This is a genomic window from Sphingomonas sp. SAFR-052 (genome assembly GCF_051965015.1).
Classification (GTDB): Bacteria; Pseudomonadota; Alphaproteobacteria; order Sphingomonadales; family Sphingomonadaceae; genus Sphingomonas.
In genome coordinates this window covers 167,962-224,383 of record NZ_JBQCMO010000007.1, presented here as the reverse complement: position 1 = coordinate 224,383, position 56,422 = coordinate 167,962, and the positions used below count along the sequence as shown (strand labels likewise).

Annotated in this window: 54 protein-coding genes (1 of these 54 cut by a window edge); 11 read left to right on the top strand and 43 right to left on the bottom strand. The window is 67.2% G+C overall.

What is annotated here, in order from left to right; genetic code table 11:
• Positions 1–202 precede the first annotated feature (202 nt).
• Together ACTHQV_RS14015 and ACTHQV_RS14010 are read left to right on the top strand one after the other, a co-directional pair.
• The gene (locus tag ACTHQV_RS14015) at positions 203–688 is read left to right on the top strand and encodes an N-acetyltransferase family protein (RefSeq protein WP_440491105.1); all 486 of its coding nucleotides are present in this window, start codon (positions 203–205) and stop codon (positions 686–688) included.
• 84 nt (positions 689–772) lie between these two features.
• Complete coding sequence (locus ACTHQV_RS14010; protein ID WP_440491103.1) at positions 773–2,599, top strand: AsmA family protein; 1,827 nt, start codon at positions 773–775, stop codon at positions 2,597–2,599.
• Positions 2,600–2,685: 86 nt separating this feature from the next.
• On the opposite strand, the gene ACTHQV_RS14005 is transcribed toward ACTHQV_RS14010, so the two are convergent.
• Genes ACTHQV_RS14005 through hemC form a run of 6 tightly spaced genes read right to left on the bottom strand, consistent with a single transcriptional unit; the run spans position 2,686 to position 8,033 of the window.
• The gene (locus ACTHQV_RS14005) at positions 2,686–3,813 is read right to left on the bottom strand and encodes a CaiB/BaiF CoA transferase family protein (protein ID WP_440491102.1); all 1,128 of its coding nucleotides are present in this window, start codon (positions 3,811–3,813) and stop codon (positions 2,686–2,688) included.
• Entirely contained in the window at positions 3,810–4,313 is a 504-nt protein-coding gene (locus tag ACTHQV_RS14000) for a GNAT family N-acetyltransferase (RefSeq protein ID WP_440491100.1), read from the bottom strand. The genes ACTHQV_RS14005 and ACTHQV_RS14000 overlap by 4 nt, the downstream gene beginning before the upstream one ends.
• Positions 4,313–5,497 (bottom strand): acyl-CoA dehydrogenase, encoded by a 1,185-nt coding sequence (locus tag ACTHQV_RS13995; protein ID WP_440491098.1) that lies wholly within the window; start codon positions 5,495–5,497, stop codon positions 4,313–4,315. The genes ACTHQV_RS14000 and ACTHQV_RS13995 overlap by 1 nt, the downstream gene beginning before the upstream one ends.
• An 11-nt stretch (positions 5,498–5,508) precedes the next feature.
• The gene (locus ACTHQV_RS13990) at positions 5,509–6,420 is read right to left on the bottom strand and encodes a hypothetical protein (RefSeq protein ID WP_440491097.1); all 912 of its coding nucleotides are present in this window, start codon (positions 6,418–6,420) and stop codon (positions 5,509–5,511) included.
• Between the two features lie 33 nt (positions 6,421–6,453).
• Positions 6,454–7,125 carry a uroporphyrinogen-III synthase gene (locus tag ACTHQV_RS13985; RefSeq protein WP_440491095.1) on the bottom strand — a complete coding sequence of 224 codons (672 nt, stop codon included), beginning with the start codon at positions 7,123–7,125 and terminating at the stop codon, positions 6,454–6,456.
• Positions 7,122–8,033 carry a hydroxymethylbilane synthase gene (gene hemC, locus ACTHQV_RS13980; RefSeq protein ID WP_440491094.1) on the bottom strand — a complete coding sequence of 304 codons (912 nt, stop codon included), beginning with the start codon at positions 8,031–8,033 and terminating at the stop codon, positions 7,122–7,124. Before hemC ends, ACTHQV_RS13985 begins: the two co-directional genes overlap by 4 nt.
• 155 nt (positions 8,034–8,188) lie before the next feature.
• On the opposite strand from hemC, the gene tsaD reads away from it, so the two are divergent.
• Positions 8,189–9,229, top strand: coding sequence for a tRNA (adenosine(37)-N6)-threonylcarbamoyltransferase complex transferase subunit TsaD (tsaD, locus tag ACTHQV_RS13975; protein WP_440491093.1), 1,041 nt, complete (start codon positions 8,189–8,191; stop codon positions 9,227–9,229).
• Positions 9,226–10,200: an NAD(P)H-dependent glycerol-3-phosphate dehydrogenase gene (locus ACTHQV_RS13970; RefSeq protein ID WP_440491091.1), complete on the top strand. Its 975-nt coding sequence runs from the start codon at positions 9,226–9,228 to the stop codon at positions 10,198–10,200. Before tsaD ends, ACTHQV_RS13970 begins: the two co-directional genes overlap by 4 nt.
• On the opposite strand, the gene ACTHQV_RS13965 is transcribed toward ACTHQV_RS13970, so the two are convergent.
• The 8 genes from ACTHQV_RS13965 to ACTHQV_RS13930 all read right to left on the bottom strand — a co-directional run bounded on the left by ACTHQV_RS13965 (position 10,201) and on the right by ACTHQV_RS13930 (position 20,454).
• Positions 10,201–10,998, bottom strand: coding sequence for a DUF72 domain-containing protein (locus ACTHQV_RS13965; RefSeq protein WP_440491089.1), 798 nt, complete (start codon positions 10,996–10,998; stop codon positions 10,201–10,203).
• A 39-nt stretch (positions 10,999–11,037) separates the two neighbouring features.
• On the bottom strand, positions 11,038–11,730 hold the full coding sequence (locus ACTHQV_RS13960; protein WP_440491087.1) for a hypothetical protein: 693 nt from the start codon (positions 11,728–11,730) through the stop codon (positions 11,038–11,040).
• A gap of 30 nt (positions 11,731–11,760) precedes the next feature.
• Positions 11,761–12,348, bottom strand: coding sequence for a methionine biosynthesis protein MetW (gene metW, locus ACTHQV_RS13955; protein WP_440491086.1), 588 nt, complete (start codon positions 12,346–12,348; stop codon positions 11,761–11,763).
• Complete coding sequence (metX, locus tag ACTHQV_RS13950; RefSeq protein WP_440491085.1) at positions 12,345–13,472, bottom strand: homoserine O-acetyltransferase MetX; 1,128 nt, start codon at positions 13,470–13,472, stop codon at positions 12,345–12,347. Before metX ends, metW begins: the two co-directional genes overlap by 4 nt.
• 69 nt (positions 13,473–13,541) lie before the next feature.
• Positions 13,542–14,204 (bottom strand): ligase-associated DNA damage response endonuclease PdeM, encoded by a 663-nt coding sequence (pdeM, locus tag ACTHQV_RS13945; RefSeq protein ID WP_440491084.1) that lies wholly within the window; start codon positions 14,202–14,204, stop codon positions 13,542–13,544.
• 403 nt (positions 14,205–14,607) lie between these two features.
• A complete protein-coding gene (locus ACTHQV_RS13940) occupies positions 14,608–15,873 on the bottom strand; it encodes a DUF445 domain-containing protein (protein WP_440491082.1) in 1,266 nt (421 codons plus the stop codon).
• A gap of 173 nt (positions 15,874–16,046) precedes the next feature.
• Complete coding sequence (locus ACTHQV_RS13935) at positions 16,047–19,244, bottom strand: efflux RND transporter permease subunit (RefSeq protein WP_440491081.1); 3,198 nt, start codon at positions 19,242–19,244, stop codon at positions 16,047–16,049.
• A 4-nt stretch (positions 19,245–19,248) separates the two neighbouring features.
• Entirely contained in the window at positions 19,249–20,454 is a 1,206-nt protein-coding gene (locus tag ACTHQV_RS13930; RefSeq protein WP_440491079.1) for an efflux RND transporter periplasmic adaptor subunit, read from the bottom strand.
• Between the two features lie 194 nt (positions 20,455–20,648).
• Here ACTHQV_RS13930 and ACTHQV_RS13925 point away from each other — a divergent pair, with 194 nt between their 5' ends.
• Positions 20,649–21,371: an SIMPL domain-containing protein gene (locus ACTHQV_RS13925; protein ID WP_440491077.1), complete on the top strand. Its 723-nt coding sequence runs from the start codon at positions 20,649–20,651 to the stop codon at positions 21,369–21,371.
• A 293-nt stretch (positions 21,372–21,664) separates the two neighbouring features.
• Here ACTHQV_RS13925 and ACTHQV_RS13920 read toward each other — a convergent pair whose 3' ends face one another.
• Genes ACTHQV_RS13920 through ACTHQV_RS13905 form a run of 4 tightly spaced genes read right to left on the bottom strand, consistent with a single transcriptional unit; the run spans position 21,665 to position 24,377 of the window.
• Entirely contained in the window at positions 21,665–22,063 is a 399-nt protein-coding gene (locus ACTHQV_RS13920) for an acyl-CoA thioesterase (RefSeq protein ID WP_440491076.1), read from the bottom strand.
• Positions 22,060–22,698, bottom strand: a complete 639-nt coding sequence (locus ACTHQV_RS13915; protein ID WP_440491075.1) for a hypothetical protein — start codon at positions 22,696–22,698, stop codon at positions 22,060–22,062. Before ACTHQV_RS13915 ends, ACTHQV_RS13920 begins: the two co-directional genes overlap by 4 nt.
• The gene (locus ACTHQV_RS13910) at positions 22,695–23,036 is read right to left on the bottom strand and encodes a DNA primase (protein WP_440491074.1); all 342 of its coding nucleotides are present in this window, start codon (positions 23,034–23,036) and stop codon (positions 22,695–22,697) included. The genes ACTHQV_RS13915 and ACTHQV_RS13910 overlap by 4 nt, the downstream gene beginning before the upstream one ends.
• 54 nt (positions 23,037–23,090) lie before the next feature.
• Positions 23,091–24,377, bottom strand: a complete 1,287-nt coding sequence (locus tag ACTHQV_RS13905) for a multidrug effflux MFS transporter (protein ID WP_440491073.1) — start codon at positions 24,375–24,377, stop codon at positions 23,091–23,093.
• Between the two features lie 120 nt (positions 24,378–24,497).
• Here ACTHQV_RS13905 and ACTHQV_RS13900 point away from each other — a divergent pair, with 120 nt between their 5' ends.
• A complete protein-coding gene (locus tag ACTHQV_RS13900) occupies positions 24,498–25,451 on the top strand; it encodes an isopenicillin N synthase family dioxygenase (protein ID WP_440491071.1) in 954 nt (317 codons plus the stop codon).
• 103 nt (positions 25,452–25,554) lie between these two features.
• Positions 25,555–26,847 (top strand): homoserine dehydrogenase, encoded by a 1,293-nt coding sequence (locus ACTHQV_RS13895; protein ID WP_440491069.1) that lies wholly within the window; start codon positions 25,555–25,557, stop codon positions 26,845–26,847.
• A gap of 23 nt (positions 26,848–26,870) precedes the next feature.
• On the opposite strand, the gene ACTHQV_RS13890 is transcribed toward ACTHQV_RS13895, so the two are convergent.
• The 15 genes from ACTHQV_RS13890 to ACTHQV_RS13820 all read right to left on the bottom strand — a co-directional run bounded on the left by ACTHQV_RS13890 (position 26,871) and on the right by ACTHQV_RS13820 (position 42,015).
• On the bottom strand, positions 26,871–27,269 hold the full coding sequence (locus ACTHQV_RS13890; RefSeq protein WP_440491067.1) for a hypothetical protein: 399 nt from the start codon (positions 27,267–27,269) through the stop codon (positions 26,871–26,873).
• Positions 27,270–27,304: 35 nt separating this feature from the next.
• Entirely contained in the window at positions 27,305–27,844 is a 540-nt protein-coding gene (locus ACTHQV_RS13885; protein WP_440491065.1) for a demethoxyubiquinone hydroxylase family protein, read from the bottom strand.
• Positions 27,841–28,320 (bottom strand): disulfide bond formation protein B, encoded by a 480-nt coding sequence (locus ACTHQV_RS13880; protein ID WP_440491063.1) that lies wholly within the window; start codon positions 28,318–28,320, stop codon positions 27,841–27,843. The genes ACTHQV_RS13885 and ACTHQV_RS13880 overlap by 4 nt, the downstream gene beginning before the upstream one ends.
• Before the next feature lie 4 nt (positions 28,321–28,324).
• Positions 28,325–29,671 (bottom strand): S41 family peptidase, encoded by a 1,347-nt coding sequence (locus tag ACTHQV_RS13875; RefSeq protein WP_440491127.1) that lies wholly within the window; start codon positions 29,669–29,671, stop codon positions 28,325–28,327.
• A gap of 233 nt (positions 29,672–29,904) precedes the next feature.
• Positions 29,905–31,740 (bottom strand): methyl-accepting chemotaxis protein, encoded by a 1,836-nt coding sequence (locus ACTHQV_RS13870; protein WP_440491061.1) that lies wholly within the window; start codon positions 31,738–31,740, stop codon positions 29,905–29,907.
• 83 nt (positions 31,741–31,823) lie between these two features.
• On the bottom strand, positions 31,824–32,978 hold the full coding sequence (locus tag ACTHQV_RS13865) for a murein hydrolase activator EnvC family protein (RefSeq protein ID WP_440491059.1): 1,155 nt from the start codon (positions 32,976–32,978) through the stop codon (positions 31,824–31,826).
• Positions 32,975–33,397, bottom strand: coding sequence for a 23S rRNA (pseudouridine(1915)-N(3))-methyltransferase RlmH (locus ACTHQV_RS13860; protein ID WP_440491057.1), 423 nt, complete (start codon positions 33,395–33,397; stop codon positions 32,975–32,977). Before ACTHQV_RS13860 ends, ACTHQV_RS13865 begins: the two co-directional genes overlap by 4 nt.
• 13 nt (positions 33,398–33,410) lie before the next feature.
• Positions 33,411–33,764, bottom strand: coding sequence for a ribosome silencing factor (rsfS, locus tag ACTHQV_RS13855; protein ID WP_242119482.1), 354 nt, complete (start codon positions 33,762–33,764; stop codon positions 33,411–33,413).
• A gap of 35 nt (positions 33,765–33,799) precedes the next feature.
• Complete coding sequence (locus ACTHQV_RS13850; RefSeq protein WP_440491055.1) at positions 33,800–34,423, bottom strand: nicotinate-nucleotide adenylyltransferase; 624 nt, start codon at positions 34,421–34,423, stop codon at positions 33,800–33,802.
• Positions 34,420–34,701 carry a type II toxin-antitoxin system RelE/ParE family toxin gene (locus ACTHQV_RS13845; protein WP_440491053.1) on the bottom strand — a complete coding sequence of 94 codons (282 nt, stop codon included), beginning with the start codon at positions 34,699–34,701 and terminating at the stop codon, positions 34,420–34,422. Before ACTHQV_RS13845 ends, ACTHQV_RS13850 begins: the two co-directional genes overlap by 4 nt.
• Positions 34,698–34,943 carry a CopG family ribbon-helix-helix protein gene (locus tag ACTHQV_RS13840; RefSeq protein WP_440491051.1) on the bottom strand — a complete coding sequence of 82 codons (246 nt, stop codon included), beginning with the start codon at positions 34,941–34,943 and terminating at the stop codon, positions 34,698–34,700. The genes ACTHQV_RS13845 and ACTHQV_RS13840 overlap by 4 nt, the downstream gene beginning before the upstream one ends.
• A gap of 37 nt (positions 34,944–34,980) precedes the next feature.
• Positions 34,981–36,243, bottom strand: a complete 1,263-nt coding sequence (locus ACTHQV_RS13835) for a glutamate-5-semialdehyde dehydrogenase (RefSeq protein WP_440491049.1) — start codon at positions 36,241–36,243, stop codon at positions 34,981–34,983.
• A 108-nt stretch (positions 36,244–36,351) separates the two neighbouring features.
• Positions 36,352–39,597 (bottom strand): TonB-dependent receptor domain-containing protein, encoded by a 3,246-nt coding sequence (locus tag ACTHQV_RS13830; protein ID WP_440491047.1) that lies wholly within the window; start codon positions 39,595–39,597, stop codon positions 36,352–36,354.
• A gap of 226 nt (positions 39,598–39,823) precedes the next feature.
• Entirely contained in the window at positions 39,824–40,996 is a 1,173-nt protein-coding gene (locus tag ACTHQV_RS13825; RefSeq protein ID WP_440491045.1) for an acetyl-CoA C-acetyltransferase, read from the bottom strand.
• A gap of 14 nt (positions 40,997–41,010) precedes the next feature.
• Positions 41,011–42,015, bottom strand: coding sequence for an alpha/beta fold hydrolase (locus tag ACTHQV_RS13820; RefSeq protein WP_440491043.1), 1,005 nt, complete (start codon positions 42,013–42,015; stop codon positions 41,011–41,013).
• Between the two features lie 91 nt (positions 42,016–42,106).
• Between ACTHQV_RS13820 and phaR the strand changes: the two genes are divergently transcribed.
• A complete protein-coding gene (gene phaR, locus ACTHQV_RS13815) occupies positions 42,107–42,676 on the top strand; it encodes a polyhydroxyalkanoate synthesis repressor PhaR (protein WP_440491041.1) in 570 nt (189 codons plus the stop codon).
• Positions 42,677–42,981: 305 nt separating this feature from the next.
• On the opposite strand, the gene ACTHQV_RS13810 is transcribed toward phaR, so the two are convergent.
• On the bottom strand, positions 42,982–43,782 hold the full coding sequence (locus tag ACTHQV_RS13810) for a class I SAM-dependent methyltransferase (protein WP_440491039.1): 801 nt from the start codon (positions 43,780–43,782) through the stop codon (positions 42,982–42,984).
• A 40-nt stretch (positions 43,783–43,822) separates the two neighbouring features.
• Between ACTHQV_RS13810 and ACTHQV_RS13805 the strand changes: the two genes are divergently transcribed.
• Positions 43,823–44,005: a hypothetical protein gene (locus ACTHQV_RS13805; RefSeq protein ID WP_440491037.1), complete on the top strand. Its 183-nt coding sequence runs from the start codon at positions 43,823–43,825 to the stop codon at positions 44,003–44,005.
• 31 nt (positions 44,006–44,036) lie between these two features.
• On the opposite strand, the gene ACTHQV_RS13800 is transcribed toward ACTHQV_RS13805, so the two are convergent.
• The 9 genes from ACTHQV_RS13800 to mdh form a co-directional block, all read right to left on the bottom strand.
• Positions 44,037–45,206, bottom strand: a complete 1,170-nt coding sequence (locus ACTHQV_RS13800) for an aspartyl protease family protein (protein WP_440491035.1) — start codon at positions 45,204–45,206, stop codon at positions 44,037–44,039.
• 32 nt (positions 45,207–45,238) lie between these two features.
• Positions 45,239–46,759, bottom strand: a complete 1,521-nt coding sequence (locus ACTHQV_RS13795) for a CpaF family protein (RefSeq protein WP_440491126.1) — start codon at positions 46,757–46,759, stop codon at positions 45,239–45,241.
• Between the two features lie 298 nt (positions 46,760–47,057).
• Positions 47,058–48,458 carry a dihydrolipoyl dehydrogenase gene (lpdA, locus tag ACTHQV_RS13790; RefSeq protein WP_440491033.1) on the bottom strand — a complete coding sequence of 467 codons (1,401 nt, stop codon included), beginning with the start codon at positions 48,456–48,458 and terminating at the stop codon, positions 47,058–47,060.
• 15 nt (positions 48,459–48,473) lie between these two features.
• On the bottom strand, positions 48,474–48,965 hold the full coding sequence (locus ACTHQV_RS13785; protein ID WP_440491032.1) for a DUF1877 family protein: 492 nt from the start codon (positions 48,963–48,965) through the stop codon (positions 48,474–48,476).
• 23 nt (positions 48,966–48,988) lie between these two features.
• A complete protein-coding gene (odhB, locus tag ACTHQV_RS13780; RefSeq protein WP_440491030.1) occupies positions 48,989–50,239 on the bottom strand; it encodes a 2-oxoglutarate dehydrogenase complex dihydrolipoyllysine-residue succinyltransferase in 1,251 nt (416 codons plus the stop codon).
• Positions 50,240–50,281: 42 nt separating this feature from the next.
• The gene (locus ACTHQV_RS13775; RefSeq protein WP_440491028.1) at positions 50,282–53,245 is read right to left on the bottom strand and encodes a 2-oxoglutarate dehydrogenase E1 component; all 2,964 of its coding nucleotides are present in this window, start codon (positions 53,243–53,245) and stop codon (positions 50,282–50,284) included.
• A gap of 76 nt (positions 53,246–53,321) precedes the next feature.
• Positions 53,322–54,206 carry a succinate--CoA ligase subunit alpha gene (gene sucD / locus ACTHQV_RS13770; protein ID WP_440491026.1) on the bottom strand — a complete coding sequence of 295 codons (885 nt, stop codon included), beginning with the start codon at positions 54,204–54,206 and terminating at the stop codon, positions 53,322–53,324.
• A 38-nt stretch (positions 54,207–54,244) separates the two neighbouring features.
• Positions 54,245–54,532, bottom strand: coding sequence for a GIY-YIG nuclease family protein (locus ACTHQV_RS13765; protein WP_440491024.1), 288 nt, complete (start codon positions 54,530–54,532; stop codon positions 54,245–54,247).
• A 101-nt stretch (positions 54,533–54,633) separates the two neighbouring features.
• Positions 54,634–55,596 (bottom strand): malate dehydrogenase, encoded by a 963-nt coding sequence (gene mdh, locus ACTHQV_RS13760; RefSeq protein ID WP_440491022.1) that lies wholly within the window; start codon positions 55,594–55,596, stop codon positions 54,634–54,636.
• A gap of 302 nt (positions 55,597–55,898) precedes the next feature.
• Between mdh and ACTHQV_RS13755 the strand changes: the two genes are divergently transcribed.
• A complete protein-coding gene (locus ACTHQV_RS13755; protein ID WP_056001213.1) occupies positions 55,899–56,180 on the top strand; it encodes an ETC complex I subunit in 282 nt (93 codons plus the stop codon).
• Positions 56,180–56,422 carry the 5' portion of a DUF2147 domain-containing protein gene (locus ACTHQV_RS13750; protein ID WP_440491021.1) on the top strand. 165 nt of this gene lie beyond the right edge of the window, so 243 of the gene's 408 nt are visible here — the first part of the coding sequence; it begins with the start codon at positions 56,180–56,182; the stop codon falls past the right edge of the window. The genes ACTHQV_RS13755 and ACTHQV_RS13750 overlap by 1 nt, the downstream gene beginning before the upstream one ends.

The following is a 56,422-nucleotide window of genomic DNA, read 5'->3' as shown; positions in this document are numbered from 1 at the left end:
GAGGGTATCGGCATTCCAGTTTCCTCATCTTAGGAAGGCAATTCCGGGAAACAAGGTTGGGAGCAAGTTCCGGGAAAGCGAAACCAGCCAACATCCTTCGATACGATCGATGCGGCGGGATCGGTGTTACAGGTGCCTACTTAAGGAGGCGCCATGCCCGCATCGTGCCCGATTGCAGAGGGCGGCAGGCAGATGATAGGCAGTGACCGTGATTACGATCCGCCCTGCGGTGCCCGATGATGCGGAGGCACTTACTGATCTAATGCATGGTTCGGCCGCTTACAGAGGCAAATACGCGAGTATCCTTGACGGGTATGAGATCGTACCTTCGCAGATCGAACAAGATGTTTTGCATGTCGCTGAACGTGAAGGCAGCCTGTGCGGGTTTTACAGTTTAACCCTCAACGGTGAACCCGAACTGGACCTAATGTTCATAGCGAATGACCTTCAGGGTAGTGGCTTAGGGTCTATGCTGTTTCGGCATATGATCGAGGAAGCGAGGCGGCGGGGCATTGCCTCGATTAGAATTGTTTCCCATCCGCCCTCAGTCGGCTTTTATGAGGCGATGGGCGCGGTTGTGGTCGGCACGAAACCGCCGACGATAAAGGCGACGTGGAGCCGTCCGATCCTGTCGCTGGCAATCCAGCCGTTTCCCAACAAGGCGATCCGAAACGGCAAAGTGACGTGATCGCAGCCTAAGGCGTGCCAACGGCTACCCCAGCAATTCCATTGCGCCCATGGAACGAACGCCCCCGTTCCGACTTATCGCAAGATGGTCAGGCTATCGCGCCCGTGGCGGTTCATCCTTGGCGGCATCCTCGGCCTCGCGCTCCTCATCCTGCTGATTCTCGCCGCCTTTCCATGGGGCCTGTTGCGCGATCGGGTCAGCGCGCGCCTCGCGCAGCGTTTCGGGTCGGACGTGTCGATCGGCACGATCGAACGGGTCGAGCCGCTGTCCTTCTCGCCGACGCTGATCGTCCGCGACCTGACCATCGCCCAGCCGCACTGGGCCGGAAAGGGCGATCTGGTCCGGCTGAAACGCGTCGATTTCCGCTTCAAGGTCCTGCCGTTGCTGCGCGGCAAATTCGACCTGCAGGCGCTAGCCATCGATGGCGGACGCGTGGCGATGGTGCGCACCCGCGACGGGCGCAAGAACTGGCAGCCTGACAAGCGCGGCGACAAGGGATCGGCGGCGGCGATCACCAGCCTGACGATCCGCGATCTCGTGATCGATTATCGCGACGCGGTGCAGAACCGCCGCTTCGCCGTCACCGTCGCCTCCGACGCAAACGGTTTTCGGGCAGAGGGCAACGGCGCGATCGACGAACACCCGGTACAGGTCGCGCTGACCGGCCCGGCCATTCGGGGCGACGGGCAGTGGCCGTTCGCTGCGCGGGTCGATGGCCCGACCATCACCGTCGATGCGAAGGGCGTCATGGCCTCGCCGCTCGGCACCGACCGCATGACCGTCGATCTGACCGCACGCGCCAACGACCTCAAGACGCTCGACGCGCTGATCGAGGCGGGGCTGTTCGGTACCCAGCCGGTCAGGCTCGCCGCTCGCATCCGCCACGACAACCCGACCTGGGTCATCGAACGCCTGTGGGGCACGATCGGTCGGTCGAGCCTGAGGGCGGCGAAGGCGACGATCGGCAAAGACGGCGAACGCACGAAGATCGACGGCAGCCTGCATTTCGCCGACCTGTCGTTCGACGATCTCGCCACCGACGAAGGCCGCGCCCGCGCCATCGCTGTCGAACGCCGCATCGGCCCGCGTGTCGTACCCGGCACCCGCATCAATCTGGAAAAAATGGGCGGCGTCGACGGGCGACTGGCGATCCGCGTCGACCGGCTGCTCGACATGGCGGGGTTACGCAGCCTCGATACCGTGCTGGCGATCGACCATAGCCGCCTGACCGTCGCGCCGCTGACCGTGCGGCTGGCGCAGGGGCGGATCACCGGGCAGGTCGTGGTCGACCAGCGCGAGCGGACGACGCCTCGCGCGACCTTCGACCTGAAACTGGTCGATTCACGCATCTCGACCTTCGCCGGCGGTGCCCCGGTCGATGCGCCGTTGCGCGCGCGGCTGAAGCTGGTCGGTAGCGGCGATACGATCCGCGACGCGATCGGCCGGTCGGATGGCATGATCGGCTTTGCGGCAGCGGGCGGCACGCTGCCGGCGAAGATGGCGTCGCTGCTCGGCGCCGATGTCGCGCGCGGGCTGACCACCGACGAGGATGCGCGCGCCCGGCTGCGCTGCCTCGGGCTGCGGCTGGACGTGACCAACGGTATCGGCCGGATCGACCCGCTGCTGATCGACACCTCGCGCGCGCAGACGCGGGGGCAGGGGGTGGTGCGCCTGTCCGACGAACGCCTGTCGATCGCGCTGACCGGCAGCCCCAAGCAGCGCACGCTCCTGCACCTCGACCAGCCGGTGCGGATCGGCGGCCGGATACAGGACCCCGACATCCGCATCCCGCCCGGCGTGAAAAGCGCTGGCGGCATCCTGCGCATGCTGGGCCATGCGATCGATGGCGACGACGAACATCGCGCCGGCAATGCCGATTGCGGCGCGCTGGTCCGGCGCGTGTTGGGATAGCGCTTTCCTACACGGCGATCCGCTGTCAGGCTCGCGGTCGACGCAGTCGCGTGCCCTTGCGCCGGAACGTCGCGCCGCAAACGTCGCTACGTGTAACCTTTGCCAACTTCCGGCCGTGCCGGTGCCCCGTGTTCGGCGACCATCCGCTCGCCATCGATCACGATCGGGCTGGCGAGGCCGGGCAGCCCATCGGGGCGGATCGCCATGCCGCGCGCCACCACTTGGCGGTCGGCGAACACGTCATCCAGCGCGTTGATCGGCCCGGCGGGGATGCCGGCGGCCTCCAGCGCCTCGTGCAGTTCGGCCTTGCGCCACGTCGCCACCGCCGCCTGCATCGCCGGGATCAGGTCGCGGCGATGCACCACCCGCGCCGGATTGGTCGCAAAGCGCGCGTCGTGGTGCAGATCAAGCCCTAACACCCCGCACAGCCGTGCGAATTGCTGATCGTTGCCCACCGCGATGATGAGCGCGCCGTCCGCCGTCTCGAACGCCTGATAGGGGGCGAGATTGGCGTGGCCATTGCCCATCCGCGTCGGCACCACCCCGCTCGCCATCCAGTTCAGCGCCTGATTGCCGAGCACCGCGACCTGCGTGTCGAGCAGCGCCATGTCGATATGCGCCCCTTCGCCGGTCAAGTCGCGACGGCGCAGCGCCGCGAGGATCGCGACCACGGCATAGGTGCCGGTAAAGATATCGGCATAGGCGACGCCCGCCTTTTGCGGCGGTCCGTCCGGCTCGCCGGTCAGCGACATCGCGCCGCCCATCGCCTGGATGATGAAGTCGTATCCGGCGCGGTGGGCATAGGGCCCGTCCTGCCCGAAACCGGTGATCGAACAGGTGACGAGCCCTGGCCGCACCGCCGACAGCGCCGCATGGTCGAGGCCGTATTTGGTCAGGCCGCCGACCTTGTAATTCTCGATGACGATATCGGCCTCTGCGACCAGCGCGCGGACCTCGGCCTGTCCCGCCGGCGTCGCGATATCGATCGCCACCGACCGCTTGCCGCGATTGGCGGCGTGGAAATAGGCGGCGTCGCGGTTGCTGCCGTCGGGCGCGGTGACGAAGGGCGGCCCCCAGTGGCGGGTGTCGTCGCCCGCGCCCGGCCGTTCGACCTTCACCACCTCCGCCCCGAGGTCGGCGAGCAATTGCCCGCACCATGGTCCGGCAAGGATCCGCGCCAGTTCGACCACCCGGACACCGACCAGCGGCTTCACGCGCGGCGCAATTCGTAGATGGCACGCGGCACGATCTGTCCGCCGCGTTCGACCATTGCATCCGGCAACTGCACCGCGCCCAGTGCCTCGATCGCGCGCCGCGACCGGTGGTTGTCGATGCCGGCGCTGAACCGCACCGCACCGACCCTCGCCAGCGCATGGTCGATCATCAGCCGCTTCAATTCGCGATTATAGCCCCGCCGCCAATGGCTGCGCGCGAGGAAGGTCCAGCCGATCTCGACAGCCGCATCCCCCGCCGCGACATAGCGGGTCGCGCCGATCACCGCACCATCCGCCGCATCGCGAACGGTCAGCATTCCGCCGGTCGCCAGCCCTTCGTCGAAGAAGGCGCGGAACACCGGTTCCCGCCAGCGGTCGTGCGCGGGATGCTGGTCCCAGATCGCCGGGTCTGCCGCGACGCCATACAGCGTGGCATAGTCGTCGGCGGAGGTCGGCGCGATATGCACCAGTTCCCCCCGCAACTCGGGCTGACGGTCCATCAGAAGGCGGCGATCCCGGTGATCGCCCGGCCCTGGATCAGGCCGTGCACGTCATGCGTGCCCTCATAGGTGTTGACCGTTTCGAGATTGATCGCATGGCGCATCACATGGAATTCGGCGGCGATGCCGTTGCCGCCATGCATGTCGCGCGCGGTGCGGGCGATGGCCAGCGCCTTGCCGCAATTGTTGCGCTTGATGATCGAGATTGCTTCGGGGGCCAGCGTCCCCTCGTCGAACATCCGGCCCGCGCGCAGCGCCGCCTGCAGCCCCAGCGCAATTTCGGTCTGCATGTCGGCGAGCTTCAGCTGCACCAGCTGCTTCGACGCCAGCGGCACCCCGAACTGCTTGCGGTCGAGCGTATATTGCCGCGCGGCCTGCATGCAGAATTCGGCCGCGCCCATCGTCCCCCACGCAATGCCGTAACGCGCGCGGTTGAGGCAGCCGAACGGCCCCTTCAGCCCCTCGACATTGGGGAGCAGCGCGTCCTCGCCGACCTCGACCCCGTCCATCACGATCTCGCCGGTGATCGACGCGCGCAACGACAGCTTGCCCTCGATCTTCGGCGCCGACAGCCCCTTCATGCCCTTTTCCAGCACGAAGCCGCGGATCTTGCCGTCATGCGCGTCGGACTTGGCCCACACGACGAACACGTCGGCGATCGGCGAATTGGTGATCCACATCTTGGCGCCTGAGATGCGGTAGCCGCCATCGATCTTCTCGGCCCGGGTGCGCATCCCTGCCGGATCGGACCCGGCATCGGGTTCGGTCAGCCCGAAACAGCCGACCCATTCGCCGCTCGCCAGCTTGGGCAGGTACTTGCGGCGCTGTTCTTCCGATCCATAGGCGTTGATCGGATGCATCACGAGGCTCGACTGCACGCTCATCGCGCTGCGATAGCCCGAATCGACCGCCTCGACCTCGCGCGCGACCAGGCCATAGGCGACATAGCCGAGGCCGGCGCCGCCATATTCGGGATCGATCGTCGGCCCCAGCAGCCCCAGCGCGCCCATTTCCGACATGATCTCGCGCGCGAAATCCTCGTCGAGGAACGCGCGGGTGACGCGCGGCAGCAGCTGTTCGCGGGCATAGCCATGCGCCACGTCGCGGACCATCCGCTCTTCGTCGGTCAGTTGCGCGTCGAGTGCGAACGGGTCTTGCCAGTCGAAGCGGCCCATCTCGGCCATGTTCTTGTTCCTCACAGCGTCGGGTCGGCAGGATCGGCGGCGACCGGGGAAGCGGATTGCGGCGCGGCCTGTACCGGGGCGGGCGGCGCGACGGGCGCCGGCGGCGGGGCGGTCAGCGCGACCGATTCAAGCTCGATCAGCGCCTTGCGCGCGTCGACATAGCGTTGTGCCGCTGCGGTCCAGCTGCGCGCGCTGGCAGCACCGGGCATGCGTTCGATCTCGGCCATCGCTAGCTCGACCTGTCCGGTGTCGAGCCGTCGCCGGGCACGGTCGAGCCGGTCGATCGGGCGGCTGCTGGGCGTCGGTCCCTGGCGCAGCACGATCAACTGCCCGAATTCACGGCGCAGCCCGTCCCAGAAGCCCTCGCCCGACCGGCCGGCGACCAGTGGCGTTGCAACCGCGTCGAGCGCGCTGCGCAGGTCGTCGAGCGTCACCGGGTTCTGCGCAGCGGCGATCAGCGTACGGACCGCGTCGGGACGGCTGGTGCCGAAGCGGTCGCGCAACTGCCCCTCGAGATAGTCGAGCGGGCGACCGCGATCGAGCGCGCGGCGGGTGGCGACGACCACCATCATGTCCTCGGCCCGCGTCGCATAGCCGGCCGCATTGCGCGCGCTGGTGTCGAGCCCGACGATCCGCGTCTCCAGTTCGCCGATCCGCGCTGCCAGTGCCGCCTCGCGCGCCGACAGGATCGGCAATGCGCTGGCTGCGACCGGTTGCGGCGTTGGGGTGGCGGTGGGTTGCGCGGCGGGCGTCGTGGCCTGCGTCGATCCGCTCCAGCCGAGCCGGGGGGCTAAATAGCGCAGCACGGCCAGCGTCGCGCCGATGCCGATCAGGAAGGCGAGCAGGGCGATGAGGAGCCATCCCCGGCTGCGTCGCTGCCGGTACGGGCGGCTGGTCGTCGCAAAGGACGGGTCTTCGCTCATCATGCCGCCTTATCTCCGCGCCCGTGCGCCGGGTCAATCGCGAGCGAGCGTGTCAGCAAGCATGATGGCAGCGGCGATGACCGCGGCATCCTCGGGCCGCGCCGCCACCGTCACCGCCCGCCAGCCGCCGCCCAGCCCGCTTGCCGCGGCATCAGAGATGGCGGCGATGGCGATGTGACTGCGGTCGTTGACGATATCCGCCATCCGCTCGGCTGCACGCCGTGAATGGACCAACGCGACCGATCCGGCGAGCGGCGTCGCATCGACCCGGTCGATCGCCTCGCTGGCATAGACCGTCGCGATCGCGGACACCGCCGGGTGGGCCGCCACCGCCCGGTCGCGTGCGGTCAGCAGCAGTGCGGCCCGTACCCCGCCATCCTGCGCGGCATCGAGCAGCGCCTGGCCATCGCCGCTGCCGGTCGCGACGACGCGCAGTCCCGCCGCCCGCGCTGCCGCCGCCGTCGCCGCACCCACCGCATGTACCGGCAGCGCGGCATAGCGGGCGAGTGCCGGACCGGCGTGGCGCACCGCATTGGCACTGGTCAGGACCAGCACGTCATGGGCGGCTGGGTCGGGACCGTCCCATGGCAACGGCACGATATCGAACAGCGGCAGCCGGATCGCGCGCCGGCCGAGCGCCTCGATCGCGGCGGCGGTCGCGGCATTGCCCGGTTCGGGACGCAACACCGCGATCGGCAGGGTCATCGCGCGAACAGCTTGGCGACATGCTCCGGTGCCTGCGCCAGCAGCGTTTCGGCAAGGCCGCGCGGCAGGTCGATATCGTCGATCGCGCCGCTGACGCTGCCCCGCACCTGCGCGCTGCCGTCCTGCGCCAGCAACTGTCCGGTCAGCGTCAGCACGTCGCCCGCGATCGTCGCCAGCGCCGCCACCGGCGAATGGCAATCGGCCCCCAACGCCGCCAAAAAGCCGCGTTCGGCGCGCACCGCCTGATGCGTCGGCGCATGGTCGATCGCGCGGACGAAGGCGAGGGTGCGCGCGTCCTCCGCCCGCACCTCGATCCCGACCGCGCCCTGTGACGGCGCGGGCAGCATGTCGCCGATCGCCACCGCCGTCCCGACATCGGGCCGCCCCAGTCGCGTGAGGCCGGCAGCGGCGAGCAGCGTCGCGTCGACCTCCCCCGCCGCCAGTTTGCCGAGGCGCGTGTCGACGTTGCCGCGGAACAGCACGATCTTCGCATCGGGGCGGTGGTGCAGCACCTGCGCCGCCCGCCTCGGGCTGCTAGTGCCGACGACCCCGCCCGGGGGCAGTTCGCCGAGCGACGCGATCCCGACCAGCCGGTCGCGGACATCGGCGCGCGGCAGCATTGCGGCGATGCGGATCTCGGTTGGGCGGATCGTCTCGACATCCTTCATCGAATGGACCGCTGCGTCGATCTCGCCGCAGCACAGCGCCCGGTCGAGTTCCTTGGTCCACAGCGCCTTGCCGCCGATTTCGGCCAGCGCGCGGTCCTGCACCCGGTCGCCGGTGGTCTTGATCGTCACGATCTCGATGGTCGCCGGATCGATCTGATGCGCCATCGCCAGCGCATCGCGCGTGGCATGCGCCTGTACCAGCGCCAGCGGCGATCCGCGCGTGCCTAGTTTGAAGGTCATGGTCGCTCGCTATCCGTCGCTGTCGGCCGGGGCAAGGTGGCGCAGGGTTGTTCACGCACAGGCGCGAAGACAATTCCCGCTCTTACTCCGCGTCTCCGCGCCCTCGCGTGAACCGACCTTCCTCCCGCCCCCCAATCCGCGCTAAGGCCGGACGGATGGCCAACCCCCTCATCCTCGGTATCGAATCCAGCTGCGACGAAACCGCCGTCGCGCTCGTCCGCGGCGACCGCACGATACTGTCGCACCGCCTTGCCGGACAGGAAGCGGCGCATGCCCCCTATGGCGGGGTCGTGCCCGAAATCGCCGCGCGCGCGCATGTCGAGATCCTGCCGTCGCTGGTCGAAGGGGCGCTGGCCGATGCCGGTGTGAAGCTGGCGGAGGTCGATGCGATCGCCGCGACCGCCGGGCCGGGGCTGATCGGCGGGGTGATGGTCGGGCTGGTTACTGCCAAGGCGCTGGCGCTCGCGGCGAACAAGCCGCTCGTCGCGGTCAATCATCTGGAGGGGCATGCGCTGTCGCCGCGACTGACCGATCCCGACCTCGCCTATCCCTATCTGTTGTTGCTAGTGTCCGGCGGCCATTGCCAGTTGCTACGCGTCGACGGCGTTGGCCGCTATCGTCGGCTGGGCACCACGATCGACGATGCGGCGGGCGAGGCGTTCGACAAGACCGCGAAGGTGCTGGGGCTCGGCTATCCCGGCGGCCCGCGTGTCGAGGCGGCGGCGCTGGACGGTGATGCGCGGGCGGTACCATTGCCCCGGCCGCTGATCGGTACGCCCGACCCGCATTTCTCCTTCGCCGGTTTGAAGAGCGCCGTCCTGCGCGCGCACGAGGCGGGCAGCCATTCGGTCGCCGATATCGCCGCATCGTTCCAGCAGGCCGTGGTCGACTGCCTGCTCGACCGGACGCGGCTGGCGCTGAAGCTGGCCGGGCCGGTCACCGCGCTGGTCGTGGCGGGCGGGGTCGCCGCCAATCGCGCGGTACGCGGTGCGTTGGAGCAACTGGCCGCAGCCAACGACCTGCGCTTCGTCGCGCCGCCGCTCTGGCTGTGTACCGACAATGCGGCGATGATCGCCTGGGCCGGCGCGGAGCGGTTCATGGCGGGCTTCAGCGACCCACTCGACGTGGCGGCGCGGCCGCGCTGGCCGCTCGATCCGTCGGCGGAAAAGGTGCGCGGGGCAGGAGTGAAGGCATGAGGATCGGGGTCATCGGCGGCGGCGCATGGGGCACCGCGCTGGCACAGGTCGCTGCGCGCGGCGGCGACGTGACGCTGTGGGTGCGCGAGCGCGACGTCGCCGACGCGATCAACGACCGGCACGAGAACCCGGTATTCCTGCCCGGCGTCACCCTGTCGCCCTCCATCCGCGCGACGACCGACAGCGCCGACCTCACCACGGCGGAGGCGCTGTTGGTGGTCACTCCGGCGCAGCATGTGCGCAGCATATTGTCGACGATCGACGTCGGCGAACGTGCTCTGGTGTTGTGCGCCAAGGGGATCGAGGCGGGCAGCCGGATGCTGGTCGGCGAGGTCGCGCGCGCGGTGCACCCGCAGGCGCCGGTCGCGGTACTGTCCGGCCCGACCTTCGCGCACGAGGTCGCGGCAGGCAAGCCGACCGCGGTCACCCTCGCCTGCGCCGATGCGGACTTGCGCGATCAGTTGGCCGAACGGCTCGCCGCACCGGGCTTCCGCCCCTATGCCAGCGACGACGTGATCGGTGCGGAGATCGGCGGGGCGGTCAAGAACGTACTCGCCATCGCCTGTGGCGTGGTCGAGGGGGCGGGGCTGGGCCAGAATGCCCGCGCTTCGGTGATTGCACGCGGCTTTGCCGAAATGACCCGTTTCGGCCTCGCCCGCGGGGCTCGTGCGGAGACGCTGGCCGGGTTGTCGGGGCTGGGCGATCTGGTGCTGACCTGTTCGTCGACCGCCTCGCGCAACTATTCGCTGGGCGTCGGGCTGGGGCAGGGCCGCGCCGCCGCCAATCTGCTCGCCGATCGCCGAACGGTCGCCGAGGGCGCGTTCACCGCGCCGGTGCTGTGCGAGGCGGCGGCCGAAGCGGGCGTCGACATGCCGGTCACGGCGGCGGTCGGTGCGCTGCTCAACGGCATCCCGGTCGGACAGGTGATCGACACGCTGCTCAGCCGCCCGCTGCGCCGCGAGGGGATGTGATTATTTGACGCGCTCGATCAGCGCCTGTGCGCCGGCCGGTGCCCTGACCTTCGCGCCATTGATGAAGAAGATATAGGTCTCGCGAGGCTGTCTGGGCGGCGGGGTCGGGTCGGCATAGGGCAGGCCGTCGGGCGCACCGCCCACTGCCCAGGTCCGTGCCGCCTCCGCCCAGCGATCGAGCGCGTCGTCGTCATAGCCGGTAGCAACGTCCTCGACGGCATTTTCCAGCCGGGCATAGACGAAGTCGCCGGTGACGTCGGCGATGGCCGGATACTCCGCCGCATCGGCATAGACGATCGCGACCCCCGCCTTGCGCGCCATGGCGACGAATTCGGGGACATGGAAACTGTCGTGGCGGACCTGTACCGCGTGGCGCAACTTCACCCCTGCTTCGGTTGCGGGGAGGAGGGCGAGGAAGGCGGCGAAGTCGTCGGTGTCGAATTTCTTGGTCGCCATGAACTGCCACAGGATCGGGCCGAGCTTGTCGCCGAGTTCGGTGATGCCCGAGCCGATGAACTTCGCGATCGATCCGCCGGCCTCGGCCAGCACCTTGCGGTTGGTGCAGAAGCGCGATGCCTTCACCGCGAAGACGAAGCCGTCGGGTGCGGTCGCGGCCCAGTTGGCGAAGCTCGCCGGTTTTTGGGTGCCGTGATAGGTCGCATTGATTTCGATCGCGGTCAGCGCTTGGGCCGCATATTCCAACTCACGCTTTTGCGGCAGTTTCTCGGGATAGAAGCTGCCGCGCCACGGCGGGAAGGTCCAGCCGCCGATGCCGATGCGAATGGGTGCGTTGGACATGGTGACGAAGGTGTCGCGTAGCGGCGTCGCTGGCAAGCGTCAGTGGGCGGTTACGTCGCTGGAAGTCGTCAATATTTGCGGGTCGACGGTCAGCACCGGCGGCTGTGCGGCACTCCAAGTTGCCAGTGCCGCGCGATATTGGTCATAGGCGCGGTAGAAATCGACGAACGGCTGATCGAGCGCCGCGATTCCGGGCGCTGCAAAGGCGTCGAGCCCGCCCGCCGGCATATCGGCGACCTGTGTCAACATCGGCAGCGCCCGTGCGCAAAAGGCGTCGCGGACCGGCGGCTGGGCGAAATAGTTGTAGAGGCGGGTCATCGCGTCGTCGAACCGGTCCTGCCAGTCGCCGCCGCCGCGCCTATATTCGGTCTCCAGCGCCTTGAACGCGGCGGCGAAGCGCGCGGCATGGACCTTGAGCAGCCGGTTATAGGCCGCGACCACCGCCGGATCGTCAATATTGCACTGGAGCGCCGCGACATTCAGCGCCGCGCGCAAATGCCACAGCGCGGCATCGGTCGTCAGCCCGCGGTTGAGCGTCGCATAGCCGCCATCGGGCGTCGCCGCCGGGATGGTCAGGTTGGGCGCCGCCCCCTGCGGCGGCAATGGTTTCGGCGCGGGCGGGGGGACCAGCACCGGCGGCGGGGTGACGGTCGCCACCTCCGGCGTCTTGCGGGCGCACCCCGCGAGGAGCGACACACCGCATGCGATGGCCAATAGCAGGCGGGTACGCATCGTCCTCACTCCCCTTCTTCCCCGGCGCGATCAGCGTCGCAGCAGGAAGACCGCATGTTCGGCGCGGAAATTGGCCGCCGCCGCCGTGGTGCGCTTGCCTCCCGACAGGAACCATGCATCGACGACGGTGATCCCCCGCTTTGCGACGAACGCCCGGAAATCGTCGATGGTCACGTGGTGAATGTTCGGCGTCTCATACCATTCGAGGGGCAGCAGCCGGGTCACCGGCATTCGTCCGCCCCACAGCAGCGAGGCGCGCACTCGCCAATGCGCGAAGTTCGGGAAGGACACGAACGCCTGCGCGCCGATGCGCAGCAGATGGTCGAGCACGACATGCGGCCGCATCGCCGTCTGCAACGTCTGGCTAAGGATCGCATAGTCGAAGCTGGCATCAGGATAGTCGGCAAGGTCGCGATCGGCATCGCCCTGCATCACCGACAACCCGCGTGCCATCGCATCGGCGACGTTGCCCGGATCGATTTCCAGCCCACGCGCATCGACGCCGCGCGTGTCGCGAAGCGCCGCCATCAACTGCCCGTCGCCGCAGCCGACATCGAGCACGCGCGACCCGCGCGCGACATGCGCGGCGATGATCGCAAGGTCGGGGCGCAGGCTCATATCGTCGCCTCCAGAAAGCCGCGCATGATCCGGTCGAGTTCGGGCGAATCGAGCAGGAATGCGTCGTGCCCGAAGGGCGAGGACAGTTCGACAAAGCTGGCCGGCGCCCCGGCGGCGTTCAGCGCGTGGACGATGTTGCGCGATTCGGCGGTCGGATAGAGCCAGTCGGTATCGAAGCTGACGATGCAGAACCGCGCCTTCGTCTGCCGGAAGGCGTTGGCGAGCACGCCGCCATGTTCCTCCGCCAGATCGAAATAATCGAGCGCGCGGGTGATGTAGAGATAGGAGTTGGCGTCGAACCGGTCGGTAAAGGCCAACCCCTGATGGCGCAAATAGCTTTCGACCTGGAAATCGGCATCGAAGCCGAAGGTCTTGGCGCCGGCCTGTCCATCGGCGCGCGCCTGCAGCTTGCGGCCGAATTTGGCGGTCAGACCCGCTTCGGACAGATAGGTGATGTGCGCCGCCATCCGCGCCACCGACAGCCCGGCGGCGGGCGGCGATCCGTCGGCATAATAGTCGCCGCCGCGCCAGTTGGGATCGGCCATGATCGCCTGTCGCCCGACTTCGTGAAAGGCGATGTTCTGCGCCGAATGCCGCGCGGTCGACGCGATCACCACCACCGCCGCCACCCGGTCGGGCAGCGTCGCCGACCAGGACAGCGCCTGCATGCCGCCCATCGATCCGCCGACCACCGCGCGCAACCGGTCGATGCCGAGATGGTCGAGCAGCATCCCCTGCGCGCGCACCATGTCGCGGATGGTCAGCACGGGGAAGCGCATCGCCCATGGGCTGGCGGTCGCGGGATCGATGCTGGCCGGACCCGACGACCCCATGCAGCTGCCCAGCACGTTCGAACAGATGACGAAATGCTTGTTCAGGTCGATCGGCTTACCCGGACCGACCATCCGCGACCACCAGCCGGGCTTGCCGGTGCGTGGATGGGTGGAGGCGACATGCTGATCGCCGGTCAGCGCATGGCAGATCAGGATCGCATTATCGCGCGCCGGCGACAGCGTGCCATAGGTTTCATAGGCGATATCGATCGCGGGCAGGGTCGCGCCGCCATCCAGCGCCAGCGGGGTGGCGAGGGTCGCGCGGCGATCGGGACCGAAACGGGAATCCATGGGCGCTGCGGTAGATGTGCGGGGCGGCGGGTTCAAGCGTTGCGGGGTTCGACCGAACGGCGGACGCCGCTACGCCGCCAGCGGAAAGCGCAGCAACCGGTCCTCGAGCGCGATCAGCGCCTCGGCACCGCTGCCGACTGCACGGACGATTTCGGGGTGATGCGCGTCCAGCCCGCCGGTCAGCGATCCGAAGGCGGGCAGGATCAGCTTGGTCGCGGTCGCCACGAAACAACGCCGCGACACGCCGCGGCCGCGCAGCTTCACGCGCAGCTTGGGATGGAAATGGCCCGACAGTTCGGCCCGGGTCTCGCGCGGATCGGCTTCGTGGCGCAGCACCAGTCCATCGACCACGGCTTCGTCGATCACCCGCCCGCCGCAATGATCGGCGACGATCCGGTCGTGATTGCCGGTGATCCATGTCCAGTCGCTTGCCGCCGTCAACGCGCGCAACCGCGCCTGCGCCTCCTCGGACAACCGGTCGCAGCCGCCGATATCGTGGAAACTGTCGCCAAGGCACCAGATCTGCGCCGGCTGCGTCCGCGCGACCACCGCCTCGATCCCCGCCAGCGTCTCCAGCGTGTCATAGGGCGGCAGCATCTGTCCGAACTGCGCGAACCAGCTCGCCTTCTCGAAATGCAGATCGGCGAACAGCAACGCCCGCCGCGCCGGCCAGAACAGCGCACCGGCGGAAAGGGCATCGAAAGCGTGGCCGGCGAACGAAAGGCGAACCATGGCGTGCCTATAGCGCAGCCGATGCGACGCTCAAGCCACAGGGGCGTAACGATTTCGGCGGAGCGACCACGCCGTCGGCACAGGCGCTACGACATGGTGAAGGGCACCCGGCGACGGTACGACCGTCACCCCGGGTTTGGCTCGAGACCTATGCGAACGTCCCTCCTCGTACCCCGGCGAAGGCCGGGGCCCAGTTGGGGGACGTCGGCGAGGTGCGGAAAAGCCCTCCCAACTAGACCCCGGCCTTCGCCGGGGTACGACAGTTTTCAGATGATCGACCGACTTTTGCAGAGGTTTTGGCTTGAAACGGGGTCTCGCTTCTTGCGGCGGCCAGATGAAGAGGTGGGGCCGCCGATCAAGTCCGGGGCAACGACCAGGACGCTGCGGGCGGTGCCGAATTGCGCTACAGCCAAATATCGACGACATGGATCGCTAGGCCCACCGTGCCCCCGACCAGCGTGCCGTTGATGCGGATGAACTGCAGATCGCGACCGACCGCATTTTCCAGCCGGCCGGTGATCGTCCGCGCATCCCAGCCGCGTACCGTGTCCGACACCAGCCGGACGATGCCGTCGCCATAATCGGCGACCGCGCCCACCACCGCACGGCGGACGAAGCGGTTGACCTTGGCCTTCAACACCGGATCGCTTTGCAGCGTCAGGCCCAGTTGCCGCATCGCATCGCCGATCGGTCCGGCGAGCGCACGGTCGGGATTGCGGGCGGCATTGAGCAGGCCACCCCGAATCTTTTCCCACACCCCCATCCACCACCCAGCCAGCGCCGGGTTTTCGATCAGGTCGTTCTTAAGCCGCTCGACCTTCGCCTGCATCTCGGAAGAATGCTGCAGGTCGTGGGCAAGCAGCGCCAAGCCCTCGTTCGCCTTGGCGCGGAGCGGATGGGCAGGGTCTTCGGCGACCTCGGCCAGCATCTTGTGCAGGCCGTTCAGCACCGATGTCGCCAGCGTCGCGTCGAGCCCGGTCCAGCGTAGCACCGCCCCGGCGCGCTTCTGGATCATTGCGCGGACCAGTTCCTCGTTCGCGTCGAGCGTCTTGGATGTCCAGCGGATGATCGCGTCGACCAGCGGCAGGTGGCGATCCTCGGCGATCGCCGCCTCCAGCGTGCGGCCGAGTGCGGGCGACACCCGCATCGCCCGCAAGCGGTTGGCGAGCGCGCCGCGCACCATCGTCCCGAACTGATCGGGGTCGAGCCCTTCGAGCACGTTGACCGCGAGGCGCGAGGCGCCGTGGCGCAGCCGTCCGCTGCGCGTCGCCGGATCGGCCAGCCAGCGGCCGGCAATGGCGGCGGCATCCATCCGGTACATGCGCCGCGCGACGACATGCGCGGTCAGGAAATTGTCGCGCAGGAAGGCGGCGAGGGTGTCGCCGATCCGGTCCTTGTTGCGCGGAATGATCGCGGTATGCGGGATCGGCAGGCCGAGCGGATGGCGGAACAGTGCGGTGACCGCGAACCAGTCGGCAAGGCCGCCGACCATCGCCGCCTCAGCAAAGGCCTGGACGAAGCCCCATGCCGGATGCACCCCCTCCATGCGCCGCGACAGCAGGAACAGCACCGCCATCGCCACCAGCATCAGCGTCGCGACCCGCCGCATCCGCTTGAGGGGCAGGGGCACCGCGTCGCTGCCATGGGAAAGGGTCGGGGATCGTGGCATCGGCGAAACAATCGCCGGCCGCGGGGAAAGTTCAACGGGGTCGCCGCGTCGCCCTGTCCCAAAGACGTCACCCCAGCGCAGGCTGGGGTCTCTCGCCGCGCCTGCTGCGCGCTCTCACCGGAAGACCCCAGCCTGCGCTGGGGTGACGTTCAGGGTTAAGGGGCGGCGGTATCCTACTCCGCCGCCGGCAGCGACTTCGGCCCGTCGCCCGGCGGCAGATGCCCGCCCGGCTGGTGCTCGATCGCCGGACGGTCGGCGTCGCCCGGACGATAGGTGAGCAGCCGCCGTGACAGGTGCGGGCCGACCCAGCGCTCCAGCCCGACCGCGAGACTGAACGCGCCCGGTACGATCAGCAGCGTCAGCAGCGTTGAAAGGGTGAGGCCGCCGATCACGGTGATGCCCATCGGCCCGCGGAACGATGCGTCCCCCGACAGCGCGAGCGCGGTCGGCACCATCCCTGCGACCATCGCGACCGTGGTCATCACGATCGGCTGGGCGCGCTTGTGCCCGGCGTCGAGGATCGCGACCTCCTTGTCGACGCCCTTCTCCATCTCCTCCAGCGCGAAGTCGATCAGCAGGATCGAGTTCTTGGCGACGATGCCGAGCAGCATCAGCAACCCGATATAGACCGGCATCGAGATGGGATTGCCGGTGACCCAGAGCGCCAGCAGCCCGCCGAGCGGGGCCAGCAGCAGCGACCCCATGTTCACGAACGGCGGCATCACCCGCTTGTAGAGCAGTACCAGCACGCCGAAGACGAGGAAGATGCCCGAGATCACCGCGACGATGAAGTTCTGGATCATCTCGCCCTGCCACTTCGCCTGACCGACGGTCAGTTCGGTGACGCCGAGCGGCAGGTTCTGCATGATCGGCAGGTCGTGGATCGCCTTCATCGCGACGCCCGACACGACGCCCGGCGCCAGATCGGCGCCGACGACCAGACGGCGTTGCTGGTTGATGCGGTCGATCTTGGTCGGACCCGCGCCGAAGCCGATGTCCGCCACGACCGACAGCGGCACCGATCCGCCATTGCCGGTCGGGACCGGCAGGTTCTGGATCGTCGACAGCCGCGACCGGGCGTCACGCGACAGCGCCACGCGGATCGGGATCTGCCGGTCGGACAGCGAGAAGCGCGCGCTGTTCTGGTCGATATCGCCCAGCGTCGCGATGCGGATCGCCCCCGACAGCGCGGCGGTGGTGACGCCCAGGCTGGCCGCCAGGTCGCTGCGCGGGCGGATGATGATCTCCGGCCGCTTCAGGTCGCCCGACACGCGCGGGGCGACGACCATCGGCAGCTTTTCCATCTGCTTGACCAGTTGGTTGGCGGTCTCGTTCAGCTTGACCGGATCGTCGCCGCCCAGCGTGATCGACAGGTCGCGGTTGGACCCGCCCCAGCCGAATTGCGACCGGAACGACACCCGCGCATCGGGGATCGCCGCCAGTTGCGGGGCAAGGCCGCGTTCGAATTCGGTGCTCTTGGTCGTGCGCTTCGCGGCATAGGTCGCGTCGTCGACCAGGCCCAGGCTGTGGCGCAGCCGTTCGCCAAAGCTCGGCTTGTCGATCAACTCGGCGGTCACGCGGCCATTGCCGGCATAGCTCGACGAATAGACCGATTTGACCAGCGGCTGGGCGCGCAGCAGATTCTCGACGCGCTTCACGACGACCGCGGTCTGTTCGAGCGTGGTGCCGGGCACCATCTCGACGCTGGCGGTCACGCGTTCGCGGTCCTGCGGCGGCTGGAAGGTCTGCGGCAGGACCATGAACATTACCACGGTCAGCGCGAGGGCGACGACCGCGCCGACGATCGTCGACCAGCGATGGCGCAGTGTCCAGCGCAGCACGCCCATATAGCGGTCCATCAGCCAGCCTTCACCATGGCTGGCATGCCCGTGCGCCTTCAGGAAATAGGCAGCGATCATCGGCGTGATGAGGCGCGCGACGGCAAGGCTCATCAGCACCGATGCGACGACGGTCAGGCCGAAATTCTTGAAGAACTGACCCGAAATGCCCGGCATCAACCCGACCGGCAGGAAGACGGCGACGATCGCCATCGTCGTCGCCAGCACCGCGATGCCGATTTCGTCCGCCGCGTCGATCGATGCCTGATAGGCGGATTTACCCATGCGCATGTGGCGGACGATATTCTCGATCTCCACGATCGCGTCGTCGACCAGCACGCCCGCGACCAGGCTGAGCGCGAGCAGCGTCATCTGGTTGAGGGTGAAGCCCAGCATGTCCATGAACCAGAAGGCGGGTATCGCCGACAGCGGAATGGCGAGCGCCGAGATGATCGTCGCGCGCCAGTCGCGCAGGAACAGGAACACGACGACGATCGCGAGCAGCGCACCTTCGACCATCGCGGTCATCGCCGAATGATATTGGATCTCGGTAAATTCGACCGAGTTCGACAGCAGCGCGAAGCGGACCTGCGGATTGCGCTTCTGCAATTCGGCGATCCGCTTTTCCGCCTCGTGGAACACGGTGACGTCGGACGCGCCCTTGGCACGCTTGATATCGAACGCCAGCACCGGGCGGCCATTATATTCGGCGCGGCTCTTCGGCTCGGCATAGGCGTCGCGAACTTCGGCGATATCGGCGAGGCGGACCGAACGGCCGCCGCCGACCGGCACCTGCGTCTGTGACAGGGCATAGGCGGTGGCGGCGTTGCCGAGCACGCGGACCGATTGCTGCGATCCGGCGATCTCCGCCTGTCCGCCCGCCGCGTTCAGATTGACCTGGCGCAGCGCCTGGTTGACCTGGCTGGCGGTCAGGCCCTGCGCCTGCAAGCGCGCGGGATCGAGCGTGACGCGGATCTCGCGGTCGACGCCGCCGACCCGCTCGACGGTCGCCATGCCGTCGATCGACAGCAATTCCTTGGCGACGGTATTGTCGACATACCAGCTGAGCTGTTCGGGCGTCATGTCGTCACCGATCGCGGTCCATGACGCGATGTCCGAATCGGTGGTGTTGGCGCGATAGATTTGCGGTTCGAGGATGCCGTCGGGCAACTGGCTGCGAATCTGGTTCACCGCCTCGCGCACGTCGTTGACGGCGCGGTCGATCGGCGTGCCGATGTCGAGCTGGATGACGGTGGTCGAGGTGCCTTCGGTCACGCTCGATTCGATCTGATCGATGCCTTGGAGCGCGCGCACGGCGGACTCGACCCGCTGCGTCACCTGCGTTTCGAGTTCGGTGGGGGCGGCGCCGGGCTGGCTGATGACGACGATCGCAACCGGGAATTCGATGTCCGGGTCCTGGTTCACGTCCATGCGCATGAAGCTGACGATCCCGGCGATCGTCAGCGCGAGGAACAGCACCAGCGGCGGAACCGGGTTGCGGATCGCCCATGCCGAAATGTTGCGAAAGCCCATGGCGCTATTCCTTGCGAGCGGCAGCGGCGGCGGCGCGGACCGGCACCACCTCCTGACCCGGATTGAGGAACGCGCCGGCGCTCGCCACCACGCGTTCGTCGCCCATCAGCCCGGAGGCGATCAGGGCACCTTCGTCCGACACCTCGGCCACGCGGACGTCGCGGCGCACGACCTTGTTCTGCGCATCGACCAGATAGACATAGCTGCCCTTGTCGTCGCTGAGCACCGCCGATTCGGGCAACAGCGGCGCGGTCGACGCGCCGGCGCCGATGCGCGCGCTGGCGAAGCCACCAGGGCGCAGCGCGGGGTCATAATTCAGCGCGATGCGGGCGATACCCTGCCGCGTCTGCGGATCGATGACCGGGGCGACCTGCCACACCTGCCCCTTGAACACGCGGGTATCGCCGACCGGCACGACCTCCGCCGCCGAACCGGTGCGGACATTGGCGAGATCGGCTTCGGAGAGCTGCGCGCGCATTTCCATCTGCCCGCCCATCGCGATGCGGAACAGCACGCCGCTGCTGCCGCCAACGACCTGGCCCGGCTCGACCGCGCGGGTCAGGACGAGGCCGGCGGCAGGCGCGCGGATGTCGAGACGACGGTTGCGTGCCTGCGTCTCGGCCAGCTGCGCCTGCGCCACGCGGACGCGGGCATTGGCCGCGTCGCGGGTCGCGGTCTTGCGATCGATATCGGCCTTCGACACGAAGCCGCGCTCGACCAACTGGTTCGACCGGTCGAGTTCGGTCTGCGCGATCTGCGCATCGGCGCGGGCGACGCGGACCTGCGCCGACAGCGATTCGGCGGTTTGCGCCTGCACCGAACGATCGACCGTGGCGAGCACTTGTCCGGCGCTTACCCAGCTACCCGGCTCGACGAGCACTCGCGTGACCAGACCGCCTTCCCCGACGACGCCGACCGGCATTTCGCGCCGCGCGGCGAGCGATCCGGTGCCGGAGACCGCGCGGGTCACCGTGTCACGGCCCGGCACGACCACCGTCACCTTGGGCAGCGCGCCGGCGGCGGCAGGGGGCGGGCCCTTGGTAGCGGGCGCATCCCCGCCCTTGCGACCGAATGCCCAGACGGCGCCGACCACGACGAGCAGCACGATCACGATCCCGACGATGACGGCACGGCGGCGCGACCGCGGCGCGGCATCGGGTCCGGTCAGCAACTGGCGGTCACCCGCGATCGACGTCGATTCGTAATTCATCCACCCCATCCTGTTGGAGGGCCCCCAGCCCTTCTTGCGCTGTATTACATCAATACAGCACTGCCCTCAAGCATAGACATCGCGTTTTTCGATAAGAACGGCAAGGGCTGCATCGATTGCGTTCATGCCACGTTTTGCGGCGCGTGCGTAACGACCGATCGTTCGTCGTGACTGTATTTGAAAGGGAAATGTCGATGCTCCGTTCCGTCCTGCTCCTCGCCGCCATCGGAACCGCGCTTCCCGCCGCCGCGCAACAGGTCGCGCCGGTCTCGGCACCGGTCCTGACCGACGGCACGCTGCTCGACGTCAGCGCGACGGGGAAAGCGACGCGGGTGCCCGATATCGCGACCATCCGCGCGGGCGTGGTCAGCCAAGCGGCGACCGCCGCCGCCGCGCTGTCGGACAATGCGCAGCGCATGACCCGCGTCGTCGCCGCGCTGCGCAAGGCCGGGGTCGCCGACCGCGATCTACAGACCGCGCAGATCCAGTTGCAGCCGCAATATCGCTATGCCGAGAATCAGCCGCCGGCGATCACCGGCTATCAGGCGAGCAACAGCATCTCGGTCCGCTTCCGCGATGTCGCCAAGAGCGGCGCCATCCTCGACGCACTGGTGGCGCAGGGAGCGAATCAGATCGACGGGCCGACGCTGTCGGTCGATGCTGCCGATGCCGCGCTCGACGAGGCCCGCACCGACGCGATCCGCCGCGCGCGCGCCCGTGCCGAGCTCTACGCCAAGGCAGCCGGGCTGCGCGTCGACCGCATCCTGCTGATTTCCGAGGATGGAGGACAATTGCCACAACCGCCGATGCCGATGCTGCAAATGGCGCGGGTGGCGAAGATGGCCGATTCGACGCCCGTAGCGGCGGGCGAACAGGATTTGACGGTCAACGTCGCGGTCCGCTTCCTGCTGCGGTGAACGGATGTGCTCCCCTGCCGGGAATGGCCATGCTTATCATTCCCACGCCGGCTAAGCTTCCGCGTGAGTCCGCTATACCGTGTCCCCGCGCAGGCGGGGACCCAGAGCGACGATCGCAACCTGTTGTTTTGCTTGGCTCTGGACCCCCGCCTGCGCTGGGTACGGTGGGATCCGGGTATAGGTAGCGGGCTTTTGCAGCGCTCTTCCGAAGCCGGCATCCATCAACGCTGATGTTGATGACCAACGCTGCGTCGGCAGCGTGTACAGACCCCGTCTGCGCGGAGAACGAGCGGCTATTGCGTGAACCGCTCGACCACCTCGGCCGGCACCCGCAGCAACCGCCCGCTGTGCCGGTCGAGCAACGCCCAGGTCGTGCGTGCATCGACCTTCACCCGGCCGTCGGCGCCGGTGAAGCGCATCAGCCGGTCGAACCGCGCGCCCTTCGGTGCATCGTCGACCCAGGTTTCGGCAGTCACCGTCTCGCCCGCGACGACGTTGCCGCGATAGTCGATTTCGTGGCGGGTGATGACCCAGACATAGGCGGCATGCTGTTCGGGGGTGGCCAGCGCGTGCCAATGCTCGACCGCCACGTCCTGAATCCAGCGGACCCAGACCGCGTTGTTGACATGGCCCAGTTCGTCGATGTCGTCGGGGCCGGCGGTGATCGTCCGGCCATAGCGCGGGGAAGTCATTGCGGGGTGGTAGTGTCCGTTACGGGGCGCGGTTTCAGACCGCTATTGTCGATCCGCCATGACCGTTGTTCGGCGGTTGCGCCATCGATATCGCCGGTACGGTGCAGCGTGACCGGCCCGGCGAGCGATATCGGCGTCCCGTCGCGCAGCCGGCCGGTGACGCGCACCGGTATCTCGATGTAGCGCTGCCCAGCACCCGCATCGATCCGGCCGGGCGTGCCGATCGTCGCGCGATAGTCGGCATATTTGGCGAAGGAGTCGGCGAACGCCTGTTCCGACATGCCCGACGCCTCGCCACGGCCGTTCCACAGGCGATAGGCGTCGGCATAGCGCCGGGCGGCGATCGCGGCGAAATACTGGTTCAGTACCGCCACCGCTTCCTGCGGCCCCGCTTCGGTCACGACCGAATTAGGGACGGCGGCAGGCCGGACCTCGTTGGCCGGGGGCGGGGCCGATACGCCGGGAATGCCGTCGCCCGGCGGTAGCGTGGTCGAGGGCGTCACCGGCGTCGGAGCACCGGCGACCGGCGTCGGCTCGGCAGGCGCTACGTCGTTCGTCGCGGTCGCATTACCGTCCCCGCCGCCGCCACAGGCCGACAGCAACAGCGCCAGCCCGGCGATCGCCCCCGTCCTCATGGTTCGATCGCGTCGCGATCTGCGTCGTTCAGGTCGCCGTCCTCGGCGAGATTGTCCTCGTCGAAATCTTCCTGCAATTCGTCTTCGGTCTGGTCACCCTGACCGGTGATCGTCACATCCTCGTCCTCTTCGGCGAGTTCGTCGTCGACCATGTCGAGTTCGTCCTCGTCCTCATCGTCGGACGCGCCGAGATCGGGTTCGAGGTCGGTCAGGATCGTGCCGTCGCTGGGGCCGTCGCGGGTCGCTTCGAGGATTTCGGCGCGCTGGCTTTCGTCATAGCCGTCCTCGTCATAGCCGTCGTCGCCCGACCCCTGACCGTTTACCTGATGACCGCCCATCGAATGACTCCTGCTGGTTAGGACAGGGAAACCCGTTGCGGGCGGCGGCGGTTCCTATCCGCGGCGGAACAGCCGGCCATGTTCGGTACGAAACACGACCAGTACCGCGATCAGCCCGAGGAACAGGAACCCGCCATAGAGCGGTACGGTGGTCCCGTCGAACGCCTGCCCGATCAGTGCGCCCAGCACCGCTCCGCCCAGCATCGACACGAATCCCTGCAACGACGACGCCGTGCCCGCGATCGATCCCATATTCTCCATCGCCATCGCCGAGAAATTGGAGGAAGCGAGGCCGAAACAGGCCATCATGATCGCCTGTAGCACGATGAAGCTGGCCAGTGACTCGATCCCCGCCAGCGTGATCGCCAGATGGATCGCCGCCACCGCGACCAGTCCCAGCAGCGCCGCGTGCGAGATCAGCCGCGTGCCGAAGCGCATCACGATCCGCGAATTGAAGAACGACCCCGCCGCCATCGTGCCGGCGACACAGGCGAAGACGACCGTCAGCAGCTTCGGCTTGCCGAACGTCACCTCCATGATCTGCTGGATCGACCCGACGAAGCCGAACAGCCCGCCCGACAGCAGCGCCGCCGCAACGGTATAGCCGACCGCATAGCGATCGCGCAGCACGATGCGATAGCCCTCCATGATCCGGCCGGGGTCGAGCGGCTGGCGTTCGGACATCGGCAGCGTCTCGGGCATGCGCAGCACGAACCATGCGAACACCGCGGCGGTGACGATCGCGATGCCGCCGAAGATCCACCGCCACGAGGCGAAGGCAAGGACGAATTCGCCGAAGGTCGGCGCCAGCACCGGGGCGGCCATGAAGAAGATGAAGGCGAGGCTCATCACCCGCGCCATCGCCCGGCCCGAATAACAGTCGCGCACCAGCGCCACCGTCACCACGCGCCCACCCGCCACCGCCGCACCGGAGGCGAAGCGTGCGATCAGCAGCAGCAGGAAACTGCCCGATACCGCCGCGACCAGATTGGTGATCGTGCTGGCGATCAACGCGAAGATCAGTACCGGCCGCCGGCCATAGCGATCGGCGAGCGGACCATAGGCCAGCTGCGCGATCGAAAAGCCGAGCAGGAAGGCGGTCACTACGAACTGGCGCGTATTGGGTTCGGCGACGCCCAGCGCATCGCCGATCGCGGGCAGCGCCGGCAGCATCGAATCGATGCCGAGCGCGGTCAGCGCCATCAGCGCCGCGATCAGCGTCACGAACTCGCCGAACGGCAGCGGCGCCCGATCCGCCGAAGCGCTGTCGCCGGGGGTGGGAGCGGCATCGGTCAGCGCGGCGGAGGCGTCGGGCGACAGGGGATCAGTACGTTGTTGCATCGCATCATCCCCATGCCGGAACTCAAGGCCCGCGTCACGCAAAGGATGACCCTGTTCGTGGGCGGGCCGTGCGTCTATCTTCATGGCTTCGTTCCGGTATCTTTCAGGATTTTGAGACCCATGGCCGACACGCCGCTTTCGCAGGTTCCGCTGATTTCGATGGCCCAGGCCGAGCAGGACCCCGACGGCTTCGCCCGCGATTTCGGCGGCTCGTTCCAACGCTTCGGTTTCGCGATGGTATCCGACCATGGCGTCGATCAGGACGTGATCGACCGCGCCTGGGCGATGACCAAGGCGTTCTTCGACCTGCCCGAGGAAGAAAAGCGCCGCTATTTCGTCGAGGGCGGCGGCGGCGCGCGCGGCTATACCCCGTTCAAGACCGAAATCGCCAAGGGTGCGACCCATGTCGACCTGAAGGAATTCTGGCATGTCGGCCGCGAACTGGCCGCCGGCCACCGCTATGGCGACGTGATGCCCGCCAATGTCTGGCCCGACCGGCCGGAGGGGTTTCGGGAGGCGTTTCTCGACCTGTTCGCCGCGCTGGATGCGGCGGGTGACCGACTGTTGTCGGCGATCGCGCGCTATCTGGGACTGGAGCCGAACTGGTTCGACCGCGCGGTGAAGGACGGCAATTCGGTGCTGCGCCTGCTCCATTATCCGCCGGTCCCCGCCGACGCCCCGGAGGTCCGCGCTGGCGCGCATGAGGACATCAACCTCATCACGCTGCTACTGGGGGCCGAGGAAGCGGGCCTAGAACTGCTCGACCGCGACGGCCGCTGGCTGCCGGTCGCGCCGCCGCCGGGGGCGATGGTCGTCAATGTCGGCGACATGCTGCAGCGTCTGACCAACCATGTCCTGCCATCGACCACCCACCGCGTCGTCAACCCCTCGCCCGAACGGCGCGGCCATTCGCGCTATTCGATGCCGTTCTTCCTCCATCCCGCGCCCGATTTCCTGATCGAGACGCTGCCCGGCTGCATCAGTGACGAGCGGCCGAACCGCTATCCGACCCCGATCAGTTCGCACGACTATTTGTACGAGCGGCTGGTCGAGATCGGCCTTATCAAGAAGTGACGGCCCCGGGGTTCCCCTGATCGCCAACCGCCTTTAGAGACACGAAACCGGCCGGAGCGATGCTCCGGCCGCAATTTTGTTACGTCAATCAATTGAGGGATCTATGACCGAACCGCTCCGCGTCGCCATCGCCGGCCTTGGAACCGTGGGTGCGGGCGTGATTCGGCTGATCGAGACCAATGGCGCGCTGATCGCACGCCGCGCCGGCCGTCCGATCGAGGTCGTCGCAGTATCGGCGCGCGACCGGACGCGCGACCGCGGCGTCGACCTGTCGCGCTACCAATGGGTCGACGATACCGCCGCGCTGGTGCAGGCCGGCGATGCCGATGTCGTCGTCGAGCTGATCGGTGGATCGGACGGCCCTGCGCTGACGCTGGCGCGCGGTGCGCTGGCGGCGGGCAAGAGCTTCGTCACCGCCAACAAGGCGATGATCGCGCATCACGGCCTCGAACTCGCCCAGGCTGCCGAGGACAAGGGCGTCGCGCTGAAGTTCGAAGCGGCGGTCGCCGGTGGCGTGCCGGTCATCAAGGGCCTGCGCGAAGGGGCGGCGGCCAACGAGATTTCGCAGGTCTTCGGCATCCTCAACGGCACCTGCAACTTCATCCTGTCGAAGATGGAGGCCGAGGGCCGCGACTTCGCCGAGGTACTGGCCGAGGCGCAGGCGCTGGGCTTTGCCGAGGCCGATCCCAGCTTCGACATCGATGGCGTCGATGCCGCGCACAAGCTATCGATCCTCGCCAGCCTCGCCTTCAACACCCAGCCGGCGTTCGATGCGGTGGCGGTCACCGGCATCCGCCACGTGCTGGCCGCCGACATCGCCGAGGCGGCGGCATTGGGCTATCGCATCCGGCTGGTCGGGGTCGGCGAAGCGGGGCCGCGTGGCCTGTTCCAGCGGGTTCATCCGCACCTCGTGCCGTTCGACCATCCGCTGGCGCATGTTACCGGATCGCTGAACGCCGTGGTGGCCGAGGGCAATTTCGTCGGCCGTCTGTTCTTCCAGGGGCGCGGCGCCGGCGACGGCCCGACCGCCAGCGCGGTGGTCGCCGATCTGATCGACATCGCTCGTGGCGAATTCGGTCCGCCCTATGCGATGCCGGTCGCCGACCTGACCCCCGCCGCGCCCGAACCGACCGGCGAACGCCGCGGCCGCGCCTATTTGCGCCTGCACGTCGCCGACAAGGTCGGGGTGCTGGCCGAGATCGCGGCGGCAATGCGCGATGCCGGCGTCTCGATCGAAAGCCTGATCCAGCGCGGCGCGAATGCCGATGGTAGCGTGCTGGTCGCGATCGTGACGCACGAAGGGCCGGAACGCTGCGTCGCGCAGGCGCTGGAGAAGCTGGAAAGCTCGGCCAGCGTGCTCGGTCAGCCGATGTGGATGCACGTTCTGGGCGGATAAGGCGCCGCCCTAGGTCGCGGCGGTCAGGGCAGCGGGATGCTTTCCTCTGCCTGCCGCCGCGCCCGGCGTTCCGCGCGCGCGGCATTGGCGCGCTGGATGAAGCAGCCGGTCTGTCCACCGACCCCGGCGGTCGAGCAACTGCCGATCCCGCTCGACCCGGCGTTCAGATTGTCCTGCACCCGCGTCGCCCAGCTTTCGCCGTCGCGGGTTGGTTCGACGTCGCGCAACTCCTTGGGGATGCGAAAGCGTTCCTGCTCGCCCCGGCGGACGCAGACCACGATTTCCTCGCCATCGGCGTTGGTCGGGCATTTGTCGTTGCCATAGATGACGAGCGTGCCGTTGCGGACCTGCGCAGCGGCGGGCGCGGCCGGCATGGCAAAGGCGACGATCGTGGCGGCACCGGCCAGAAGCGTGCGGGTCATCACAAAATCCTCCTGTCCGGGTAACGCCCGGACGATCAAATGCGTTTCGAAACTTCGATGGCGATGCGGCAGCCCGCGCGGATCGCTGCCGATAGCAGGGGGTAGGCCGGCGCGCGTTCGGCGCCATGCGCCAGCGCCGCTTCCTTATGCTCCAGCTCCTCGGCCTGGAACTTGCGGATCGCTGCGCCCAGTTCGGGATCGTCGTCGCCCAGTTCGGTCAGCTGGTCCTCATAATGCTTGTCGATTTCGGTCTCGACGGCAGCGGTGCAGGCCATCGCCGCCTCCGGTCCGATCGCCGCGGTCGCCGCACCCAGCGCAAAGCCGGCCACGTCCCAGATCGGCTGGATGATCGTCGGCCGCACGCCACGCTCGGCGATCAGCGCGTCGAAATAGGCGCGGTGCTCGGCCTCCTGCAGCGCCATGCCCTGGATCGCCGCCGACATCGGGCTGCGGTCGCCCATCACCGCCAACTGCCCGGCATAGATGCGCGTCGCGCCATATTCGCCCGCCTGATCGACGCGGATCATCGACTTGATACCGCCGGGCCGGGGATCGCCGGGTCGCCATTTGCTCATGTCCGCCTCCGTGTCGCCAGCATCAGCACCACCAACGCGCCGGCGATCGAAAAGATCGCGTTGAAGCCGGCGAGCGAGATGCCGAGGAACGTCCATTGCGGCACGTCGCAGCGCACCACCGGCTGCCGCACGATCGCCGCCAACAGGTCGCCGCCGGTCGCATGCAGCGTGTTGGCACAGGCCGTCACCCCCTCCCACCAATGATATTCGACGCCGGCATGGAACACGCCGATCAGCCCGCTGGTCAGGATGCTGAGGCCGGCCAGGATCACCAGCAGCCGCTTGGCCGAGGTACGCGGCGCGAAGAAGGACAGCGCGGCCAGCGCGATCGCCGCATAATGCGGCCAGCGCTGCCAATGGCACATCTCGCACGGGTACAGCCCGCCCAGATATTGCGAACCGAGCGCCCCCGCGATCAGCGTGAGCGGCAGCAGCAGCGCGATCCAGCGCGCGAGCGGCAAGTCGTTGGCGCGCATCCGCTCAGCGCTTGCCGGGCTTGGGGGCAGCCGCCGCCATCCGCGTCGTCGGACCGACCCGACCCATCGTCTGGAGCGCGTAATAAAGCTGGAAATCGTCGATGCCGCGCTTCTTGAGCGACTCGGCGGTCTCGGCGAAGCGCGGATCGTCCTTGGTGTCCTCGGTCAGCGTCTTGTCGTCGACCCCGGCTTCGTTGACCAGGTGACGGCGCAGATCGGCCTCGCGATAGACTGGCCGGCTCTTGTAATCGGGGTCCGAAATCTGCGGGACCTTCAGATCGGGGTCGATGCCGCCTTCCTGCACCGACCGGCCCGATGGCGTATGATAGCGCGCGGTGGTCAGGCGCAGCGCGGTGTTCTTCGACAGGTCGAAGATCGACTGGACCGATCCCTTGCCGAAGCTGCGCTCGCCCATCACGATCGCGCGGTGATGGTCCTGCAGCGCGCCGGCGACGATTTCCGATGCCGATGCCGTGCCCGGATTGGTCAGCACGATGATCGGCAGTCCCTGCGCGAGGTCGCCCGGTACCATCTCCTCGGCGAAATAGCGTTCGGTGTCCGCCTTGTCGCGCCCGCGCTGCGACACGATCTCGCCGCGCGACAGAAAGGTGTCGGACACCTCGATCGCCTGGGTCAACAGCCCGCCGCCATTGTCGCGCAGGTCGATGACATAGCCCTTGGGCTTGTGCCCCAACGCCTTGTCGATCCCGGCGATCGCAGCGCGGGTGTCGGCGCCGGTCGTCTCGCTGAACGTGTTGATGTTGATGACGCCGATGCCGTCCTTCACTTCCCACTTCACCGGCTTCTGCACGATCGTGCTGCGCACCAGTGTCAGTTCGATCGGCTTGTCACGGCCGGGGCGGACGATGGTCAGCGATACCTTCGACCCCGTGGGGCCGCGCATCTGCGCGACCGCTTCGTCGAGCGTGCCGCCGACGATCAGCTTGCCGTCGACATGGGTGATGTAATCGCCCGACTTGATGCCGGCGCGGGCGGCGGGCGTATCCTCGGTCGGGGTGATGACCTTGACCGCACCGTCCTCCAGCGTGACCGACAGGCCCAGGCCCGAATAATTGCCGGTCGTGGCGATGCGCAGATTCTCGAAATCCTTGGCGTCGAGATAGCTGGAATGCGGGTCGAGCGCCGCCAGCATGCCGCGCATCGCCCCTTCCATCAGCGTCTTGTCGTCGACCTTGTCGACATAGGACGCCTTCACCCGGTTATAGACGTCCATGAAATTGTCGAGTTCGCGGAAACTGCCGGCGTCGGCCTGCGCCATCGCCCCGGTGGCGACGGGGACGAGCGCGAGCGCACCGACGATCGCGGTGGCCTGAAGAAACGAACGGGACATACGCATATACGCTGAATGCTTTCGACTGCGGTACGGAAGCCACACTAGCGGGAAATCGTTCGACGATCAAAGCGCTGTCTCGCTGAACCGGACGTGACGTTCGGCCACGACCGGGCAAAACCGACGACGGATGCCTGCATCGGGCCAGCACCTGACCATCTTGTCGTCCCATTCTTCCCTCTCCTCTGGACCGGGGGAGAGGGGATAAGGGCTTATCAGAATGTCGATTGGCCCTAGAATGCCGACCAGTCGTCCTCCGCCATGGCCAGCGCGGTATTGCCGGCGACGTGCGGACGCATCGGGACGACGCTTGCCGGACGGGGTGCGGGTGCCGGGACGGCGCGGACGGGAGCGCTGCGATGGCCGGTGTCGCCGAGGCGGAAGCTGCTGATCTGTCGCGCCATGCCGTCGGCGTCGTATGCGAGGCTGCGCACCGCCGCGGTCGCTTCCTCGACCATCGCCGCATTCTGCTGCGTCATGCCGTCCATTTCCGACACCGCCGTATTGATCTGGTGCAGGCCCGTGGCCTGACGCTCGGCCGAGGCGGCGATGCTGGCGACCAACTCGTCGATCTGCCCGATACGGCTGATGATCCGCGCGAGCGCGTCGCCAGTATCGACCACCAGCTGCACGCCGGTGTCGATCTGGCTGGACGATGCGGTGATGCGGGTCTTCACGTCCTTGGCGGCATCGGCGGAGCGCTGTGCCAGCGCGCGGACCTCGCTGGCGACGACGGCGAAGCCCTTGCCCGCATCGCCCGCCCGTGCCGCTTCCACCCCGGCGTTCAGTGCCAGCAGGTTGGTCTGGAACGAGATGCCGTCGATCACGCTGATGATGTCGCTGATCTCGGTGGAGGCGCGTTCGATGCCGTGCATCGCCTCCACTGCGCGACGGACGATCTCGCCCGACTGGTCCGCCTCGGCGCGCGCCTCGCTGACGATGCGGTTGGCCTGTGCCGCGCCGGCGGCGGTTTCGCGCACGGTCGACGTGATCTCGTCCATCGCCGCCGCCGTCTCTTCGAGGCTCGCCGCCTGTTGTTCGGTTCGCTGCGACAGGTCGTCGGATGCCTGGCGGATGTCGTCGGCACCGTTGTTGATGCTGCCGGCCGCTTCGGTCACCGTCGTCAGCGTCGATTGCAGCGCGGCGACGGCCGAATTGAAGTCCGCCTTGATGCCCGCGAACGGCCCGCTCAAATCGGCATCGACGCGCGAGACCAGATCGCCCTGCGCCAGTCGCGCGAGTGCCGCACCGAAGCTGTCGACGATCAACGTCGTCTGCTCCTCCTTGGCCCGTTTGGCCGCAACCAGTTGATCGCGCAATGCCCGGGTCGCGCCGGCGAGCTGCCCGAGTTCGTCGCGCCGGCTGCCGGCCGGGATCGCGACCGCCATGTCGCCCGACGTCATCCGCTTCAGCGCCTCGACCAGCGCCAGCAGCGGCGCGACGACGAACCGGCGGGTGGCAAAGCCGATGGCGAGAACGACGACGAGGGTCGCGCCGGTCGTGAAGGCGAGCAGGATGTTGGCCAACCGCGCGATCGCGTTCGCCTCGGCGCTGACCTGGGCCAGATGCGCTTCAATCGCATCGGACAGGGTGCTCATCCCGCCCTCCAGCGTTTCGAAGGCGTTCAGAAAGCCGGGCAGCAGCGCCGTGGCGCGGGCAGGATTGGCGGCGGCGGCATCGGCGATCCGTTCGGCGGTGGCGATATAGGTTTCGACCAACGGCTGGATATTGCGGGCCCGCGTCGCGATGGCGGGAGCATCGGCATAGGCGGCATCGGCCGCAAGCGCCTTGCGCAGCGCCGCCGAATCATCGGCCAGCGCCTGACGGTTTGCCGCCAGATCGAGATCGCCGGTCGAGCTGGCCCGCAATACCGACAGCACATCGCCGCGGATCGCGTCGTGCATCATGTCGGCGGTCATGTGGTTACGCAGCAGGGCCGTTCCCTGGCCGATACTGGCGCGCGCATCGGATTGGCGGGCGTTGGACCAGACGCTGGCGCCGGCCGATCCCAATACCAACAGCCCGATCGCGGTGATTGCCGCTAATACCATCCGGTTGATCGATTGCATGCGGACGTACTCCGATTCGTTCGTTCGGTACGGCATGGACTGAATCGGATAATATACGGTTATCGCGTCATTGACTGTGCGGCCTACAGCATAGCGGCCAAGTCGACCGGTACCCCGTGGCGGCGCAGTTCGATCGTCACCGGCGGCCCGTCGCCCCGCGGCGCGCGACCGATCGGCGTACCGGCGGCGACCCGCGCGTCAACCGGCCCGACGCTGGCGGCGAGACCGGACACCGTCGTCGTCCAGCCGTCGCCATGGTCGAGGATCACCACCCGGCGATAGCCGCGAAACCGCTTGCTGAACGCGATTCGTCCCGGCGCCGGCGCGACGACGGTGGCCCCCGGCGCGACGGTCAGAGTCAGCCCGCGCGCGCGCACGCCGCTGTCGCTGATTTCGCCGAAACCGGTCGCGACAGCGCCCCTGACCGGCAGGCGATAGGCGGCCGGCGGCAGCGCCGGCGTGGCGACATCGGGCCGGGGGAGCGGCCCGGGCAGGGCGGCCAGCGCCGCGCGGGTGTCGCGCGCCTCGCCCAGTTCCTCCAGCCGGTCGACGATGTCGCGCGCCTGTTCGCCGAGCGCAATCGCCCGGTCCGATTCGATCAGCGCGCCGCGCGCCAGCGCCCGCGAACGCAACCGCTGTGCCGCCTCCGCCTGCATCAGCGCGAGGCGCTGGCCTTCTAGCCGCGTGTTGCTTACGGCCAGCGCCTGCAACGCGACGCCGGCCTGCGAGCGCAGTCGCGCCGCATCGGCGATGCCGGCACGGACCGCAGCGGTGCGCTGCTGCATTGCCGGCACGACGGTGCCGAGCACGGCGCGGACATGGACCAGATCGTCGGTCGATCCGGGCTGCGCCACCGCCAGCCATGCCGGGCGGCTGGCCAGCGACTGCAACGCCCCGACCAGCCGCGCGACCGGGGCCTGCCCGGCGGCCAGTTCGGCGCGGCGGCGGGCGAGCAGTTCGCCGATCAGCGCGACGCGCGCCTGTGCGGTCCGGCGGTCGGCCTCGGCGGCGGCGATGCGTGCGGCGAGCGCCGCCTGTGCCGCACGACTACGCTCGGCCCCGGCGCTGGCGGCGCGCGCGGCGCGGTCGAGCGCTTGCGATCGTGCGCTGGCCGTGGCTGCCGCCCGCCGCGCGCTTTCCAGCCGGTCGCGTCCCGCAGCGACCGGATCGTCCTGCGCCCACGCCGCCGCACCCGCCAGCGCGGCCAGGGCGGCGATCAGGGCGAGCGCGCGCCTCATCCCTCGCGGTGATAGGGGTGGCCGGCGAGGATGCTGGTCGCGCGCCACAATTGTTCGGCCAGCATCGCGCGCGCCATCAGATGCGGCCATGTCGCCCGCCCGAACGCCAGCAACAGATCGGCTCCGGCCCGCTGCGCATCGTCGAACCCGTCGGCAGCGCCCAGCAGGAATCGCGTCTCGCGCACGCCATCATCGCGCCAGCGGCCCAGCTGCGTCGCGAACGCCATCGACGGCAGGTCGCGGCCCTTCTCATCGAGCATTACGATGCGCGTGCCCGGATCGACCGGCGGCACCTTGCCGCCGGTATCGGGCAGTTCGGTGATCTTCGTCGGCCAACCGACGCGCTTGAAGTAGCGGTCGATCAGTTCGGCCTCGGGACCACGCCCGATCCGCCCGCGCGCGACGATATGCAGCAGCACGGGCGGACCGGCTTTATGCGTGCGCGGTCGGGTTCAGCGTGTCGCCGAACGCCCACATCCGCTCCAGATTGTAGAAGGTGCGGACTTCGGGGCGGAACAGGTGGACGATCACGTCGCCGGTGTCGATCAGCACCCAGTCGGCGGTCGGCAGCCCTTCGATGCGCGACGGGCGGCCGAACTCGGCCTTGACCCGCTCGGCCAGCTTGGTCGCCATCGATGCCACCTGCCGGCTCGACCGGCCGCTGGCGATCACCATGTAATCGGCGATGCTCGACTTGCCCGCAAGCGGGATCGACACCGTCTCGACCGCCTGGTCGTCGTCGAGGCTGGCGAGCACCATGCGGTGCAGCGCTTCGGTCTCGCTCATGGCATCGGTCGGGTCGGTAGGAGTCGGCAAGGGTGTCAGCTTTCAGGGGCCTGTGCGCCGGACCGGGCGGGCGGAATTACCCGACGGTGCCAGGCGGGATCGGCGGCGCGGATCGCGGTCGCCGAGCTCGGATCGGGGCGGAAGCGCAAACGGACCAGCGCCGGCAAACTCCACATCGTCCATCGTCTCGCCTGGCCTGCGGGCCGCGCATGGCGCCGCAACCAACCCATCGCAGGACTAGCGAGGGCGCGGCTATCATAGCCCGGACGCGCGACGACCGCAATCGCCACCGTCCGCGCAATGCCGCGCCAGTTCCGCCAGCGGTGAAACTCGGCCAAATTGTCCGCCCCCATCAACCAGATGAAGCGATGCTGCGGGTACAACCGCACCAGCTTGCGCAGAGTATCGGTTGTATATCGTGTTCCCAACCGGCGTTCGATCGCGGTAGGCCGGATCGGCGCATGCCGCGCCACCCGCCGCGCCGATGCCAGCCGCACGGCCAGCGGCGCCATGCCGGCGGCGGGTTTCAGCGGGTTGCCCGGTGACACCAGCCACCACACCTCGTCGAGCGCCAGCGCGTGCTTGGCGGCAAGCGACACCCGGCGATGCCCGCGATGCGCCGGGTTGAACGATCCACCGAGCAGGCCGATGCTGCTCATGCGTCCCGATCCTCGCGATCATGGCGAACGCGCAGGATTTCGACGCGGTCCGGCAGGATGCGATAGAATAATAGGTACGGCGTGCTTCGAACGCGCCATTTGCGAACCGAATCTGACAGTATCGTCGGTCCTGCGGACGGATGTTCGCGAAGAAAATTTCCCGCCTGCTCGATCCGTTCGATCATGCGGTCGGCTAATGCCACGTCGATGGCGGAAAATCTGTCATCGATCGCGTCAAGGTCGATAGTGGCCGGTACGGACCATTCAATACCGATCATTCGCTGCGAAGGCGATGTCGTCGTTCCCGTAACTCGGCGAAAACGACGTCCTGCGGGATGAGGTCGCCGCGATCGGCAGCATCGATCCCTACCTGAACGAACGCTGCCAGCTCTTCGTCCGCCTGCACGGCACGACGCAGCGCATCGGCGGCAAATTCGTCGCGCGTGATGCCACGTCCGGCGGCCAGGCGACTGATCGCTTCGTCGGTCGCGGCATCGACGGCAGTCGTGATCGGGCGCATTTCCATTCCCGCAACCTATTCCGCGTCGGCTCCGCCATCAAGGTCGGGTCTGGCCGGTCCCGCGCACGATCCACTTGTAGGTCGTCAACCCCTCCAGCGCGACCGGGCCGCGCGCATGCAGCCGGCCGGTGGCGATGCCGATCTCCGCGCCCAGCCCGAACTCGCCGCCATCGGCGAACTGGGTCGATGCATTCCACATCACGATCGCCGAGTCGACGCGGGCGAGGAACTGTTCGGCGGTCGCTGCGTCGGACGTGATGATCGCGTCGGTATGGTGCGATCCATGCGCGGCGATATGGGCGATCGCTTCGTCGACCCCGTCGACCAGCTTCACCGACAGGATCGCGTCGAGATATTCGGTGTCCCAGTCGTCTTCATTGGCTTCGAGGATATCGCCGTGCAGCGCCCGCACCTCGGCATCGCCGCGCAGCTCGCAACCGGCATCGAGCAGCCCGGTCAGGATCGGCAGCGGATCGGCATAGGCGCGATCGATCAGCAGCGTCTCGGTCGCACCGCACACCCCTGTTCGGCGCAGCTTGGCGTTGACGACGATGTCCTGCGCCATCGCCGGATCGGCGGCGCGGTCGACATAGCTGTGGTTCAGCCCGTCGAGATGCGCTAGCACCGCCACCCGCGCTTCCGACTGTACCCGCGCGACCAGGCTCTTGCCGCCACGCGGCACGATCAGGTCGATCAGCCCCTCGGCGGCCAGCATCGCGCCTACCGCCGCCCGGTCGGTCGTCTGGATCAACTGCACAGCGCCGTCGGGCAGTCCGCCCGCGACCAGCCCTCGCACCATCGCCGCATGGATGGCGCGGTTGCTGTGGATCGCCTCGCTCCCCCCGCGCAGGATCGCCGCGTTCCCGGCCATCACCGCCAGCGCCCCGGCATCGGCGGTGACGTTGGGTCGGCTTTCGTAGATGATGCCGATCACCCCGATCGGCACGCGAACCCGCGTCAGCACCAGCCCGTTGGGTCGCTCGCTGCGGTCGATGACCTCGCCGACCGGATCGGCCAGTCCCGCCACCGCCGCGACCCCCGCCGCCATCGCCTCCAGCCGGGCCGGGTCGAGCCGCAGCCGGTCGAGCAGGGCGCCCGACAGGCCGTTCGCATGCGCAGCGGCGGTATCGCGTGCGTTGGCCGTGAGGATGGCGGCGGCGTCTTCCCGGATGGCAGCGGCGGCGCGGCGGAGCGCGGCGGCTTTGGTCGTGGTGGGCGTCGTGGCAAGTTGCTGCGCTGCAATCCGGGCGTCAGCGCCATAGCGGGTGATCATGTCGGCGGTGCTGTGTTCGGCGGTCATCGCGCTACCCCATCGGTTTGCGCCGCTTTCGCGCAACCGGCAGGCCGCGTCCAGTCGACAAAAAGGGGGCGCCCTTTCGGACGCCCCTTCCTGCCTTGGCGCTATCGATCAGAAATTGACCCGCGCACCGGCATAGAAATACCGCCCGGTCACCGGGAAGATTCCGCTGTCCGACCCGGTGCCGGTCAGGCCATAGGGCGGCAATTGGTCGTTCACATTGTCGACGCCGACATAGAGGCGGAAATTCTTGTTGGCGCGAATGCCGAACTGAATGTCGTGAATGAACACTTCCGGCAAATAGATAATCGGAAAGGCGTCAGCATTGGTCGGTGGCCGATCCTGTTCGTAATTCTGCAGGTTCCACGACCCCAGTGTCTGGCGGCCGATATACTGGGTGGTAAGCGCGATATCGAACGGCCCGGCAAAGAAATTGGCCGAGAACAGACCGCGCCATTCGGGATCGCCCAGCACATTGTTCCGGCGTGTGTAGCGGTTGGGATCGGTCAGGAACGTATATTGCCGCCGCGTTTCCAGCCAGCTCACATTCGCCGACAGATTCAGGCGGATGTCGTCGGTGAAGCTATGACGATAGGCGACTTCGGCATCAATGCCCGACGTGGTCAGCTTCGCATAGTTGAATGGCCCGTTGGTGAAGCCATTGCCCTGCAGGCCGATGTTGAAGTCCGGGAAGCCGGCGAAGCGACGGCCCTGCTGGCCCGCAAAGGTGAAGTCAGCGATCAGATCGCTCGACCGGCGGCGAATGACCTGCGCGCAGAACGGATTATTGATGCCGCCCGGATCGTCATAGCAACGATTGACCAGCGCCTGCGGAGTGATTGTGTCGATCGCCTGCTTGATCTCAATATTATAGTAATCGACCGTGACCGAGAAGCCCGGCAGGAAAGGCGGCGCGACCACGCCGCCCAGCACGAAGCTGCGGCTGACTTCTGGTTGGAGCCCGGTATTGCCGCCATTGGTGCCGAGGATGCCCGAGGTGGGCGCATTGGTCCACGGAACGACTTGACCGTCGGGTAGGGTGATAGTGGTCGGGATGCCCGCCGCCGCGCAGTTGCGCGCCCGGTTCGGGTCTTGGTTGATGACCGTCTGGCTACACGGATCGGTGAAACTGTTGGCGAAGGTCTGGCTGGTGCCGGCATAGAGTTCGGCCAAATTCGGTGCGCGAGTCGCCTGTGCATAGCTGGCCCGGAATCGCAGACCGCGCACCGGCGAATAGATGCCGGCGACGGTGTAGGCATAGACCGCGTCTTGGAGGAAATTATACTTGGATGCACGTCCCGATGCCTCGACCGACAATTCCTGGACGAAGGGCAGGTCTGCCAGGATCGGTACGCGGATTTCGCCGAATGCTTCCGTGACGCTCACCGCATCAGGGTTCGAATCCTGGATCGAATTCAGGAACGTATTGGATTGGCCTGGCGCATATTCGCCCTTGGTGAATTCGTCATATGCGGAGAAATAATCCTCGCGGCGATATTCGACGCCGAAGGCGATGCCGACCGGACCGCCGGGCAGGCGTAAGAATCCCGATGTGTCGCCCGACACCGAATAGACCGCGTTCAGCTGTTCGGCCCATTGCTTGCGCGACGAGGTGTAGAGCGAATAGGCAATACCGTCGGGCGTGGTCAGCGGGGCACCTTCGCCGAACAGGTTCAGCGGTCGGCAGCTTGCGTCATCATTTGCCGCGCTGGCATCGGCGTTGATACGACACACGATCTGGCCCGATACCGGGTCGCGTACGGCATTGGCGGCGTTGTTGAACTTGCGGATGTCAACGTTGCCACCGGTTTCGTAATAGGTTTCGGTCCGGCCGTAATTGACGAACGCGTCGTAATTCCAGTTGCCGGTGTCGAGCAGCACGCCCCGCGCACCGACGACCGCGCGATAGGTCTGGCGTTCATGCTGTTCGGCGCGGGTGCCGATGTCGTTGTTGAAGCGGAAGAAGGTGAACGCGCTGCTATTGTCGGTCGCGGCTAGTCCGTTGAGCACGCGGATCGTCGAACGTGCCTGTTCGGTTAGATACGGATTGTCCAGGTAGAAGGTCGGCGTCAGGCGACCATTGACAAAGGTCGGCTGGGTCGAGGTCTGGTTGGCGGTGACCTTGACGTACTTCGCTTCGATATAAGGTTCGAACGCGCTCGACACCTCGAAACGCGACAGCAGATTGACGTTGATGCGGTCCAGCCCCGGCAGGAGCATCGCGCCTTCGACGCCGCTCGCGGTGCGGCCGCCCAGGACGCCGCCGCCAGTCGGGCGAAGGTCGATGGTCGGCATATCGCGGACCAAGGTGCCGTCGGGCAGGAAGATATAGTTGCTGTTGATGCGTCCGTTGGTCGGCGACAATTGTCCGGTGCAGACCGCGGCACGGCGCGCGCCGTTGGTCGCGGTCGCGACCGGGCAGGCGGTGATGACGGTGCCGCCCAGCGAGATGATGCCGAACTTCGATCCCGGGTTGCGGAAGAAGGTCGTGTCGGGAATGCCGTCCCCCGCCGGCGGTTCGTTGCGCGCCGTGCCGTCCGGGTTGACGAAAGTGGTGCGCTGCGTCTGATAGAATCCCGGAACGCCCGAGAAGGCGCCGGTCTGCTCATCCCGGTCGCTGAAGAGGACCTGGTCGGAATAGGCATATTCTGCCGAGATCGCGATGTTGCCGCGGCCTTCAGCGAAATTCTTGCCCCACAAACCGGTCACCAGATAGGATCCGCGGTCGCCACGGCTGGACACGCCGCCCTGCACGCGGGCGTCGAAGCCCTCGTAATCGCGCTTCAGCACGAAGTTGACGACGCCCGATACCGCGTCCGACCCGTAAACGCCCGAATTGCCGCCGGTGACGGTTTCGACGCGTTCGAGCAGGGCATTCGGAATGGTATTGGTATCGACGCTGAAGGTGCCGGGGTTGCCCGATACGTGGCGACGGCCATTGACCAGTACCAGGGTTCGCGCGGGGCCGAGCCCGCGCAGATCGAGCGCGTTGATGCCGGCAGTGCCGATGCTCGCGGTCGAGTTCGCTTGGTTGAAGGTGGAGCGTAGCGCGGGCAGGCGGTTAAGTGTTTCGCCGACCGACACCTGACCGACATTTTCGAACTGCTGCACGGTAAGCGTTGTGACCGGAACGGCAGTATCGAGGTTCGGCCGCGCGATGCGCGATCCCGTGACGGTGATGACCTGCGTCGGGTCCTCGGCATCGTCGGTCGACCGGCATTCGACGCGCGTATCGCCGGCGATGCAATCGGCGGGACGCTGCGATGTCGTGGTGTCGGTGGTTTGCGCAAAGGCGAATTGCGGTAGCAGCGCGACACCGGCAAGCGCCGTCGCACCGAGAAGACGGTGTGTTTTCATTGATTGCCCCGTTTTGAACGTGGGGAATACCCAGCGTTTGCAACAGGAAAATCAATAATTGCGGCCCTGGCAAGCCGTACACGGCCTTCCGTACGACGAGGCAACAAATTGTTACAGAAATGTGGTCAACACACCAAAGCGCCGTGCAGCGCTCGCAACATCGATAAAAAATATATCTCGCGATTATAATAATGCTGCACGGCAACGCTTTGTTACAAGGGTAGAATCACCGTTCGACGCACATCGCGATACCCATGCCGCCACCGATGCACAGAGTCGCCAGTCCCTTCTTCGCGTCACGGCGCTTCATTTCGTACAGCAGCGTGGTCAGCACGCGCGCGCCCGATGCGCCGATCGGGTGGCCGATGGCGATCGCGCCGCCGTTCACGTTCACCTTGTCGGCGCTCCAGCCCATGTCCTTGCCGACCGCCAGCGCCTGTGCGGCAAAGGCTTCGTTGGCTTCGACCAGATCGAGGTCGTCGACGCTCCAGCCCGCCTTTTCCAGCGCGCGGCGCGAGGCGGGGACGGGGCCGATGCCCATGATCGACGGATCGACGCCGGCGGTCGCCCAGCTCTTGATCGTGGCAAGCGGTTCGAGGCCGCGCTTGGCCGCTTCATCGGCCGACATCACGACCAGCGCGGCGGCGCCGTCGTTCAGGCCTGATGCGTTAGCGGCGGTCACCGACCCGTCCTTCTTGAACGCCGGGCGCAGGCCCGACACGCCGTCTATCGTGGCGCCGGCGCGGATATATTCGTCCTGGTCGACGACGGTGTCGCCCTTGCGGCCCTTGATCGTGACCGGCGCAATCTCCTCGGCGAAGCGGCCCTCGCCGCGCGCGGCTTCGGCGCGGTTCTGCGAGCGGACGGCGAACTCGTCCTGCTCGCCGCGGGTCACCTGATACTGTTCGGCGAGATTTTCGGCGGTGATGCCCATGTGATAGCCGTTGAAGACGTCGGTCAGGCCGTCCTTGATCATGGTGTCGACCATCGGCGCGTCGCCCATCTTGGTACCGGCGCGCATCTGCACCGCATGCGCCGACAGCGACATGCTTTCCTGTCCGCCCGCGACCACGATCGTCGCGTCGCCGGTCTGGATCGCCTGTGCAGCCAGCGCCACCGCGCGCAGGCCCGATCCGCAGACCTGGTTGATGCCCCATGCCGGCACTTCCTTCGGCACGCCCGCCGCCATCGATGCCTGGCGCGCCGGGTTCTGCCCCTGTCCGGCGGTCAGCACCTGGCCGAGGATCACCTCCGACACGTCCGCCGGCGCGACACCGGCCTGGTCGAGCGCGGCGGCGATCGCCTGCCGTCCCAGCTCGTGCGCGGGCACCGCGGCAAAGGCACCGAGGAAGCTCCCGACCGGGGTACGCTTGGCAGCAACGATGACGACGTCGGACATGGGCAATCCTTCTCCTACAGGTTCACGCGCTCTTTACTGCCGGGAACGGCGCATAGCCAGCGTGCAAGCGGTTCCCACAGGACGCTTCGACCCCGCCCGCCGACGATCATGCCGACATGGCCGGCGGGCACGATCCGCCGGTCGGGCAGGCCGATCGCGCTGTCAGCGGGAACGATGCGGTCGCTCTCCGCCACGAACTCGACCATCGGCACGGCGTGGGTGGCCGATGCGATGCCGCCCGCGACCCGCCAGCGCCCGCTGCCCGGCAGGTCGGCGTCGAACAGGTCGTCGAACAATTCGCGCCCCGCCGCATAGGGGAGCGGCGCGCCGGCATTGGCCCAATCCTCCAGCGCAAGGAACGCCTGCGCCTTGGCCGATGCCGGATCGAGATCGGCGAAGGCGACATATTTGTCGACGGTGCGCGCGGGATCGAGTTGCCAGAACATTGCCTGGAGGAACTCCATCGGCACGAGGCCCATCTGCTCGGCGGTGGGTTGCGCCACGGTCCACTGGTCGGCGATGGCGGCGCGGGTCGCATCGCCGAAGCCGGCGAAATGCCACGGCGTCGCGATCAGCGCGATGCCGGCGACCTGCACGAACCCCGCGGTCGCCAGCGCGATCGTCCCGCCAAGGCAATAGCCGACCAGCAGCGGCGGCTCCCCGAGCGTCGCGCACAACCGCGCGGCTGCCTGCGCATGGTCGCCAAGATCCATCGCCCGGTCGGCGGGCGTGGGCGTCCCCCAATCGACCAGCAGCACCCGCAGCCCCTGTCCGGCCAACCAGTGCAGCAGCGAATTGTCGGGCGACAGGTCGAGGACGAAGGGCGGGTTGATCAGCGAGGGGATCACCACCACCGGCCGTCCGGTCCCGCCATAATCGCGCAACATTATGCGCCCGTCGTGCGCGACCGGTTCGGGCATCGGTGTGCGGGGCAGGCGCGGCGCGTCCTGATAGGTGCGCAGTCCGGCCAGCGCACGGGTCCGCCGGGCGGGGTCGCCGGCGGTTTCGCTGCGCAACATCGAGAGAAACAACGGTAATGGCCGTGGCCCGTGTTGCGGCGCGGTATCAACCGGTGTAGCCATGGCAATATCTTTCGCGCAAGGATTTCGCATGAAGAAGGCAGCGGCCGACGGCAGCCCCGTCATCATCAAGAAATACGCCAATCGTCGGCTGTATAATACCGAGACGTCGTCCTACATCACGCTCGAGCATCTGGCGGCGATGACGCGCGAGCATCGCGATTTCAAGGTCGTCGATGCCAAGACCGATGACGACATCACCCACAACGTGCTAACGCAGATCATTATGGAGGAAGAGAGCCGGGGACAGACGCTGTTGCCGGTCAGCTTCCTGCGCCAGCTCATCACGCTGTACGGCGATTCGATGCAGGCGATGGTGCCGGGCTATCTCGAGGCGTCGATGGACAGCTTCCGCCGCAACCAGGAACAGTTCAAGACCGCGGTCGAAGGTGCCTTCGCCCATTCGCCCTTCGCCGAGATCGCCAAGCGCAACCTGGCGATGTTCGAAGCGGCAGCACACGCGTTCCAGCCAGGTGCCGCGGGCACGCCGACCCCGACGCCCGCACCCGCGACCGAAGCGCCCGCCGCAAAGGTCGACGAAATGGCGGCGCTGCGGGCCGAACTGGCGCGGTTGCAGGACAAGGTCGACAAGCTGGGTTGAGCGGGGCGGGGGCGGGCTCCGTCCAGCGCGCCTCCATTTGCACCGTTCGGTTCGAGCACCTTGAAGCTTGTCGAGAAGCGTCCGTCGAAAACGCGTGGCCGGGCAAGCCATGCGAGATACGCGCTTCCGGCGTTGCGAACCGGCCACATGAAGAGAACGAGGCGGCCCCCCGTCCGTTCGTCCTGAGTAGCCGTTGAGCGAAGTCGAAACGGCGTATCGAGGGACCCCCGCGCGGGTGCTTCGATACGGGCTTTCGACAAGCTCAATCCCTACTCAGCACGAACGAGGGATACTTCATTTCCCCCTCACTTCGGCTTAACGAAGCGCAGCGTCATCCGGTCGCTCTCGCCGATCGCGGCATATTTGGCGCGGTCGACATCCTTCAGCCGATAGGTCGGCGGCAGCGTCCACACGCCCTGCGGCCAGTCGGCGGTGTCCTTCGGGTTGGCATTGACGTTCGACTTGCCCGCCAGCTTGAACCCCGCCTTCGTCGCAAAGGCGATGACCGAACTTTCCTTCATATAACCCGACTTTTCTTCCGCCGCCGCGTCGCGGCTCTCCGGCAAGCGGTGTTCGACCACGCCCAGTACGCCGCCGGGTTTCAGCATGCGGAACATCGCGTTGAACGCCGCCTGTGCCTGATCGGCGCCGCCGAAGCGCCAGTTATGGACGTTGCGGAAGGTCAGCACCTTGTCGGCGACGCCGTCGGGCACGCCCGCCTGTCCGCCAGCGGCGGGGAAGGCGACCGCCTGCACCTTGCCGAACCCGGTTGCGTCGCGTGCCTGCAGCTTCGTCACCATCTCGGCAGTGCGCGGCAGCGGACCGGCCGCGACATACCGTCCCTTGTCGCGCAGCATCGGCGCGAGGATCTCGGTGTACCAGCCATTGCCCGGCCAGATCTCGACTACCGTATCGGTCGGCTTCACCCCGAAAAAGGCGAGCGTCTCGACGGGATGGCGATAGCGGTCGCGCGGCGTATTGGCCGGATCGCGGACCGGCGATGCGACCGCGGCGGCGATCGGCCCGCGCGGCGCCTGTGCCGGGGCGGGGGTCAAAGCGAGGAGCGCGACACTCAGCGCTGGCAGCAACACGGCGGTTCGACGCATGGCGATTCTCCGGTAAGGGCACAGGGTGGACGACGGTACGATGATCTTATGGACGATTGCGGCGGGCGCGGCGATGCTCTTCGCAGCATCGGTACTGGCCGAACGCCGGCGCAGCCACAGGCGCGACCCCGACCGGGTCGGGTGGGTGCCGTGGACGCTGCTGCAACTGCTGGCGGTGCTGCTGATGGTGTTCAGCGTCGCCATGGCGCTGGCGCGCAAATAGCGGGCAGCGTCGCCCGCGGCCCTTGCGTCGTTCAGTAGAAGCGCGCCAGCGTCAGCGTCCGGGTCGCGCCGTCGCACAGCGTCAGCCGCACGACCCGCCCCGGCGCATCGGTGCCCCAGCGGACGTCGACGCCGCCATCGGGGGTCAGCGCCACCGCCTGTCCGTCGACCTGACAGATTAGTTCGTCGGCCTTCCACCCCGCCTTCGCCGCCGGGCTGCCGGCCATGACGTGCAGCACCCGCAACCGCGCCCGGTCATAGCCCAGCAGCAGCCCGCTGGTCGATTTGAGCGGGGCGGGCGGGGCGTAGGGATTGGGCGAGAGCAGCATCTGCCCGGCCCCCGGATCGAGCAGCACGCGGTAGCGCAGCAACAGGGCGGTGCCGACCCGCCCGACGACGCGGACCTGCTTCGCGAACCCGCCATCCGCCTCGATCCGCAGCTCGATCGGTCCGGTCTTCAGGTCGCCCAGCGACACGGCGTCGGTGACGGTCAGCCCGGCATCGACGATGCCGCCCGCGCCATATGCGATGGTCGAGGTGACGCGCGCGCCTTTGATCGCCGCCGCCTGCCACTGGGTGCGCGCGATGCTGAGCGCACCGCCGTCGCCGGTATCGACCAGCAGCGGGCGGATGCGCGTCTTCCCCAACATCGCCTGCGTCAGATACAAGCCGCTGCCCGATTGCAGCGACATCGGCACGCGCGTGCCGGTGAACGGCATCCGCCCGCTCGGCAACAGCCGGAACCGGCGACCGGCGAAATCGATGTCGAGCGCGTGCGGCGCGATCAGGTCGGTCCCGACCAGCACATCGGCATCGCCCGACGCGCTGGCGAGCAGTTTGGGCAGGTCGATCACCGCGACCCGCCCGCCGCTGCGACTGAGCGCGCCGAACGCGACCGCCCGGGTCGCCGCCCAATCGACGCGGATCGACCCGCCCAGCGCCACCCCCGACGCGGCGCCCTTCGGATCGATGGGCAGCTTCGCCCGGCGGGCAAAGTCGCGGCTGACCGCCGAATGGTTGAGACCGGTGTCGAGCAGCGCCTGTGCCGGAACGCCGTCGATGGTCATCGCGAAGCGGAGATGGTTGGCGGCGGTCAGGGTGAAGGGCACCCAGCGCGCCTCGGCATCGGCGGACAGCGTGCCCTGCGCACGGGCGATGGCGGGCGCGCAGAGCAGCAGCGCGAGGATTAGGCGGAGCAACACCGCCCGCATGTAGGGCGCGTGTTTCCCAAGCGCTACAGGCACGCCTCCAGCAGCGCTTGGTCGAAGCCATATTGCCGTGCCTTGTCGAGCGTATAGGGGCGCATTCCCATCGATCGATATTCGCCGATGATCTTGCCGTCGGCGCTTTCGTCCAGATATTCGAACTTGAACAGTTCCTGGGTGACGATCACCGGACCTTCCATGCCGATGACTTCGGTGATGTTGGTCACGCGGCGCGAGCCGTCGCGCAGGCGCTTGACCTGTACGATCAGGTCGACCGAGTCGGCGATCTGGCGGCTGATCGCTTCCTTGGGCACCTTGATGTCCGACATCATCACCATGTTCTCCATACGCGCGAGGCATTCGCGCGGGGAGTTGGCGTGGAGCGTCGCCATCGAACCGTCATGGCCGGTGTTCATCGCGGCGAGCAGGTCGAAACACTCGCTGCCACGAATTTCGCCGAGGATGATCCGGTCCGGCCGCATACGCAGCGCGTTCTTGACCAGATCGCGGATGGTGACTTCGCCTTGCCCCTCCAAGTTCGGCGGACGCGTTTCGAGCGGCAGCCAGTGCGGCTGTTGCAGCCGGAGTTCGGCGGCGTCCTCGATCGTCAGCACGCGCTCGCCAGGGTCGATCATCTTCGACAGGGCGTTGAGCATCGTCGTCTTGCCCGAACCCGTGCCGCCCGAAATCACGATGTTGAAGCGGCTGGCGCCCGCGACCTTCAGCGCGGTGGCCATTTCCTTGCTCATCGAACCGAAGCCCGCCATCATGTCGATGGTGATCGGTTTCGCCGAAAATTTGCGGATCGAGATCGCGGTGCCCTTCAGGCTCAGCGGCGGTACGATCACGTTGACGCGGCTGCCGTCCTTCAACCGGGCGTCGGCGAGTGGCGTCGTCTGATCGACGCGGCGTCCGACCGAGTTGCAGATGCGCTGCGCGATCTGGAACAGATGCTCCTCGTCGCGAAACGCGATATTGGCCAGCTCCAGCTTGCCCTTGCGCTCGACGAAGGTCTGTTCGGGACCGTTGACCATGATGTCGCTGACCGCCGGATCGGCCAGCAATTCCTCGAGCGGCCCCAGGCCCAGCAGCTCGTCGACCAGCACCTTTTCCAGCGCGAACTGTTCGCGCCGGTTCAGCGTCAGCTTCAATTCGGCGAGCACCTCGCCCACGATCGGCCGGAATTCCTCGGCCAGTTCGTCCTTGCTGAGCGTCGCGGCGGCCTCGGGATCGACGCGTTCGAGCAGGCGCGGCAACACCTGTTCCTTGATGCGGTGGATCGAGGATTCGAACCCCTCGACCCGGCTGTTGCCGGCATCGCCCGACAGCGCCTGCCGATCGGCCAGCCGCTGCATCGCGTCGCCCACCCCCTGCGGCAGGCTGCCCGCCTGTTCGCCGGGCATCGGCGCGAAATCGTCGCCCGACAGCGGTATCTGGGTCAGCGGCGGGAATTGCGAGGCGAGGTCGAGATCGGCGGCGCGCGCCGGACCCGATCCCTGCATCGGCCGCGCCACCCCGAAGGACGGCCTGCCGCCGCCCGCTCCGCCCATGCCGCTCCGCCGCCCGAATGCGTTCACGCTCGCCACCCTTCTGATTCGTGACGAGCAGGCTAAGGGGGAAGCTTTTACAATTGCCTAAGCATGTCTGGGCGGGAGTTCTCCCCTCCCTGGAAGGGAGGGGGCGGGGGTGGGTAGGTTTGCGAGGGAAAGTGTGCGCCCCACAATCGGCCAACCCACCCCCAACCCCTCCCTTCCAGGGAGGGGAGCAGGTGGGCAGGCTATGCCCGACAACGAAAAGGGCGGAGCATGCCGCCATGCCCCGCCCCCAATGTCGCGTTCGCGGACCCGATCAGATGTGGATCGGCTTGCCCTGCACCGCCATCGCCGCTTCCTTCAGCGCCTCGGCATGGGTCGGGTGTGCGTGGCAGGTGTAGGCGATGTCCTCGCTGGTCGCGCCGAATTCCATCGCCTGTGCCGCCTGCGCGATCATCGTGCCGGCAAGGCTGGAGACGATCCACACGCCGACGACACGGTCGGTCTTGGCATCGGCGATGACCTTCACGAAGCCGTCGGTGTCGCGGTTGGTCTTGGCACGGCTGTTCGCGGCGAACGGGAACTTGCCGACCTTGACCTCGCCCTTTTCCTTGGCGGCTTCCTCGGTCAGGCCGACGCCGGCAATTTCGGGCATGGTGTAGACGACGCTCGGGATCACGTCGTGGTTCACGATGCCGGTCTGGCCGGCGATGAACTCGGCAACCGCGACGCCTTCATCCTCGGCCTTGTGCGCCAGCATCGGACCATGGACCACGTCGCCGATCGCCCAGATGCCGTCGACCTTGGTGCGGAATTCGTCGTCGATATCGACCTGCCCGCGCTGGTTGACCGCGAGCCCGGCCTTGTCGAGCGCGAGGTGTTCGGTGTTCGCACGGCGGCCGATCGACACCAGTACCGCATCGGCGGTCAGCGTCGTCGCCTCACCACCGGCTGCGGGTTCGAGCGTCAGCGTGGCGGTGCCGCCATCGACCGATGCCGCGGTGACCTTGGTCGAGGTCTTGAGGTCCATGCCCTGCTTCTTGAACAGCTTGGCCGATTCCTTGCGGACCTCGCCGTCGAAGCCGGGCAGGATCTGGTCAGCATATTCGACCACGGTGACCTTGGCGCCCAGACGGCGCCACACGCTGCCGAGTTCGAGGCCGATCACGCCGCCGCCGATCACCACCAGATGCTCGGGCACCTTGGGCAGGGCGAGGGCGCCGGTCGAATCGACGATCACCGCCGCATCATTGTCTACGGTCACGCCCGGCAGCGGGGTGACCGACGAACCGGTGGCGATGACGATGTCGCGCGCGGTGACGGTGCGATCGCCGACCTTGACGCTATGGTCGTTTTCGAACGAGGCATAGCCCTTCAGCCATTCGACTTTGTTCTTCTTGAACAGATATTCGATGCCACCGGTCAGCTCGCCGACCGCCTTCTTCTTTTCGGCGTGCATCTGGTCGAGATTGAGGCGGGCGCCGTCCAGCTCGATGCCGAACTTGGCGAGCGCGCCGTGCGCGGCTTCTTCATAGATTTCTGACGCATGCAGCAGCGCCTTGGACGGGATGCACCCGACGTTGAGGCAGGTGCCGCCCAGCGTCTCGCGACCCTCGGCGCAGGCGGTCTTGAGCCCGAGCTGTGCCGCGCGGATCGCCGCGACATAGCCGCCGGGGCCGGCACCGATCACGAGGACGTCGAAGTCATATTCAGCCATAGTCTCTATCCCGTCCTAGTCGTTGTGGGCGATCACGCGGATCGCGCCGTCGCCGGTACGGCGGCACTGTGCCGCAAATTGGCGCAGGGCGGGAATGCCCTGCATCACATAATCGAGTGCATCGGCGCTGCCGAAGCTGTCCGCCAGATAGACATCGGCCTTTGCCATCGCCCGCGGGTCGAAGCGGCGAGCAAGCGCCGCGTCGTCGAGTTTGTCGAGCGCGTCGGCGAATGCATGCATCAGCGGCGGCGCGATCAGGCCGATCCCGCCCTCGCCATTCTCGTCGGCACCCAATTCGGGCAGCGCGGCGATGATGATGCCGAGCGTGTGGCCGATATCGTCAGCCGACCCGGTCAGCAGGTAATGGACCGCATGCCACGCTTCGCCGAGGTCGAGGAAATCGAGATTCTCGACGCCTTCCTCGAACAGGAAATCCTCGAACACCGATGGGTCGGCGACCAGCCGGTCGATGTCGGCATCGCCGGCCCGACGCAGATAGATCACCATGCCCATCGGTTTCGCGTTCGCCCTTAAAGGTCGATCAGCAGGCGGGTCGGATCCTCGATCGCGTTCTTCAGTGCGACGAGGAAGGTCACCGCTTCGCGACCATCGATCAGGCGATGGTCATAGCTGAGCGCGAGGTACATCATCGGACGCACCACGACCTGTCCGTTACGGACGACCGGGCGTTCCTCGATGCGGTGCAGGCCCAGCACCGCCGACTGCGGCGGGTTGATGATCGGGGTCGACATCAGCGATCCGAACACGCCGCCGTTCGAGATGGTGAAGGTACCGCCCTTCATCTCGTCCATCTTCAGCGTGCCGTCCTTGGCGCGCTTGCCGAAATCGCCGATCGTCTTCTCGACGCCCGCGACCGACAGCTTGTCGGCGTCGCGGATCACCGGGACGACCAGACCCTGCGGCGCGCTGACCGCGACCGAGATGTCGGCATAGTCGTGATAGACGATCTCATCGCCCTGGATTTGCGCGTTGACCGCCGGAATGTCCTTCAGCGCCATCGTCGCGGCCTTCACGAAGAAGCCCATGAAGCCGAGGCGGACGCCATGCTTCTTCTCGAACAGGTCCTTGTACTTGGCGCGCGCCTCGATCACCGCCGTCATGTCGACGTCGTTGAAGGTGGTGAGCAGCGCGGCATTGTCCTGCGCTTCCTTCAGGCGGCGGGCGATCGTCTGGCGCAGGCGCGTCATCTTGACGCGTTCCTCGCCACGCGCCGGGGCGGCGCTGGCGGCCGGCGCGGGAGCGGCGGGGGCGGCAGCCGGCGCGGCGGCGGCCGACTTGTCACCGGCGGCGGCGACCACGTCTTCCTTGGTGATGCGACCGTCGCGACCGGTGCCCTTGACCTTGGCCGGGTCGACACCGTGTTCGAGGATCGCGCGACGCACCGACGGCGACAGCGCGGCGGCGTCGACATTGCTGTCGCCGCCCGGCGCCTGCTGTGCGGCGGCCGGTGCAGGGGCGGCGGCTGCTGCCGGCGCGGCGTCGGCCTTGGGCGCTTCCGCCTTCGGCGCTGCGGCGGCGCCGTCGCCCGATTCGATCGTCGCGATCATCGCGCCGACCGATACGGTGTCGCCGGGCTGCACGGCGTGCTGCCCCATGACGCCCGCCACGGGTGCCGGCACCTCGACCGACACCTTGTCGGTTTCAAGCGAAGCGATCGGTTCGTCGGCGGCGACCGCCTCACCGGGCTTCTTCAACCATTCGCCCAGCGTCGCTTCGGTGATCGATTCGCCCAGCGTGGGGACCAGAACTTCGGTTGCCATCGGATCTTCCTCATCTCCCCCGTGTCGGGGGTAATAACACGGTTAGGATGCGGCCTTGCCGGTGGCGCGATCGCCCTCGGCCTGACGGGTGCGGCGGATTTCGTCGCGGACATTGTGGCCGAGCGCATCGGCGACCAGCGCGCCTTGTTCGGCCTGGTGGCGCTTCATCAGACCCGTAGCGGGCGATGCCGCCGCCGCGCGACCGGCATAACGGGCGCGTGCGACCGGTGCACCGGCCTCGGCCAGTGCTTCCTCGATCGCCGGTTCGACCAGGAACCACGAGCCGTTGTTCTTCGGTTCTTCCTGTGCCCAGACCACGTCGGTCAGGTTGGGCAGGCGCTTCAGCCGCTCGACCAGCGCGTCCGACGGGAATGGATAAATCTGTTCCACACGGACGATCTGGGTCTGCGTATCGCCTGCCGCGTCGCGCGCTTCGATCAGGTCGAACGCGACCTTGCCCGAACACAGTACCAGCCGGGTCGTGTTCGCATCGGCCGGCGCCGACGGATCGGACAGCAGCCGCTTGAAGTGGGTACCCGGCAGGAAGTCCTCGGTCTTCGACACCGCCAGCTTGTGCCGCAGCAGCGACTTGGGCGTCATGATGACCAGGGGTTTACGGAAATTGCGATGCATCTGCCGGCGCAGCAGGTGGAACAGGTTCGCCGGCGAAGTCACGTTGGCGACTTGCATATTGTCGCCTGCGCACAGCTGCAGGAAGCGTTCGAGACGCGCCGAGCTATGCTCCGGTCCCTGACCTTCGTAGCCGTGCGGCAGCATCATCACGAGGCCGTTGGCGCGCAGCCACTTGGCTTCACCCGCGGCGATGAACTGATCGATCATGATCTGCGCACCGTTGGCGAAATCGCCGAACTGCGCTTCCCAAATGACCAGTGCCTTCGGATCGGCGAGCGCATAGCCATATTCGAAGCCGAGCACGCCATATTCCGACAGCGGGCTGTCGAGCACTTCGAAGCTGCCATGCTCAATATTGTTGAGCGGCACGTATTTGTGCTCGTCGGTTTGGTCGACCCACACCGCGTGGCGCTGCGAGAAGGTGCCGCGACCCGAATCCTGACCCGACAGGCGGACGCCGAAGCCTTCCGACAGCAGCGAGCCGAAGGCCAGCGCCTCGGCGGTCGCCCAGTCGAAGCCCTCGCCACCCGCGAACATGGCGCGCTTGGCATCGAGGACGCGCGAGAGCGTCTTGTGGATCTGGATGCTGTCGGGGACCGTGGTCAGCGTGCGGCCGAGCGAGTCGAACAGCTTCTGTTCGATGCCGGTATCGACCGAACGGCGCGAGCCCTCCGCATCCATCGGCGCGTGCAGCCCCGACCAGCGACCGGCAAACCAGTCGGCGCGGTTGGGCTTGTAGCTCTTGGCGTTCTCGAATTCGCCTTCGAGCAGCTGGGTGAATTCGGCGGTCTTGGCGCTGACGAAGTCGCCATCGATCACGCCTTCGTCGGCAAGGCGCTTGCCATAGATTTCGCTGACGCCGGGATGGCCCTTGATCTTGGCGTACATCAGCGGCTGGGTGAAGGACGGTTCGTCGCCTTCGTTATGACCGAAGCGGCGATAGCACCACATGTCGATGACGATGTCGCGCTTGAACTGCTGCCGGAATTCAATCGCCATCTTGGTGGCGAAGGTCACCGCCTCGGGATCGTCGCCGTTGACGTGGAAGATCGGTGCCTGCACGCCCTTCGCCACGTCCGACGGATAGGGCGAGCTACGCGCGAATTGCGGGCTGGTGGTGAAGCCGACCTGGTTGTTGATGATGAAGTGGACGCAGCCGCCGGTATTGTAGCCGCGGATGCCCGAGAAGCCGAGGCATTCCCACACGATTCCCTGGCCCGCGAACGCCGCGTCGCCATGGATCAGGACCGGGAGCACCTGTTCGTGCTTTTCAAGGTCGCCGCGGAAGGTCTGCTGTGCGCGCACCTTGCCGAGCACCACCGGGTTGACCGCTTCGAGATGGCTGGGGTTCGCGACCAGCGACATATGCACCGACACGTCGTCGAAGCTGCGGTCGGTCGAGGTGCCGAGGTGGTATTTCACGTCGCCCGACCCGCCGATATCGTCGGGGTTGGCGCTGCCGCCGGCGAATTCGTGGAACAGGACGCGGAACGGCTTGGCCATGACGTTGGTCAGCACGTTCAAGCGACCGCGATGCGCCATGCCGTAGACGATCTCGCGCACGCCGAGCTGGCCGCCGTACTTGATGACCGCTTCAAGCGCGGGGATCATCGATTCACCGCCGTCGAGGCCGAAGCGCTTCGTGCCGACATATTTGCGGCCGAGGAACTTCTCCCACTGTTCCGCCTCGATGACCTTGGCGAGAATCGCCCGCTTGCCCTCGGGGCTGAACTGGATCGCCTTGTCGCGGCCTTCCATCCGGTCCTGCAGGAACTTGCGCTCCTCCACGTCCGCGATGTGCATATATTCGAGGCCGACATTGCCGCAGTAATTGGCGCGCAGGATATCGACGATCTCGCGCACGGTCGCCCATTCAAGGCCAAGCGTACCGCCGAGATACACCGGCGTGTCGATCTCGGCGTCCGAGAAGCCGTGATATTCAGTGCGCAGGTCCTCGGGCAGTTCGCGGCGCGCGAGGCCCAGCGGATCGAGATTGGCGGCGAGGTGGCCGCGCACGCGGTAGGTGCGGATCAGCAGCTGCGCGCGGATCGCGTCACCCGCCGCCTTCGCCACATCGACCTTGGGCGCTGCGGGTGCAGCGGCGGCCGGAGCGGGCTTGCCGCCCTTGGCGGGCTTGGGCGCCGGCTCCATCTGCGTCGGGTCGAGCGCGGCGGTCAGCGCGTCGGTGTCGGTCAGCGGCCAGCGCTTGTTCGCCCAGCTGGGATGCTGGGTCGCACCCTCCAACCCGTCGAACCACTGACGCCAGCCGGCATCGACCGACGAGGGATCCTCGCGGTAGCGACCATAGAGCGTTTCCACGAATGCCGGGCTGACGCCGGCGGCGATGTCGAAATCCTGGCCTTCGTAGCCCATGGTCACATCCTGTCCGCTTGTGCCCGGTTCAACCGGGCGGTGCCCCGTGCGCTTGGTCGCACGGGGCAGGTCACCTTCAACCGTTCAGCACTTCGAGCAGCGTCGAACCCAGTTCGCTGGGCGATGCCGCAACCTTGATGCCGGCGGCTTCCATCGCCGCGATCTTGCTTTCCGCATCGCCCTTGCCGCCCGACACGATCGCGCCGGCATGGCCCATGCGACGGCCCGGGGGGGCGGTGCGGCCCGCGATGAAACCGGCCATCGGCTTCTTGCGGCCACGCTTAGCCTCGTCGATTAGGAACTGCGCGGCCTGTTCCTCCGCATCGCCGCCGATCTCGCCGATCATGATGATCGACTGGGTTTCGTCGTCGGCCAGGAACAGTTCGAGCACGTCGATGAAGTTCGTGCCGTTGACCGGGTCACCGCCGATGCCGACGGCGGTCGTCTGGCCCAGGCCGGCGTTCGAGGTCTGGAACACCGCTTCATAGGTCAGCGTGCCCGAGCGCGAGACGACGCCGACCGAGCCCTTCTTGAAGATCGAACCCGGCATGATGCCGATCTTGCACTCGCCCGGCGTCAGCACGCCGGGGCAGTTCGGGCCGATCAGTCGCGACTTCGAACCCGACAGCGCGCGCTTCACTTTGACCATGTCGAGGACCGGAATGCCTTCGGTGATCGCGACGATCAGCGGGATCTCGGCATCGATCGCCTCGAGGATCGAGTCGGCGGCGAAGGGCGGCGGCACGTAGATGACCGAGGCGTCGGCGCCGGTCTTCGACTTGGCTTCGGCGACGGTGTTGAACACCGGGAGACCCAGATGCTCGGTGCCGCCCTTGCCCGGCGTCACGCCGCCGACCATCTGCGTGCCATATTCCAGCGCCGCCTTGGTATGGAAGCTGCCGGTTTCGCCGGTCATCCCCTGGGTGATGACCTTGGTGTTCTTGTTGACGAGGATGCTCATCTTCGTTTCCCTTGCGTGCTCCGTCGCCGGAGCGAAAATCAGGTCAGCTGTCCGAACAGATCGTGCCAGCCGGGGTTGTTCTCTTCGATCAGCCGCAACTTCCAGTCACGGTTCCATTTCTTGATCCGCCGCTCGCGAAGTCGCGCTTCCTGCAGATCGTCATGGCATTCGTACCAGACCAGAAGTGTGCAGTCGTGTTCGCTTGTAAATCCCTCAATCGTCCCGTTGCGATGCTGATGAATGCGCTGGATCAGATTGCTGGTCGAACCGGTATAGATCGTTCCGTTCCGGCGGCTGGCGACGATGTAGACAAAGCCGGCCTTCACCCTGCCACACTTTCGTATCCCCGCGGAGGCGGGGATCCAGAGCCAGAAGCGTCACGCTCCGTTACCCTGGACCCCCGCCTGCGCGGGGGTACATGTTCGTGTCAGACCAGCGACTCGTCGATCCCCTTGCAGGCGACCAGCAGTTCCTTGACCGCGTCGACCGAGACCTGAAGGTTCGCCTTGGCTTCGTCGCCCAGCTTCACTTCGACGATCTTCTCGACGCCGCCGGCACCGATCACGACGGGCACGCCGACATACAGATCGTCGACGCCATATTCGCCCGACAGATAGGCGGCGCAGGGCAGGACGCGCTTCTGGTCATAGAGATAGGCTTCGGCCATCGCGATGCCGCTGGTCGCGGGCGCGTAGAAGGCCGAACCGGTCTTGAGCAGGCCGACGATCTCGCCGCCGCCGCCACGGGTCCGCTTGACGATCGCGTCGACGCGCTCCTTGGTCGACATGCCCATGTCGATCAGGTCGGTGACCGGGATGCCCGAGACGGTCGAATATTCCAGGACCGGGACCATCGTGTCGCCGTGGCCGCCCAGCACGAAGCTGTTGACGTCCTTGACCGAGACCTTGAACTCGTCCGCGAGAAAGTGGCTGAAACGCGCCGAGTCCAGCACGCCGGCCATGCCGACGACCTTGTTATGCGGCAGGCCCGAGAATTCGCGCAGCGCCCACACCATCGCGTCGAGCGGGTTGGTGATGCAGATGACGAACGCGTCGGGGGCGTTGTTCTTGATGCCCTCGCCGACGGCCTTCATCACCTTCAGGTTGATGCCGAGCAGGTCGTCGCGGCTCATGCCCGGCTTGCGGGCGACGCCGGCGGTGACGATGATGACGTCCGCGCCCGCGATATCGGCATAGTCGTTGGTGCCGGTGATCGTGGCGTCGAACCCTTCGACCGGGCCGCACTGCGACAGGTCGAGCGCCTTGCCCTGTGGCACGCCGTCGACGACGTCGAACAGAACGATGTCACCCAGCCCCTTCAGGGCAGCGAGGTGGGCGAGCGTGCCGCCGATGTTGCCAGCGCCGATCAGCGCGATCTTCTTGCGAGCCAAGACGTCTCTCTCCGTAGCAAGTCGGGCGCGGTCCTGCCGCGACGCGGGCGCTGTACGGCGTTTTCGATCGGGAAACAACCCTAAAGCGTGGTTTAATGATAATGGATCGCAAGTGCAATATGGCGCGCGGATTGCGGAAATCTGTGGTTTTGGACCCGGCGTTGCTAAAACTTCGCGACCATCTCGGTCGATCAAGGTCACAAAGCGCGATTCGGTGCGTTCGAACGTGCGACTCTGCTGGCAAGCGCCGCGGGCTTTGCTATGCAGGCGGGAAAGTCCGATCGCTATTCAAGGTTTCATCCATGCCCAACGCCCGTATCTATCAATACCCGAAGAACGCGATGCAGTCGGGGCGTGCCAAGACGCAGATCTGGATGCTGGAATTCGAACCGGCCGAACCGAAACAGGCCGATCCGCTGACTGGTTGGGCAGGATCGGGCGATACGCGCGAGCAAGTGAAGCTGCGCTTTCCCTCGCTCGACGCGGCGACCGATTACGCAAAGCGCGAGGGGATCGACTTCCACGTCGTGCCCGCGCCCGAGCGCAAGCTGAAGCTGCAAGCATATGCCGACAATTTCAAATGATGCGGTCGTCATTCCTGGTCGGCGCGTTGCTGCTGGCCGCGCCAGCGTTCGCTGCGACGCCGATCGCCGGCCGCTATGTGACCGAGGACGGGTCGGGTGTGATCGAGATCGGCCGCTGCGGCGCGACCGTCTGCGGCAAGCTGGTCCGCATCCTCAAGTCCGAGCCGAACGCACCCAAGACCGACGTCAATAACAGCGACGCGGCACTGCGATCGCGGCCGATCCTGGGCATGCCGATCCTG

Bases quoted from the DNA above. Each gene is read 5' to 3' on its own strand.
- ACTHQV_RS13880 (WP_440491063.1), bottom strand. From the start codon at position 28,320: ATGCGCGCCAACGACTTGCCGCTCGCGCGCTGGATCGCGCTGCTGCTG.
- ACTHQV_RS13820 (WP_440491043.1), bottom strand. From the start codon at position 42,015: ATGTTGCGCAGCGAAACCGCCGGCGACCCCGCCCGGCGGACCCGTGCG.
- ACTHQV_RS13785 (WP_440491032.1), bottom strand. From the start codon at position 48,965: ATGGTGATCTATCTGCGTCGGGCCGGCGATGCCGACATCGACCGGCTG.
- metW (WP_440491086.1), bottom strand. From the start codon at position 12,348: ATGAGCCTGCGCCCCGACCTTGCGATCATCGCCGCGCATGTCGCGCGC.
- sucD (WP_440491026.1), bottom strand. From the start codon at position 54,206: ATGAGCATCCTCGTCAACAAGAACACCAAGGTCATCACCCAGGGGATG.
- ACTHQV_RS14000 (WP_440491100.1), bottom strand. From the start codon at position 4,313: ATGGACCGTCAGCCCGAGTTGCGGGGGGAACTGGTGCATATCGCGCCG.
- ACTHQV_RS13825 (WP_440491045.1), bottom strand. From the start codon at position 40,996: ATGTCCGACGTCGTCATCGTTGCTGCCAAGCGTACCCCGGTCGGGAGC.
- metX (WP_440491085.1), bottom strand. From the start codon at position 13,472: ATGGATTCCCGTTTCGGTCCCGATCGCCGCGCGACCCTCGCCACCCCG.
- ACTHQV_RS13940 (WP_440491082.1), bottom strand. From the start codon at position 15,873: ATGCCACGATCCCCGACCCTTTCCCATGGCAGCGACGCGGTGCCCCTG.
- ACTHQV_RS13885 (WP_440491065.1), bottom strand. From the start codon at position 27,844: ATGAGCAAATGGCGACCCGGCGATCCCCGGCCCGGCGGTATCAAGTCG.
- ACTHQV_RS13910 (WP_440491074.1), bottom strand. From the start codon at position 23,036: ATGGGCGGTCATCAGGTAAACGGTCAGGGGTCGGGCGACGACGGCTAT.
- ACTHQV_RS13850 (WP_440491055.1), bottom strand. From the start codon at position 34,423: ATGAGCAGCATCGGCCTGCTCGGTGGATCGTTCAACCCGGCGCATCGC.
- ACTHQV_RS13840 (WP_440491051.1), bottom strand. From the start codon at position 34,943: ATGCGCCCGATCACGACTGCCGTCGATGCCGCGACCGACGAAGCGATC.
- ACTHQV_RS13970 (WP_440491091.1), top strand. From the start codon at position 9,226: ATGAGGATCGGGGTCATCGGCGGCGGCGCATGGGGCACCGCGCTGGCA.
- ACTHQV_RS13845 (WP_440491053.1), bottom strand. From the start codon at position 34,701: ATGATCGGTATTGAATGGTCCGTACCGGCCACTATCGACCTTGACGCG.
- ACTHQV_RS13870 (WP_440491061.1), bottom strand. From the start codon at position 31,740: ATGCAATCGATCAACCGGATGGTATTAGCGGCAATCACCGCGATCGGG.
- ACTHQV_RS13865 (WP_440491059.1), bottom strand. From the start codon at position 32,978: ATGAGGCGCGCGCTCGCCCTGATCGCCGCCCTGGCCGCGCTGGCGGGT.
- ACTHQV_RS13920 (WP_440491076.1), bottom strand. From the start codon at position 22,063: ATGACTTCCCCGCGCTATGGCCGGACGATCACCGCCGGCCCCGACGAC.
- ACTHQV_RS13930 (WP_440491079.1), bottom strand. From the start codon at position 20,454: ATGAATTACGAATCGACGTCGATCGCGGGTGACCGCCAGTTGCTGACC.
- rsfS (WP_242119482.1), bottom strand. From the start codon at position 33,764: ATGAGCGAGACCGAAGCGCTGCACCGCATGGTGCTCGCCAGCCTCGAC.
- ACTHQV_RS13900 (WP_440491071.1), top strand. From the start codon at position 24,498: ATGGCCGACACGCCGCTTTCGCAGGTTCCGCTGATTTCGATGGCCCAG.
- odhB (WP_440491030.1), bottom strand. From the start codon at position 50,239: ATGGCAACCGAAGTTCTGGTCCCCACGCTGGGCGAATCGATCACCGAA.
- ACTHQV_RS13890 (WP_440491067.1), bottom strand. From the start codon at position 27,269: ATGACCCGCACGCTTCTGGCCGGTGCCGCCACGATCGTCGCCTTTGCC.
- ACTHQV_RS13805 (WP_440491037.1), top strand. From the start codon at position 43,823: ATGATCTTATGGACGATTGCGGCGGGCGCGGCGATGCTCTTCGCAGCA.
- ACTHQV_RS13925 (WP_440491077.1), top strand. From the start codon at position 20,649: ATGCTCCGTTCCGTCCTGCTCCTCGCCGCCATCGGAACCGCGCTTCCC.
- ACTHQV_RS13810 (WP_440491039.1), bottom strand. From the start codon at position 43,782: ATGCGTCGAACCGCCGTGTTGCTGCCAGCGCTGAGTGTCGCGCTCCTC.
- ACTHQV_RS14010 (WP_440491103.1), top strand. From the start codon at position 773: ATGGTCAGGCTATCGCGCCCGTGGCGGTTCATCCTTGGCGGCATCCTC.
- ACTHQV_RS13905 (WP_440491073.1), bottom strand. From the start codon at position 24,377: ATGCAACAACGTACTGATCCCCTGTCGCCCGACGCCTCCGCCGCGCTG.
- ACTHQV_RS13875 (WP_440491127.1), bottom strand. From the start codon at position 29,671: ATGTCCCGTTCGTTTCTTCAGGCCACCGCGATCGTCGGTGCGCTCGCG.
- ACTHQV_RS13985 (WP_440491095.1), bottom strand. From the start codon at position 7,125: ATGACCCTGCCGATCGCGGTGTTGCGTCCCGAACCGGGCAATGCCGCG.
- pdeM (WP_440491084.1), bottom strand. From the start codon at position 14,204: ATGGTTCGCCTTTCGTTCGCCGGCCACGCTTTCGATGCCCTTTCCGCC.
- ACTHQV_RS13830 (WP_440491047.1), bottom strand. From the start codon at position 39,597: ATGAAAACACACCGTCTTCTCGGTGCGACGGCGCTTGCCGGTGTCGCG.
- hemC (WP_440491094.1), bottom strand. From the start codon at position 8,033: ATGACCTTCAAACTAGGCACGCGCGGATCGCCGCTGGCGCTGGTACAG.
- ACTHQV_RS13755 (WP_056001213.1), top strand. From the start codon at position 55,899: ATGCCCAACGCCCGTATCTATCAATACCCGAAGAACGCGATGCAGTCG.
- phaR (WP_440491041.1), top strand. From the start codon at position 42,107: ATGAAGAAGGCAGCGGCCGACGGCAGCCCCGTCATCATCAAGAAATAC.
- tsaD (WP_440491093.1), top strand. From the start codon at position 8,189: ATGGCCAACCCCCTCATCCTCGGTATCGAATCCAGCTGCGACGAAACC.
- ACTHQV_RS13995 (WP_440491098.1), bottom strand. From the start codon at position 5,497: ATGGCCGAGATGGGCCGCTTCGACTGGCAAGACCCGTTCGCACTCGAC.
- ACTHQV_RS13965 (WP_440491089.1), bottom strand. From the start codon at position 10,998: ATGTCCAACGCACCCATTCGCATCGGCATCGGCGGCTGGACCTTCCCG.
- ACTHQV_RS13775 (WP_440491028.1), bottom strand. From the start codon at position 53,245: ATGGGCTACGAAGGCCAGGATTTCGACATCGCCGCCGGCGTCAGCCCG.
- ACTHQV_RS13795 (WP_440491126.1), bottom strand. From the start codon at position 46,759: ATGGGCGGAGCGGGCGGCGGCAGGCCGTCCTTCGGGGTGGCGCGGCCG.
- lpdA (WP_440491033.1), bottom strand. From the start codon at position 48,458: ATGGCTGAATATGACTTCGACGTCCTCGTGATCGGTGCCGGCCCCGGC.
- ACTHQV_RS13990 (WP_440491097.1), bottom strand. From the start codon at position 6,420: ATGAGCGAAGACCCGTCCTTTGCGACGACCAGCCGCCCGTACCGGCAG.
- ACTHQV_RS13960 (WP_440491087.1), bottom strand. From the start codon at position 11,730: ATGCGTACCCGCCTGCTATTGGCCATCGCATGCGGTGTGTCGCTCCTC.
- ACTHQV_RS13895 (WP_440491069.1), top strand. From the start codon at position 25,555: ATGACCGAACCGCTCCGCGTCGCCATCGCCGGCCTTGGAACCGTGGGT.
- ACTHQV_RS13915 (WP_440491075.1), bottom strand. From the start codon at position 22,698: ATGAGGACGGGGGCGATCGCCGGGCTGGCGCTGTTGCTGTCGGCCTGT.
- ACTHQV_RS13935 (WP_440491081.1), bottom strand. From the start codon at position 19,244: ATGGGCTTTCGCAACATTTCGGCATGGGCGATCCGCAACCCGGTTCCG.
- ACTHQV_RS13835 (WP_440491049.1), bottom strand. From the start codon at position 36,243: ATGACCGCCGAACACAGCACCGCCGACATGATCACCCGCTATGGCGCT.